This is a genomic window from Paenibacillus sp. S33, assembly GCF_053615415.1.
In genome coordinates this window covers 1,894,728-1,952,398 of sequence record NZ_JBSIEZ010000001.1, presented here as the reverse complement: position 1 = coordinate 1,952,398, position 57,671 = coordinate 1,894,728, and the positions used below count along the sequence as shown (strand labels likewise).

The window sequence follows — 57,671 nt, the reverse complement described above, 5'->3', positions numbered from 1 at the left end:
GGTGAAGCAAGTAAATTACGCATAGGTGTAAAAGCCTTCTTCATCCCGTCTGTCGTACCGTACATCGTGTTAGCGGGAAAGTCTCGAGTCAGTTCATCAAGACTCTGGGGAAGACGTTGATGCTGTGAGCGAAAAGCACGCATGGAGCTATTCAACACAGCTAATTCCTCCTGTCCAGCAGCCCATTTTAGACCTGCTTTGCGAAGATTTTCACTGTCTGACGGCTTGCAGGCACACGCAGCGGCGTCGTAAGACTGAACAGCTAATCCACCGTTTCCTTTGTTCTGTACACTAAGTAAGGGCTTCATACCCTCTCTCCAGAGCAGCCATGAGCCCCCTTGCTCCATACCCAACACTGTAGTCTTGGACGGCAGTCGGCTAGTCTTAGCCAACAAATCAGTAAGCCCCGTTCCAGCTCCACTCCCTTTTCGAGCTTGAGCCGTAAACACACCACCAACCACACCGATCTGGGCCATCTCCTTCGGATCAGCAGTGGCCACTTTCGTAACTTCAATATTATCAATTGCTGACTGCTCAGTTCCAGATGGAACAGATGCATTTTCATTTGAAGGTCTCGGTGAATGGGCTGAAGGAACCCATATGAGCAGTAGTACCATTAACGCAGTTAACAGGTGGCGTGTTCGAGCCGTCCTTCGCTCCTTCTCCTTGGACATTTGAACCAGTTTATCCTGATATTCCATCCATACGTCTGCCGGAATCTGTTTATGCTCGAAGGCTTCGAACACTTCTCCTGCGCGATTAAAACAATAATTTGCTTTGCCCTCTTGACCGCTGCTCTCATACTCTTTGCCGAGTAAATACCAGGCCATTTTATTATCAGGGTGTTTTTTTACATACGATTTAAGATGAGGCGAATGGTTCATCGGATCCTCCTGATCGTGTAATCTTGCATACTTCCTATTATGTATATCGGCAAAAATAGACTCGATGGACAGCACATAAAAAAACGTCTATCGACGCACTTTCACGGAAGCTAGACCGCGCTTGGCAGAAGTTTTTCTTGCGATTATAGAATAGTTCACCTCCGCTGAACCATTCTATAATCTAAAAAAACAGCACCGACAGCTTACTTTCACCGTTATACGGCGAAGGGAGCTGTCGGTGCTGTGCCTATCAAAGAAGCCTACGCTTAACCTTCTTTATTGAACGGCTCGTCTGCTACTTTGATGGAATCTGTAGGGCAACCATCGCAAGCATCCTGCATATCATCAAACAAATCTTCTGAGATTGCCTTGATGCCTTGGTTTGCATCCCCTTCAAAGATCACTTCTGCCAAACCTTCATCATCATAATCATAAATGTCTGGTGCTGTAGCGCCACAGGCTCCGCAAGCAATGCATGTATCTTTTTCTACCCAAGTGTATTTAGCCATAACTTTTCTCTTCCTCCTATACAGTCAAACAAACCAGCTTTTGCATTCTATTCACATATTAATACAAACCCAATATTATTACAAATTATTTTCCTTTATCCTTCATGCAAAAAACACTTATAACGTAAGCTTCTGATGTTTGCAATAAATCACCCAGAAGTTCACTCCGGAGTTGGTAGATTGTCTTTTTGCAGCGAAGTTCCGCGCAACTTGGAGTTGCGAAGAAGTACCGAAGGATCATCTCCCAGCATCCCAGCGGTCAAAATTGCATTTTCACCAAACTTATCGCGCAGTGCATCCATCGTCTTCAATAAGCTTTCCTTCTTAGGCTGATCCTGGTATTCAAATAGATCCATTTGAACGGCCGCTTCCTCCTTTGGAATGAGCTGCTGTAGCGTAATCCCCAGCAAGCGCACAGGCTTATCTTCTCCCCAATGGCGACGATACAACGCACAAGCTTCCTTATATATGTCCTCTGCACTTTCCGTAGGAGTGCTCCTGACTTGAGAACGCGTAAAGGTCTTCATATCCGGCGTCCGAATCGTCAATTGTATACCTCCTGCCAGCATACCGTGTCGTCGAAGCCGCCGGGCTACCTGATCACTAATGTTAAGAAGTACCCGTTGGGCTTCTTCCAGCTTTACCACATCCATAGGCAGGGTAGTCGTGTGACCAATGGACTTGTTTGGCTCCCGTTCAGTGCTGACTGGAGAATGGTTAATCCCATTAGCGGCCAATTTTAACCACGAACCCGTCACACCAAATACGCCAACCAGCATATGCTCATCAGCCTTAGCTAGTTGTCCAATGGTGCGAATGTTCATTTGTAGAAGCTTATCTGCCGTTTTGCGGCCCACACCAAACAATTGACCACAAGGAAGGTTCCACAAAATGTTGGGTACATCACGCAAACGTAGAATAGATATCCCGCGTGGTTTTTTCAGATCAGAGGCCATTTTGGCCAGCAACTTGTTGGGAGCAACTCCAATTGAACAGGGCAGACCCAGTTCGTCCTCTACTCTGCGCTGAATTTCCTCAGCAATTTCCATAGGTGTTCCAAACTGTTTGGATCCAGAAATATCCAGATAACACTCATCAATTGAAGTTGCTTCCAGCATAGGCGTATATGAATAGGCAATACTCATAAATGCCTTGGAATAACGACGATACAAGTGAAAATCAGGCTGTATTACGATGAGCTGCGGACAGATCCGGCGAGCCTGCTGAACGACCATCCCTGTTGAAATGCCCAATCGTCGAGCTTCATAAGAGCAGGTTACAATTACACCTTTGCGCAGCTCACTACTGCCTGCCACCGCGGTAGGCAGTCCCTTATATTTCTCCGGCTCCTCCGCTGCATGAACGGAACAATAAAATGCATTCATATCCACATGCAGAATAACTCGTCCACCAGCCGGATAATAAGCACTGACATCTTTCATGCTCAACCCTTCTTTTTAACTGTAAATTCACCCGTCATCGCGGGAATATGTGTTTTGATTTTATACTTTAGATACCCTTAAATGCTATTTCTATTTTACATAAAAAATAAAGGTTTTGCGGCTAAAAATGATAATTATATATTACATTTGAAGTCATAAGTTGATATAATCGACTAACATACAAACACGACAAACTAACGCTTTCCTGTTTTTAAGCTTTAAACAACTAAATTAATGTGCTTAAAAAAGCAGAGCATCATCAATCTGAGCAATCCCCAAAGGAGGAGTCCCTCATGTCCACCGCTATTTCTATCTTTGACACAACGCTGCGAGACGGCACTCAAGGAGAAGGAATTAGCTTGTCTGCTGATGACAAATTGAAAATCGCCAAAAAACTCGATGATCTCGGTGTTCATTATATTGAAGGCGGGATTCCCGGAAGCAACAGCAAGGATATCGAATTTTTCAAACGGGTACAAGAGCTAGGCCTTCAGGCAAAGATTGTCGCCTTCGGCAGCACGCGCCGCAAAGATAGCATCGCAGCACAGGATGTCAATCTACAACGAATTCTGGAATCCGGCGCTCAGGCTGCTACACTTGTGGGTAAATCATGGGATTTTCACGTACACACCGCCCTACAGACGACACTGGAGGAAAATCTGTCTATGATTTACGACTCCATCGCCTTTTTAAAGCAAGGGGGCATGGAGGTTATTTTTGATGCCGAACATTTTTTTGACGGATATAAAAACAACCCCGAGTATGCAATCGCCGTTATGAAAAAAGCAGAAGAAGCAGGCGCGGATTGGCTCGTGATGTGCGATACAAACGGCGGTACCCTACCGCATGAGATTCAGGAAATTGTCACTATGCTGCAAAGCCAGATAACGAGGTCGCAGTTGGGTATTCATACACACAATGACTGCGAATTGGCAGTAGCGAACTCTCTAAGTGCTGTACAAGCAGGCGCAAGGCAGGTTCAGGGTACCATCAACGGCTACGGTGAACGGTGTGGTAACGCTAACCTGTGCTCCGTCATTCCTAATTTGCAGCTCAAACTGGGCTACGACTGTCTAGATACTGAGAAGTTAAATCAACTCCACAATACAGCCCGCTTTGTGAGCGAAGTCGCCAACGTCAATATGCCTGTGAACCAGCCTTATGTAGGCAATGCAGCTTTTGCCCATAAGGGGGGCATCCACGTGTCAGCCATTCTGCGCGACTCGCGAACTTATGAGCACATCGCTCCTGAACTCGTGGGGAACAAGCAACGGGTCTTGGTCTCCGAGCTGGCCGGGCAAAGCAACGTGGTATCCAAAGCGCAAGAGCTGGGCATCACCCTTGACCCATCTAGTGATGAGGCACGTGGCGTAATTAGCCGCATCAAGGAACTGGAGCATCAGGGGTACCAGTTTGAAGGCGCGGATGCTTCGTTGGAACTGCTCATTCGTGAAGCAGGTGGTGAAGTGAAGGAAATGTTCTCTTTTGAATCCTTCAAAGTGCTGGTAGAGAAAACTGCCGGCCGCCCGGTCGTATCCGAGGCATTTTTGAAACTGAATGTCGCAGGGACGAGTGTCTATACCGCAGCTGAAGGCAACGGTCCTGTCAACGCGCTCGATAACGCACTCCGCAAGGCTCTTTCTCAATATTTCCCTGCCTTGCGGGACATGCATTTGGCTGACTACAAGGTACGTGTGCTTGACGAAAAGGATGCCACTGCCGCCAAGGTACGTGTGCTCATTGAGTCTAAAAATTACGAGGACGTCTGGAGTAACGTAGGTGTATCTGAAAATGTAATCGAAGCCAGCTGGGAAGCTCTCTTGGACAGTTTCCGTTACGCACTGTTGGAAGCACCGACTCCAAAAAACGATCAGGCAGAGCTTACTCATCATGGATTAGTTAATCACTAATCAGGTGCTCGCATGAGCTTATAAGGTGCCTTTGGGGGTCTACTCAGCTCCCAAAGGCACCTTCTTTTTTTCAAGAGTTTCTATTTTGCGTTCCAACTCCTGCTCACTGAGCATGCCGATTATGATTTCGCGGACCTGTCCATGATGATCAACCATTACATGGGTTGGAAAAGCCACTCCTCCAAATCGTTCAAACAATGCTCCTTGCTCATCAAGTAAAATGGGAAATTTGAGATCCAAAGAGCGGGAAAACTTCTGTACATCCTCCAATCGATCATAGCGAGTTACATTGATACCATAGACATCCACCTCATCTTTGTACTTACTATACAACTCATTCAGCATAGGCGCTTCTAATCGGCACGGATCGCACCACGAAGCCCAAAAGCTAATAACCAAAGCTTTATTGCGCGTGGCCCCTACATCGTAGGTCCTGCCATTTAACCCCTTTAAAATCATAGAAGGAAGCCGCTGCCCAGGCTTTATCTTTTTCATTACCTCTACCGCATCTGTTTCATCCTCTACCTCTTTCTCAGCTTTAAGTCTTTCTCTACCGTATTCCTCTTTTAATGGTGCATTTTCCATGGACAGGTTTGCTGCATAAGTTGTGTTTTCAATAACTCCCCACGAAGCCCCAACCACAACCAGCATAACCATCGCTCTGATGAAAAGAAATCTTTTCACAGTCGTATCACCTGTCTTTCGTCTAAATAACCCTTACCTTCTCCATAGGATGCCCATACTGTTCCCACCTCTAACCTTCTAAATCTGAACAGGACGAAAAAAAACAGCAAACCCACGAAATCGCGAACTTGCTGTTTTTATGCTATGCCTTGTACTGAATCAGGCATGACTTAAATGCGCGTAGACATCTGCCAAATTGGTCACATTACGCTTCAACATTTCCTGAACATAAGCAACCCACAGCTTAGCCGTCATTTTCGCATCCTCTAACGCATGGTGCCGTCCTTCAATCGGAATGGATTGATAGGTCAACAATTCATCCAAACTGTAGGTTTGATGTTGCTGTGGCTCAAGCCATTTGGCAAGCATCATCGTATCCAGAACACGGTGAGTCAATTGAACTTTAGATGTTTTCCATAACGCAGCATTCAAAAAGGCCTTGTCATGAGCGCTAGCATGTGCCACAAGTACTCGCCCACCTACAAAGGACATAAAGTCGTGCAGTCCGTTCATAAGCGGTGGAGCTTCATCCGTCATTTCCCGGGTAATCCCAGTTAGCTCGGTAATATGCTCAGGAATCACAGTCCGTGGATTAACAAGCGTATAAAACTGCTCTTTTTCCATAATCATGTCCCCGACAACCCTAATCGCCCCGAACGATAAAATCTCATCTCCATGCTGTGCTGAAAATCCCGTTGTCTCCAGATCAAAAACTACCGTCTCCAAACGATCCAGCGGGGTCCGCAATACTTCAGAGCGCCGTTGCTCCCGGGTTAAGGAGCGAATAAACGCCATCTGCTGAGCCGTAGGAGCCCCCATTACAGATGCGATCGCAGACGGCACTCCTCCTCTGCGGAGAGCGCTCCAGAAGCCACTTCCCTGCGCTGGTTCCTTCATGACCTTCTCCCTTCCATAAATCGCAACTGCCTTTGCAACGCACGATGCAGTCGTCGTACTGTCGAAAGCGCCTCGCGCAACTCATGCCAGCCTTTACTTTGTTTGAGCGGCTTTACAGCCAGGTAGCCATTGCTGACCAGCAATCCATCATTCTTCTTCACTGGAGTAGCCATTCGAAGCTGAAGCGCGATCCGAAAGGCTCGCTCGCAAGCATCGAGTAAAGGCAACGGCGCCGCTTCTAATGATGCGAGACGACTGAGCCTTTTGAGGGTGGAGGTTTCCTCTACACCATGTTGCAACGCCAAAAAACGGACTGCGTTCACCAGCGGAATGTACAACCCGTATTTCACATCAAAATCGCCCGCATGCTCACCGAAGCGCTCGGTAACAATCTGACCTAAAATATTAAGTGTCGCTTTATGCCTCACCGTGTTCCGAAGTACCGCTGAGGGTAAATCAGGATGTTTTCGGAACAACTCATAAAAACTTCGTTTCCAGTTTGCAGATAATTGCTCATCTCCAGCGATATGCCTCATATCAGACGAGATAATCAGATAACGGATCGGCTCCCAAGCAAAATCGTCCGACCATTTCGTTAGCTGTTCTTGCCATCCAGACAATGTTTGGCGCCACAACGGCTCCGAGCACATTACTTTCCCCTCACATTTGGGATATCCCAAATACTCTAACATCGCAGACACTCTGCGACCAAACTCTCTAAAATACAATTCTTTATTAGCAGATATTGTGTCACTGATAATCATACCGTTATCCTGGTCACTCCACAGCGTCGATTCCGAGCGCCCCATGCTTCCGAAGGCTATAAATGCATAAGGGACGGGAGGAGGGCCGAAGCCATCCTCAACCATCCCTTTTTCACACATTTGTACAGCTCTGGCCGCGATGCGGTCATGCATTTCATTCGCCGTTCGTAACCAGTCTGATAACGGAGCGGAGGCTTGGGAAGCCAGCAGCCATTTTTGAGAGTCGACCCTGGCCTGCCTTAGCGATTCAGGCGTATCTGCTTGATCAATCGCTTCAGCGGAACTCACCCAAGAGGCCATATTTTGCAGTTCCATACTTCCATCTCCTCCGCTCATCCATACTGGTTCTTTATATTTTACATATTAGTTCACAATTCCAGAACGCTTTTCAGCCTCGGCAACCAACTTCATTTGCTCAGGATAGCCGTACGTACCGTGTTCACTGATATCCAGTCCCATCGTTTCTTCCTCTTCCGTAACGCGGATACCCATAATCGCTTTCATCGCACCCAGAATAATGAAGGAAATGACGAACACGAAAGCCAAGGTGCCAATCAGTCCAAGCAGCTGTACTCCTAATTGGGTAAATCCACCACCATAGAACAGACCCGCTTGACCTACACCTGTTATTTTTACAAGCTCAGGAGTAGCGAAGAACCCTGTGGACACTGCGCCCCACATCCCTGCAACACCATGCACGGAGAAAGCATATACCGGGTCATCTACTCTTGCACGCTCGAACCATTGCGCTGTGAAGAAAGTGACGATCCCTGCAACTGCACCAATGACCAGTGCCGCCCAAGGGGCTACAAAGGCACAAGAACCAGTAATAGCAACCAAAGCCGCCAGCACACCGTTTAGCATAGCAGGAATATCTGCCTTTCCATATACCATCCAGGATACGAGCAAAGCGAAAACTCCACCTGCCGCAGCAGCAATATTGGTAGTCAAGGCCACATATCCAAAGAATCCGTCGTTCATAGCCGATACAGCACTACCTGGGTTAAACCCAAACCAACCAAACCAGAGAATAATAACACCCAAGATAGAGTACACCTGATTATGACCAGGGATAATGTTCGGCTTGCCATCTTTATTGAACTTGCCTAGACGCGGTTTGAGCAGCAGTGTAGCGACGAGTGCCGCCGTAGCGCCTGTCAAATGGACTACCGTCGAACCGGCATAATCCTGCATGCCTAACTTACCAAGCCATCCGCCGCCCCACACCCAGTGAGCTACAACCGGATAGATCACGATAGAGAACAAAATACCGAAGATAATGTATACACTTAATTTTGCACGCTCTGCCATTCCCCCACATGCGATAGAAAGTGATACCGCAGCGAAAGCAAAGTGGAACAAAAACATAATTGTAATCGGAACATCCAGACCTGAAAGAGCATCAAACGATGCAGCAGCATTCGTACCACTCATGAAGAAACCCGTCAGTCCCATAAATCCGTTGCCGCCATCATTACCAAATCCGAATCCAAATCCAAGTGCCCAGAAGGACAAAGCCGCAACACCTGTGGTGAGAATCGTTTTACCAGCGACATGGCCTGCATTCTTCATTCGTGTCGAGCCTGCCTCCAGCAATGCAAATCCCGCTTGCATAAAAAATACAAGTATAAATGCCAAGAACGTAAAGGCCGTGTTTAGCCCGGCTTGAAGTTGAATATTTGTCGGACCGTCAGCAGCAAACGCACCTACCGGAAAAGCTAATACTGTCAGCATGGCCAATAATACAACTAACCACTTTTTTCTCATGAAGCCCACTCCCTCGAATGTTAAGTTTCTTTACATTTCGTGAAATTCTTATTGTCATTATAATCAGAATACATGAAAGTTGACAAGATTTTTTTTATTATGTTAAAAAAACATGGTCCCAAACACTCCATGTCACATTTACTAACTATAAAAGTAGCTTGTTTCCGTCCAAAAAAAGCATGACGTTTGACTGTATGGTTGGGAATCATGTAAAATATTCTTTATATACACTCCGTTTGCAAATGCTAATATTGAAGGTTGAACGAAGAGCGCGAGGTGAAGACAGATGGGGATATGAAGCTGTATCGAATTGGTGAGCTAGCCAAGGCGGCTGGTGTCAGCGAACGAACTATTGATTATTACACAAAGCTTGGTTTGATCACACCTGAAGAACGATCATTGAAAAATTATCGTCTTTATAATGATGAAACCTTAAACAGGCTTGAACGTATTAACCAAATGAAACAAGAGAAGTATAGCCTTGAGGAAATCAGACAGACACTGATTAAATGGAACTCGGTCGCGGGGGAAGAGCACGTCACTGACAAACTAACGAGTCTAGAGATGCACATGCAGCGTCTAGAACGTGAAGTCAATGAACTACAGCCTCTTTTGGGGCAGCTCAAGCCCGTTCAAGCGCGCAAGTTGCTTACTGGTCTACTACCACAAAGCGCCGCTTGTATCGAAGCTCTGAAGTATCTGCTGGAGCATAGTTCTATGATGTAGATGCCCGGGCTATGATGAACAATAATGGAGGGTTGCTTTATGATGGGTATGTATATATTGATTATTCTTGCGTTCGGATTATCCTTATGGGCGCAATTCCGTGTAAAAGGTACTTTTAATAAATGGTCTGATGTCCCAAATGAAAATGGGTTAACCGGTTATGATGCAGCTCGGCATATGCTGGATCGCAATGGTTTGCATGATGTGCCTATTGAACCAGTACCTGGTGCGTTATCTGACCATTATGATCCAATGCAAAGAGTCGTGCGGCTATCCGAGCCCGTTTATTATGAAAAATCGATTTCTGCAGTTGCCGTAGCTTGTCACGAGGTCGGTCATGCCATTCAGCATAAAGAGCATTATCCCATGCTAGCACTCCGTCATCGGATCTTTCCGATCGTAAACTTCGCTTCCGGGATTGCACCATTTCTGCTGATTGCCGGTTTCTTATTCAGCTATACGAACCTGATTGGCTTGGGTATTATCTTTTTCTCGGCTACTGTTGCCTTTCAATTAATTACATTACCGGTTGAATTTAATGCTTCCAACCGCGCCCGGGAAATTATGGTTTCCGAAGGGTTTATCCGTAGTGATGAAGAACGGGGTATCGCCAAAGTATTAAATGCTGCTGCATTAACTTATGTGGCTGCAGCTCTCGTTTCCTTGCTGGAACTAATTCGCTTAATCGGTATCTTTAACAGCCGGGATTAATTGCTTGTGTTGCAAAAAAGGTTGTTCCTCCACCAAGTTAACGGTAGAGGAACAACCTTTTTTTCTTTATCTAAAACCAACCAGCTATACTCACTGCCCTAAATCCGCTTTTGCACTTCCATTCGGAGTAGCAACACTACCTTTAAGACCAAAATATTGCAACAAAAAAGTCCGGAATGACTTTGCAACTAATGGTAGCTTGTCATCTTTGCGATGAATCAAGCCTATAGTTCGCGTGACCTCTGGATCAACAATTGACACTCTTGCAGGTTGAAGCGGGTTGGTCTGAAACAACGCCATTTCAGGCAAAAGACTGACTCCCATACCAGCCGCAACTAATCCGCGAATCGTATCTGTCTCTTCACCTTCAAAAGCAATATCTGGCGTAAATCCTGCCTCCAGACAAGCCTGCCAGACAATCGGGCGTAACGAATATCCATCTCTGAACAGGATGAATTTTTCTCCTTTAAGCTGACTCAGCGTGATGTGTTTGGCCGTGGCTAAAGGATGATTGGGCGGGAGAACAGCAAACAACTCCTCGGTCAGCACCACGTCCCCCTCTACATGATCATGACGATCTGGAAAAGGAGATACAAAAGCCAAATCCACCTCACCCGCTAACACATCACGAATTAAACTCGGGTACATCCCCTGTTTAAATCTGAATTTAACATTGGGATACCGCTTTCGGAATTCAGCCACCACCGTAGGAATAAGATGAATCCCCAAACTGTGCGGAAAACCGATGCGGATTTCGCCCCCCTCAGGGTCCAAAAACTCATGAACCTCCAAAACAGCTCGCTCTAGATCTTTTATAATCGTCTCAACCCGTTTACAAAATAGCTGTCCCACTGGCGTTAGCTGCAAATTGCGACCCTTTTGCATAAAAAGATTAACTCCCAGCTCCTCTTCAAGCTGATGAATTTGCCGGCTTACCGCAGATTGCGCCACATGTAGCTCCTCGGCTGCCTGAGTGACATGTTCTTTTTGCGCTACCTTCATGAAGTATTGCAACTGTCGTAATTCCACTCCGATATTCGCTCCAATCTGTTTTTCAACATCCGGAAGAAGACGTCAATCGAACATCATCCTCTTTCTTACCCTGCTAACTTACGGTAAAACTGTCTTTAGTGACGTTTGCGTTGGCCAGTCAATCTGATCATTAATCCATAAAGGAAAAACCCACTGAGTAATCCCCCGAAGTGAGCCGTCCAGTTAATGTTCGCTACAGCGAAAGAAAACAGGATACCAAACCCAAGCAGCGTGTACAGCGTTTTGCGCGAGGCGTCATCCATCAGTGACCGCTGGAACAGGGCAACGTATAGGAATGCTCCATAGATGCCATAAATCGCTCCTGAGGCCCCTACAGAGACTGTCGTTTCCGCCATCATGTTGTAATGCGCGATGGACAGTATGTTCCCTACAATGCCCGTGACCAGATACAATAACACATAGCGGAAGGACCCCAGCAAACGCTCCAGCGGAGGAGCGAATACGAGTATGGCGAAGGAATTGAACAGAAGATGATCAAACCCTGCATGTAAAAACATGGCTGATACATATCGCCACAGCTGATCAGTGAATGGCGCTTCATTAATCAAAGCTCCATATCGGATCAGCGTCAAACTATTTTCCGATCCACCCTGTACGGTGAGTACAATAAACATCACAATATTAATGAGCAAAATCAGACAGGTCACTGGGTAAAACCGCAAATAACTTTTCCAGTTCTCATAACGTAAAAAAATCAAGGCAATCCTTCCTTCATGGGTGTCTCCACCTTATTCAAATTGGACAATGTCTTTTATAAAAGATTATAATAGATTTCGGCAACGATAACCAATGCTAAAAACCAAGGAGGCTATTACATATGGCACAAGAACGTACAGGAGCTGCTACTTTTAAAGGCAATCCTTTGACACTCTTAGGTCCTGAACTGAAGGTTGGAGATCAGGCACCTGATTTCAAATTACAGAAAAACCTGCTAGAAGCAGCTACTCTCCAAGACTTTGCGGGCAAAGTCAAATTGATCAGTGTTGTTCCTTCTTTGGATACAGGCGTGTGTGACGCACAGACTAGACGTTTTAACCAAGAAGCTGATTCCCTTGGGGATCAAGTCGTGGTGCTAACTGTCAGCGTCGATCTGCCTTTCGCTCAAGCTCGTTGGTGCGGTGCTGCTGGTATCGACCGCGTATTGACACTGTCCGACTATAAGGATCATTCCTTCGGCGAAGCTTATGGTGTGTTCATCAAGGAATTCCATTTGGATCATAGAGCTATTTTTGTAATTGATCAAAATGACAAAATCGCTTACGTAGAATACTTGAGCGAAATGTCCGAACATCCTGACTATGACCAAGCGATTGCAGCAGTGAAAAAACTCGTCTAAATCAGACTGAATATTAAAAAAGCGAGTGAAGGGTTGCCTTCCTCGCTTTTTTGACGTTTGTCTGCCACATCACTGCTCACGCATCTACATTACTGCACGACCTTATGAGCGGACAGCTTCTTATCAATCACAGCGAACAGTTGCAAAATGATGCGGTAATTCGCGCCCAAGTCCCCTAGCGATCCGCGTGAAGCAGAATAAATATCCACCGCACTCCGAACTGGCGAGACGGACAATATGGAAACGGTAATGTCGACGGTTCTACCGAACGCCGTTCGCTTCTCTAACGTAATCTCACCTACAGATGCTACCTCATGGAGTACCTTGTAGCCAGGAATTTTTTTCAAAATAGATGATACTTCTTCCCAAGCCTTGTCTCTCGATAAGTTATAATAGCGTGTCTTCATTTGGGGGTCCTTGACCCGGTCGCTTGTACCTTCTTGGCTGCGCACAATCCCTACCAGAGTCCTCTTCAACGACAAGACATTTCCTCCTTCACGATAATCGTTGCCATAATGCAGCACATCGGTTTTTTTGCTGCAAGCGCTTTATAAAAACGTTAAACAACAAAAAGTTAACCGACCATACCTGTGGTATGCGACCTTAGTACCTCATGTCTTAGTTTAACATTGTTGCATACAAAAAACACCCTGTTTCTGCACGAAGCATGAACAGAGTGTATTCATTATCTTTGGAGTACCCGCCGATGCCGTCCGACCATAGCGTCTTCTGAACCTGCTTTAGCAGGTGGGTGACCGCAGAATAAACTTTTGAAGTCCCCTTGTCAGGAATTGACAGGGCTTTTCAGCTATTCATCCGTATAGATCTCCCTAGACATTGTCATTGGTTCAAAACAACAAATGACCGTAACGTGCATCGCAGGATGTGACCTTATTATAGCGCTTCTCACTCAGAAAGTAAATGCTAGGAGAAATATGTTTTATTTTTAGGGGTTATCACTTTTTTTGTCTTCAATGCTTGCCGTATCTTCATCTTTCTGCTTCATCTTTTCCATTTGATCCTGCATTTTGAGGAACGTTCCGTAAAAATTAAAGAAAGCGAACCAGGCAACCACGCTGCCAATGAAGAATAGGAAAAGCACAGGATATTTGACTCCGATAAATATAACAACAGCGCTGCCGAGCAGTGTAGAAAATACACGAAATGGTCGAATCAGCGTCAGTAACACCGCATTTTTAATAATTTGTCCGGTAGACATATGATAATGAGCCACCATCGAAAAGAAGTTAAACATAGACACAAGCAAAATAATGATAAGAATAAGCATAATTACGCCGACGATTTGCAAGTTGCTGAGTTGTGTCATATACACGGTATAATCCACATACATGATGACAAACAGCAACGTGTAAAAGATACCCCCGATCAAACTTTGCTTATAATTCTCTTTATACCCTTTAAAAAAGGTACGAAACACGCCCGTATCGGTATCGGCCATTACCCATTTGCGAACCACTGTAAACATAGCCGATGTGGCTGGAAATAAAGTAAGCGGTGCCAAAATAGCCATCGCCCAATTCATTTGTAAAGACTCATTAGCCAAATTCTGATTCATTACAAGTAGTTTCAGTATGAGGCAGAACACAAAAGGCGACGAACATAACACCCATAACAAATTTGTAGCCGCCAGTCGGGTAATCCACTCGGTCAGGCGGTAAATACCACCCATAGCTCCTTTAAACTCCAATGTCAGTCTCTCCCTCCGCAAGCCTTGGCAGTTCCAAGACTCATGTTGCTATGCCTGTAAATTCCGGCTCTTGACTATATCATACCGTATTTCAGCCCTAATACGCCAGTGAAATCAATACGTGACCCATTAAAGCAGATCTCTAAAAGGTTCATACATACTGATTAATCATAACAAAAAAGCCGAAGCTTCATCTGCTTCGACTTTTCATTATTTCATTTCTTATTCGGAAGAGGAATCTTCACGTCTTGCAGGACGACGAGTTTCTCCATTGCTGCTCGGGCGTGGTTTGCGATCTCCACTGTAGCGGCTTCCGGAATCACGGTTGTAGCCACCGCCTTCTTTGCCACGGTTGTAACCGCCATATCCACCTTTGCTTCCACTACCGCCACTACCGCCAGAACGGTTGGAATTGTAACCACCGTTGCTGCGACCGCTATAGTTAGAAGGCTTGCGACCGCCAGAACGCACGTCTGGTTTACGACGTTTTGCACGGATTGGATCTTCTGGAGTCAGTTCAATCGATGCTTCTCTCTTCTCACCAGTCATCAGCTTCAGAGCTGCAGAGAGAAGTTGTACAGAATCATATTGCTCCAGCATTTGAATAGCCAAACCTTTGTACTCGTTCAGCTCACCGCTTTCTACAGCCTCTAAGAGACGTTCAGCAATGATACGTTGTTTACCTTCCAGAGCTTCAGCCAACGTTGGAAGCGGCTTGCGTGGAATGCGGTGACGAGTTACACGTTCGATAAAGTGCAAATGGTCAATTTCACGAGGCGTTACGAAAGACCAAGCTTCCCCTTCTTTACCTGCACGTCCAGTACGTCCAATACGGTGAACATAGCTTTCTGGATCTTGCGGAAGGTCAAAGTTCACAACGTGAGTTACGCCGGAAACGTCCAAACCACGGGCAGCTACGTCAGTCGCTACGAGCACGTCGATGCTTCCGTCACGGAATTTACGCATTACAGCATCACGTTGGTTTTGAGACAAGTCACCGTGTAAACCGTCTGCAGAATATCCGCGTTTTTGCAGAGCTTCAGCCAGCTCGTCTACCCGACGCTTGGTACGACCAAATACGATAGCAAGTTCTGGGGATTCCATGTCGATCAAACGGCTCAATGCTTCGAATTTTTGACGCTCAGGAACTTCTATATAGGCCTGATCAATCAGTGGAGCACTAACTTGTTTAGGAATAACTGAAACATGCTCAGGATTTTTGAGGAATTGCTCAGCCAATCTTTTAATATTAGGAGGCATTGTAGCCGAGAAAAGCATCGTTTGACGCTCGTCTGGAACTTGCTTCAGAATGGATTGAATATCTTCCATGAAGCCCATATCCAACATTTCATCTGCTTCATCCAAAACAACTGTGTTTACATCTTCCAGCTTGATGGTTTTGCGATTAATATGGTCAAGCAAGCGTCCTGGCGTACCAATAATAATTTGAGGTTTCTTTTTCAAAGCACGAATCTGGCGTACGATATCTTGTCCACCATAGATTGGCAAAGTACGAAGACCTTTGAAACGAGAGAGTTTTTCGATTTCTTCAGCTACCTGGATAGCAAGCTCACGTGTTGGTGCCATGATCAGGGCTCTGATTTTTTCGTCGCTTCTAGAAATTTTGTTAATCAGCGGAATACCAAACGCAGCGGTTTTACCAGTACCTGTTTGGGCTTGGCCAATCATGTCTCTGCCTTGCAGTGCAATCGGGATGGATTGGGATTGAATTGGTGTTGCTTCTTCAAAGCCCAGTTCTGTAATCGCCTGAATTACTTTCGGTTCAAGATCAAATTCTGCAAATGTCGTCAAATTTATTCAAACTCCTTCATAATGGTGGATGTGGTGGACAATCCACAATGTTGTCTGTATTCTTAAGTAGCGATATTATTGTATAAGTTTTCCCCAATACAGTGACAGTTTATTTAGACCTATAACTGTATCTTTCTGTAATAAATTTGGGGAACCTATCCGATACATCTTAAACGAATTTATCCTTTTTAAAACAGTTTAAATTTTAAGTGTTTCTCTGGACATAGGTCCCTACTCAAGAATATCCACATCGCATTATAGCACAGAACAATTCATGAATACCAGCAAGTTGCTTCCCGTATAATTTAAATGAGGTGAAAATAAGTTGTTAAAAATAGTGTTAAACTGCTTAACTGTCATTCTTGGAGCCGCTGCCATTGCATGCGGTTTTAATCTGTTTCTCGTGCCACACCACTTGCTGAGCGGGGGAGTAGCCGGTCTTTCCATGTTAATTGGCTACTTCACAAAATTTGATATCAGCGCGATGTATTTTATTATCAATATTCCGATGCTTATTGCAGGCTGGTTTATTTTAGGCAAGCGTTTTATTAGCCTGAGCATTTTATCCGTTGTCGTTACAACGTGGATTTTGGCCTGGGTGCCGGTGCAATCTGTCGTGTCGGACCCCCTGCTAGCCTCCGTTTTTGGTGGGGTGATGATCGGCGTTGGAGCAGGAATTTCCTTTCGGGTAGGGGGTTCTACGGGCGGTTTTGACATTATCGGTTCCATCGTCACTCGTTATCGTGACTTCCCCGTAGGAACTGTACTTGTTGGCATGAATGGACTGGTCATTCTTGCAGCAGGATATTTGAACGATGATTGGAATATTGCACTTGCGTCGATGCTATCTATTTTTGTGACTGGCAAGGTATTGGATCAAATCTATGTCAGTCACACGAAGATTACCGTCTACATTATTACAGAACACACCGACAAGCTACTGGAGCGGATGTTAACCACACCACGCGGTGTTAGCAAAATAAAAATTGAAGGCGCATTTTCACATACCGAAAAGGACATGCTGATGACTGTCACGACACGCTACGAGCTAGTTGAATTAAAACGGATCATTAAAGAAGTGGACCCTTCAGCTTTTGTCAATATTGTGGAAACGGTTGGGGTGATGGGTTCATTTCGCCGAAGATAAGCACAAACCCAAGTGTCAAAATACAGTTTCTGTGGTACACTATATGTGCGCTGTTCCCATAGTATATAAAGACCAGCTTTACCTGCTATTTCACAGGCACTTTGCTTTTCCGAATCGTATTGAATGATTCTTTTGGAATGATTCCGAGCAGGAAAGGGTGATTTTTGTGGAAATGGAAACGGTAAAACTGTCCGACATTGTCTTAAGATGGTACCCGGAAATGCTCCCTTCTCTCAAAAAGGATGAGCTGAACTCGATGATTGTGCTTCGGGACGGGATGGCCATACTCAAGCCAACGGATGCGCTAGAAATTATTCAGTACAGTATTTGCGAGCATCAAGACAATAATTATCTTCAATAAATTTCTTTACCAAGTGCCGCTTCTTCCGGTTACATCTACAACCGCGAAGAGAGCGGCATTATTTATGCATTTTTATGGATTCAATGAACACAGGTTGGGTTAATCATGTAAGACTGTGCCTGATGATTCCAGTATTGGTTACAAGCGTGTTGTTTTTCGATACATAACTTTACGTATAATCAGGTAAGCGACATACATAAGGGAGAGAGTTAGGAAATGAATATGATTTGGGCAATTATGCTATTGGCGATGGGGATAGGCGGAAACGGCGATCAGTCAGCCAACGCTCCAAATGTAAAAGATACGGTGGCAACAACAATTAGTAGCGCCATGATCCAGGCTCAGCACAATAATATGAAGGTGGATGCCTCTAATCCTCCAGTTAAAATTGACCCACAACCGACGACTCCTGCTATCAAGGGCATCTATGTCACGGCTTATAGCGCAGGCGGTTCGCGTATGACTCAGCTGCTTGAACTGCTTGACAAGACAGAGCTCAATTCCATGGTTATTGATATTAAAGACGATGCAGGTTACATCACTTATCCAACGACCAATCCCGAGTGGCTCAAATTGGGCAAGCCGCAAAAATTCATTCGGGATATTTCCGGTTTGATGGACCGATTGAAAAAGCATAATGTTTACCCGATTGCTCGTATTGTCGTATTTAAAGATACGGTACTGGCTAACAAAAATCCCGAGATGTCTTTCCGTAACCCTGACGGCTCTGTCTGGAAAAACGGCAAAGGAGACGGGTTCGTCAATCCCTATAATAAAGAAGTATGGGATTATAATATCGCCATCGCTAAGGAAGCAGCCAAACGTGGTTTTAAGGAAATTCAATTTGACTATGTACGTTTCCCCGAAGGCTTTGAGAAAAGAGCAGACAAGCTGAAATATACCAAATCAGATCAATCCCGCTCGGATGCAGTCGCTGAATTCGTACAATATGCCCGTAAAGAGCTTGCTCCATTAGGTGTACGAGTATCGGTAGATATTTTCGGATATGCCGCATCCGTTCCTGCTGCGGAGGGGATCGGACAGGATTTCACTAAAATCTCCGAAAATGTGGATGTCATTTCGCCCATGGTTTATCCAAGTCACTACACCACAGGCTGGTTCGGTGTAAAAGACCCCGATAAGAATCCATACCAGACGATTAAAGGCTCCATGGCCGATACACACAAAAAGCTTGATCCGACGGGCAAGCTAAAGCCAATTATTCGTCCTTGGATCCAGGATTTTACCGCAAGTTGGTTGGGGAGCGGACATTATGCTAAGTATGGAAAAACTCAAGTAGAGGACCAAATTCGAGCGCTTAAGGATATGAAAGTGGACGAATATTTACTTTGGAATGCCACAAACCGCTATACTAGCGGAGTAACATACAAATAATTTATCTCTCCGGACTTTTTATTATTTTATATAAAATTTAGAAATTATATAATCATTTCGAAGGCTGTCCCGTTGTTTGGCGAACGGGTGCAGTCTTTTTTATTACTGTTCAAATGTATCGGTATCCCTTACAATAAATACTTACATGTTATGATACATACGAATAATCAATCCCTAGTAAATGAGGAAAACAAAAATGCAATTGACTCTAACAACGGGACAGAAATGGAAGCAACTTTTCTACATTTTGTTCCCTATCCTGATTACCCAGCTTGCACTATCTGCCATGACTTTTTTTGATACGAATATGTCGGGACACTTTTCCCCTGCCGATCTGGCTGGAGTAGCCATTGGAGTAAGTCTATGGGTTCCTGTACAAACAGGCCTTAACGGAATACTTATGGCTATCACGCCCATTGTATCTCAATTGGTAGGAGCACAGCGCAAAGATAAAGTCTCCTACTATGTCATTCAAGCACTTTGGCTCTCTCTCGCCCTGTCTATGGTCGTTTTGATTGCTGGCATCATTTTGGTCAAGCCTATTTTGAACGGTATGAATTTGGAATTAAGAGTTCATAATGTGGCACTATACTACCTTTGTGCGATGGCTTTCGGGATTGTTCCTCTATTTGCCTACACTGTACTCCGAAGCTTTATGGATGCATTGGGACAAACCCGCTTTACGATGTTCATCACGCTCATGTCATTACCCATCAATGTATTGTTAAACTATCTTCTTATTTACGGAAACTGGGGTTTTCCGCGTCTGGGAGGTGTAGGCTCCGGAGTGGCAACGGCAACCACCTACTGGATCATCATGCTGGTCGCCTGTATCACTACGCATCGTGGAAAAATATTTGCCGAATACCGAATCTTCAGCAAAATATACGGGATTGCCGCTGGTGCTTTGAAAGAGCTCATCAAGATTGGCGTACCGATTGGATTTGCTATATTTTTTGAGACTGCCGTCTTTTCAGCCGTCACTCTCTTCATGAGTAGCTATAATACAGCTACCATAGCCGCACATCAGGCCGCCATGAACTTTGCATCTACGCTGTATATGATTCCACTCAGCATTTGCATGGCACTTACGATTCTAGTTGGCTATGAAACAGGGGCTGCTCGTCCGCGGGATGCCAAAGCTTATAGTGTAATGGGAATTAGCAGCGCAGTAGGTCTATCACTGATTACAGCTATTGTACTGCTTATCTGGGGTGAACAGGTCGCTCGACTTTACTCCACCGATCCGCAGGTCATTCAATTGGCACAGCATTTTCTAATCTATGCGATTTTCTTTCAGATATCTGATGCTGTCGCTACACCTACACAAGGAGCGCTACGCGGGTATAAAGACGTCAATCCAGCCTTTTTGCTCACATTCCTCTCCTATTGGGTCATTGGGCTTCCTGTAGGATATATACTGGCACGCTGGACTTCATTGGGGCCCTACGGCTACTGGATCGGTTTGATAACAGGGTTGGCAGTAGGCGCTATTTTACTTCTCTGGCGTCTGGTGAGAGTACAACGTCGTTTCGCCGAAAAAAAACAACACGCAGAGGCTATTTAGCCTTTGCGTGTCTCGATTACATATGCTGCGCCTAAAGTTATTCGTTTTTTCTCCACAATAGCCACTTCGTTCAGCTTGGGAGGATATAGAAAGTGTCTCTCCACATGTTGTTCAATCTCTTCAAATGCCTGTTCTTCATTTTCAGCAGCGAGAATGACGGTCAGCGCTCCTTCCGAACTGTCCACTTCGATTTTGAATAGGTACATATATGACTACCTCCTGATAGGACTCAAAGCTAAAAAAATAGCGGATGACTCGGGTCATCCGCATAATTTTGATCATTTCCAATATCAGAGCCGATCTATTTTACATAAAGGCTCTTATTATTGGGACAAACGCAAGGCCAGCTCATAAAGCTCCATATTGAAATCTTTTTTGGTATTTACAACCTTGTCAATATCTGTAGCTACCAACTTACCGTCGATCATTCCGCAAGCCTTGTCAGATATGCCCTCGATCAATTGGCGAACAGCAAAGTCACCCAAACGGCTCGCCAGGTTGCGGTCAAACGCTGTTGGTGTGCCTCCACGTTGGATGTGTCCAAGCACTGTAACACGAGGCTCATAATCCGGACAGTTTTCTTGGATAACTTGTGCTACTGTTTCGCCTTTGCCTACACCCTCAGCAACGATAATGATACTGTGGCGTTTACCATGCTTAAAGTTTTGTTTCATCCGGTCGGATACTTCGTTCAGGTCAAATTCTACCTCAGGCACCAAAATCGTTTCTGCGCCAGAAGCCAGACCCGCATGCAGAGCAATATCACCACAATGACGTCCCATAACTTCCACGATAGAAGAACGTTCATGGGATGACATCGTATCACGCAGCTTGTTGATTGCGTCCACTACGATACTAACCGCCGTATCAAAACCAATAGTGTAGTCCGTGAAGGAAATGTCGTTGTCAATCGTACCCGGAAGACACATCGTTTTAATGCCTTGCTTGGTCAGTTTGTTAGCTCCTTGGTAGGAACCGTCGCCACCAATCACGACTACGCCGTCAATTCCACGGTTACGCAAAATTTGAGCGCCTTTTTTCTGCCCTTCTTCAGTCGTAAATTCCAGGCATCTTGCAGATTGAAGTACAGTTCCCCCACGTTGGATGATATCTCCGACGCTTCTCAGATCCATTGGAAAAATATCGTCGTTCAAAAGGCCTTGATACCCACGTTGAATCCCGAATACCTCCAGTCCAAAATACAATCCGCTACGTACGACGGCGCGAACTGCCGCGTTCATCCCTTGTGAATCTCCACCACTTGTTAATACTGCAATTTTCTTAACTGCTGTCATGATTTATGACCTCCTCAAAATAATCATATAAGCCTTCTTATCCATCGACTGTTTAATAAGAAAAACAAACGCATGAGCGGACTATTTTTCATTAAACGTCTCGAAACAGCGCGAACGTCCTGCTGCTCGCTAACTTTAGGGTCGGATAAATATAAAGCCAGCAATCCCTCGATAATCATCCGGTGAAAGGAGCTGGCAGGGACATCTGCAATATCAGCCCGCGCCCGATTCACAACGTAGGCGATCCGGTCTAGCACCATGTCGGTATCTTCATAATAATTGCAAAAGTTAAGATCTCCGCCCTTCCGGTCTTCGTCTTGATCGATTAGATAATCCAGCAAAATATGAAGACTGCACACATGTGGAAAATACGATGCATGTATTGAGGCAGCCCCTGCATCTGTCAGATGCTGGTCGCTGGCAGCAAGAAACAGCATAAAGACCCCCAGAGTTGAACCGGTAGCCGCAGCAAACTCATTCCAGCGCAACTCTGGTGTACGGTCTTTATGAAGCGACCACCAATCCAAAAGCGCTTGTTCCCGCAGCTCGGGTTTAATATGCTTGTATACTTGCAAATCCGTGTATAATCGAGCCAAATCCTGAACGTAAGGCATAGCCGCCTCATAGCCCGGAAGCCTGCTTACACAAGACTGACAGGTTGTCACCAGCCTGGTCAAATAACCGCCATCCTCCTGCTCACGACGCAACTCATAATAATTCACTGGCCTAGCCGTCGGATTAACTGCATCCAGCATAGCCTGATGCAGTAGCCTGAAATCATCCGGGTCCATGGACGTACTGCGATCACACAGGTTGTCCAGATAATCACTAATGGTCTGATACGCTACGATCAGCGGAATTAGCGTCTGCCGGGCAGACATATTGGCAGCGGCATAAACCGCTCCACCCACGCAGTGAAATGTCTTATCCGCTATGCTCGCAAGCGCCTGGCTTCGCAGCTCAGGGTCCGGAATTTGTTCGGCCTTGCTCTTCCAGTTACTCAATTCTAGTTTCGTTTCAGGGAGAATGTGCTTGTACATTCGGCTCATTAGACCTATGGGGCCTCTCGGTACTTGATAACGTCCTTGCTCAACATAACTCAAATGACGGTGCCTCCACATTGTTGTCTACGTAATTATACCTATCCAAACCATATCCATTATAATATGATCGTCCTTTTAGCACAAATGAACAACCTCACTTTTTTCTTTAAAATTCAAGGAAATGAGCTGTTCTTACAAAAAGAATTTTATACCTGTAATGTTTTATTAGTCAAAAATAGGAGTTACACAAAATCTATCCTTATAAGACTTTAATCGCAAATAGTATAAATGGCCTACCTATCCCTTGTCCTCTGCGGGCTTCATGGCTTGGATTCCCTCTCCCATGCTTGCCTGCTTCCATTTCCCGAAAGCATAATAGTAAATGACTGCTACGGCAGAAATAGCAAAACCAACAGGAAAGCTCCACCATACAGCATCTAGACCATACTCATCGACAAATACATAGGCCAAAGGTATACGAATGCCCCATAATGAAATAATGGTAATTAAAAGCGGTATCATGACGGAACCCGTTGATCGAACAACACCTGTAATGACATTGGTAACACCGAATATAACAAAAGACCACAAGGTGATCATATTAATCCGCATACCCAATTCCAATGCGCCCCCCGTAGATGGAAGGAACATGAGCAAGGCCTGACGATTAAACACGTAAATTAATACCACAGCTCCACCAGTCAACAAAAAATTATATACAATCCCAATCCAGGTTGTCATGCGCACTCGATCCCAACGTCCGGCTCCGATATTTTGAGCGGCAAAGGAAGATACAGCTGCACCTAACGCCATTGCTGGCATCTGCACATAGCTCGACAAATTATTGGCTGCTGTATAAGCTGCTGCTGCCACTGTCCCGTAGCCGTTTATAATATTTCCGTTGGAAGCGGCAGTCAATGCGGCTTCTCCCAGAAACTTCCCCACCCAGATCGAATTGATCGTTCCATTCAGGGATTGCAGAATGTTTCCGAACAGCATCGGCAAAGAGAACATAAACAGCGTTTTGGCAATAGGACCTTCAATCAGGGAAGGCTTACGACTAGCCTCTGCTGCACTCATTTTCTCAACTCCTTCAATTTGAAATGTCTTCTGCCTAGTTTTATTAAGTATAATACCCTATTCCTGCTCAATCTTCTCATATCATAAACGTATTTACGCAAAAAAGCGCAGTCCCTTAAATTAAAGGAACTGCGCTCTCAATTCATTGTTTAACCGTAATATATAAGACATCCGTAGAAACGGAACCATTCTTACAATTCAGTTACACTTACAGTTTGATTACGTTAGCTGCTTGGGGTCCACGGTTACCTTCAGTAATTTCGAATTCAACCGCTTGACCTTCTTCCAAAGTTTTAAAGCCGTCGCCTTGGATTGCGGAGAAATGTACGAATACGTCCTCGCCACCATCCATTTGAATGAAGCCATAACCTTTTTCTGCGTTAAACCATTTAACTGTACCTTTCAAGTGAACAACCTCCTAAAAATACCGCCATCTATGGCGAATATCCATATTATACTTCATGCTTTTTCACAATGCAATTGATGTTTTTCCGGGTTTTTCGGGCTGGAATGATTTGCTTTTGCGGCGGAAACTGCGGTATCATGAACCAAAACATCTATAAAATCGGAGACATGCATATGATGAAAAAACACGAAATATACAAAAAAGACAATTGGAACATGATGACTGTCGAGGTGCAGGGCCGTTACATCGTTCTACGGGAAATATCCGATGATTGGGGCGAGGAAGCCCACACGTTTTTAAGCCGTCCGGCACTAATGCATTGGGCTCAAAATCGGTTTCCCAAGCAGTCCTTTCAAGATAATGAGGAAGAGTGGCAGCGGATCATGAACGCTTTCAAACAGGTCTAGCCTATTCATGGTGTCCAACAGCTATCTCATCTTCATTATTCTGGCCTTTACGCTGGGCGGAGTGCTGATCATGAAGCGTGATACGATACCGACTCCTCTCAAAAAGTGGATGGCCCTCACTGCTGTAATCATGGTTTGCCTTGCCTTTTATCTCATTGTATACAGCTTATTAAATATAGGTTCCAACCCACAGTAAGGAAAATTATACTTTCGGGCGTAAGAGGTCATACTATGGCATAATAAGCCATGGTATAAGGAGGATCTGCCGTTACATGCATCCTGTAAAACCTCTTGCCCTGCTGCTTACGGTAAGCGTGGCGGTTTCTTCGTTTTGGCATCCGTCCCTTACTGCCGCAGCTCTACCCCACATTACGTTCGATCAGAGGAGGCTCTCCATGAGTGAAATTGTAAAACGCGCTGATGCGCCAGTGGAAAATACATGGAAACTGGAAGATTTGTTTCCCAACCGCAAAGCATGGGATCAAGAATACGAAGAAGTCAAACAACTAGCCAAAAAGGCTGAACAATTCCAAGGCAAGCTCAATTCAGCAGAGTCGATTGGCAGCTGCTTTAAATTGGAAGATGAATTGTCGCTTAAAACCGAGCGTGTATATGTGTACGCACATCTGCATCATGATGAGGATACAGCTGAACCTACATACCAGGGTCTTTCGCAAAAAGCCAAAAAATTAGGCGTTGAGGTTAGCGAGTCTCTTTCTTTCGTGACGCCTGAAATTTTGGCATTGCCGGATCATCAGCTCGATGCCTTCATTGAAGATCCGAAGCTTGCAGATTATCGGTTTACACTTCAAGAAATGAAGCGGGAAAAAGCACATATTCTGGGCAAGACAGAAGAAGCGTTGCTCGCTCAGGTTGGCAATCTGGCTCAAGCCCCGCAAACGATTTTTGGCATGCTCAACAATGCCGATCTGAAGTTTCCAAAAATTAAGGATGAAAACGGCAAAGAGGTTGAGCTGACTCATGGCAGCTACATTCAATTCCTCGAAAGTCCGCACCGCGAAGTTCGCGAACGTGCTTTTAAAGCGGTATATGACACATATGCCAAAAATAAAAATACAATTGCTTCTACACTAAGTGCCAATGTAAACAAAAATATTTTTTATTCTCGTGTTCGCAAATACCCTTCTGTACTGGAAATGTCACTGTACGGTGACAATATTCCGAAGGAAGTGTATACGAATCTCATTGATACCATTCATGAAAGCTTGCCCCTGCTCCATCGCTACATCAAGCTGCGTAAAAAGTTGTTAGGTGTGGATGAGCTCCATATGTATGATTTGTTCGCTCCACTTGTGGACGAATACAAGATGGACATTACGTATGAAGACGCCAAAAAGCAAACAAAGGAAGGCCTTAAGCCACTGGGCGCGGACTATCTGGCTTCGTTGCAAAAAGGCTATGATGAGCGCTGGATTGATGTATACGAAAACGAAAACAAACGTACTGGTGCATACAGTTGGGGAGCTTATGGTACCCACCCATATGTGCTGCTGAACCATAAAGATAACCTGAACAGCATGTTCACACTTGCTCATGAAATGGGGCATGCGTTACATTCGTACTATTCAGACAACGCATTGAAGTATAGAGATGCACAGTACACCATTTTCCTGGCTGAAGTGGCATCCACAACCAATGAAGCGTTGCTAATGGACTACCTGCTGAACAAATCAACCGATCCAAAAGAGAAAATGTACCTTCTCACCTACTATGCAGATCAATTCCGCACAACGGTATTCCGTCAAACCATGTTTGCGGAATTTGAGAAAATTGTACATGAACGCGCTGAACAGGGAGAATCACTTACACCGCAGCTTTTATCAGAGATTTACTATGATCTGAATGTGAAATATCACGGGCCTGGTATGAAGGTAGACAAAGACATTGAAATGGAATGGGCACGGATCCCTCATTTTTATAACAGTTTTTACGTCTACAAGTATGCTACTGGCTTCTCGGCAGCAACCAGTTTCTCGAAACAGATTCTGGAAGAAGGCCAGCCAGCCGTTGACCGTTACTTGGGCTTCTTGAAGAGCGGTGGCAGTGATTATTCAATCAATATTTTGAAAAAAGCTGGCGTTGACATGTCCTCTCCGCAGCCGATCCGCGAAGCGATGAGCGTATTCGAAGAAGTCATTACAGAAATGGAAAAGCTAACTGAAGGAAAGTAAAACCGTGCGCACTTAAAATCCAGCATTGAAATGATGCACGGATAAATCCCTTGTCCATGGCGGGCAAGGGATTTTATAATGTAACGGGAGGAGGTGGCATTTTGAAAACACAATGGTCTTTGATCGCAGCTCTTGTTATTGCTTTGTTAACAGCTGTATTTGCTGTTATTAATGTGAATTCGGTTCAAGTGAACCTTCTATTCAGTAGGGTTAGCATTCCTTTGATTTTGCTTATTCTTGGTTGCACTCTTCTAGGTGGACTTATTGTCGGTTCTTTCGGTATTTTCCGCCAATATAGGCTTCAGAGAGAGATTAAACGTCTGACTACTCAGCTTCATACACTACAAGAAGAGCACACATCCACGGTGGAAGCAAACGCGGATGTGACCTATAACGCGACGGGTTCTTCCAGCACAGGGTCTACATTCGACCAAGATATAGAGCAACCGTCCTCTAACCCTGATCGGTTGTCCAAATGAGGAGGAGCAACAAATGACGATTCAATTAAATGAAGATTATATGATGAACTTTTTAAATCAGCTACTGAACACACCCAGTCCCAGTGGGTATACACACCATGTGATGGAGCTGATTCGTAAAGAAGCGGAAAGCCTCGGGGTACAAATCGAATGGAATGCAAAAGGCGGTGCCATCTTGACTCTGAAAGGTCAGGAAACGGACCATACGGTGGCGCTGAGCGCACATGTGGATACATTGGGCGCAATGGTGCGTTCCATTACAGCGCAAGGCACCCTACGTCTGACATCCGTCGGCGGCTTCATGATGAACAGCATTGAGAACGAATACTGCCTTATTCATACCCGAAGCGGACAAACGTATACAGGCACTATTCTGTCCAGCCATCCATCCGTGCACGTCTATGATGATGCACGAAGCTTTGAGCGCAAGGAGAGCCACATGGAGGTTCGGATTGACGAGCTTGTTGAGTCAAAAGAAGACGTGCTTCAGCTCGGTATTGCGGTGGGCGATTTTATCTCGTTCGATGCGCGTCCAGTCGTAACACCGAGTGGATTTATCAAGTCACGGCATCTGGATGATAAAGCTAGTGTAGCTGCACTGTTTGGTCTACTGGAATCTGCTGTACATGGAAACTGGAAGCCTCGACATACCGTTAAATTGCTCATTTCCAACTACGAGGAAGTGGGGCACGGAGCGGCTTACATACCCGAAGGAATCAGTGAGATGATAGCTGTCGACATGGGCTGTATGGGTGAAGATCTGAGCTGCAAGGAAACGGATGTTTCTATCTGTGCCAAGGATTCCTCCGGACCTTATGACTATACTATGACGACCCGTCTGATTGAGCTTGCCAAAGAGCTGAATATTCCGTATGCGGTAGATATTTATCCGCACTACGGTTCGGACGCTTCGGCTGCACTAAGAGCCGGTAATAACATCCGTGCTGCGTTGATCGGCCCTGGCGTACACGCCTCCCATGCCATGGAGCGCACGCACAAGCAGGCCGTGGTGAACACTGCACGTCTGCTTGCAGCTTATGTGATGGTTTAATTCGAACGATAAAAACCGACCTGTTCCACTGGAGAATAGGTCGGTGAAGGCTTAGTGAAAGGAAATCACAGCTATGGATCTGAAAAAACTACGTTACTTTATCGCAGTAGCGGAAGAACTACATTTTAACCGTGCTGCGAAAAAACTGAATATCACCCAACCTCCCTTGAGCCAACAAATTCAAAGCCTTGAAGAAGAGCTTGGCGTGAAGCTTTTAGAACGAACCAAGAGACAAGTTCGACTTACGTCAGCAGGAGCGATATTTTTAGAAGAATCCAGAAACATGGTTGCACAATTGGAAAGATCCATCAAGATCACACAGCTTGCAAGTCAGGGGAAATTCGGACAATTATCCATCGCTTTTGTAGATTCAGCCTCTGGCAGTCTGATGGTTAATGCCTTGAAGAAATTCCGAGAGCGTTTTCCAGATGTGAAGCTTACGTTATTTGAAATGACATCTGTCCAACAACTGAAAGCTATACACGATGGCAAAGTTCATGTGGGCTTCCTGCGCTGTGCAGATCCATCTATACATATCACTTCTCGTCTTTACACCAATGAATCACTCATGGCCGTTCTTCCTCAAACACATCCGTTAGCCCACCATTCAACCTTGTCTTTACGTTCATTAGCGGACGAATCTTTTATCCTGTCTCCGCCTCATATGGGAGCTTCTTTTCATAACCTCATACTGGACTTTTGCGGACAACACGGATTTCAGCCTCAAATCGTACAGGAAGCCGTTCAAATGTATACGATCGTTAACTTGGTAGCGGCCGGGATAGGTATCTCCATTGTCCCCTCTTCCGTTTCTGTCTTTCAACGCAGTGATGTCGTATTTCGTTCCTTTCAAGAAGAGTCTCCGTCCATCCCACTTTATGCTGCATGGAAAACAGGTACACACGAAACTGTTCTGACTCATTTTCTGGAAGTGGTTGAAGAAACAGCTTGTAACGAAGAGTTAGACATGTAAATCTCCTTGATCGTATATCTTAACCTGTTTTTCTCGGATCACGTTCAACAACACCATTTAAAATGCTATCCAATTGCCTCATGACCTGCTCATCTAGACGGACACCCGCGGCTTTTACGTTCTCTTTAACCTGCTCGGGCTTGGAAGCACCGATAATAGCTGAGGACACTTGCGGGTTTTGTAAAACCCATGCGACTGCAAGCTGGGGTAGCGTCAGTCCGCATTCTTCTGCAATCGGCTGAATTTTCTTTACTGCCAAAAGGACTTCTTTACGTAACCATTGTCCAGCCAAACGTTCGAAAAATGGTGACCCTGCTGTCGTAGAAGCTCTTGATCCCTCGGGTAACGGCTTGTCTGCTGCATATTTACCAGAAAGAATACCTTGTGCCAGAGGTGACCAAACCACCTGCCCAATCCCTTCCTGCTCACAAGCGGGAATCACTTCAGCTTCAATGACACGCCACAGCATGGAATATTGGGGCTGACTTGCCACGAAAGGGACCTTTAATTCCTTAGCCAGAGCGGCTCCTTGCTTTATCTGCTCTGCTGTCCACTCGCTTACTCCTACATACAAAACCTTCCCTTGCCGCACCAAGTCGGATAAGGCCAAAAAAGTTTCTTCAAGCGATACGGTTGGATCAAAACGGTGTGCATAATATACATCAATATAATCCGTTTGCAGGCGTCGAAGAGAAGCATGGCAGGCCTCCATGATATGTTTGCGAGACAGCCCTCTATCATTCTGTCCGGTACCTGTGGGATGAAAAACCTTAGTACATAATTCAATACTTTCACGGCGTATTCCCTTTAAAGAATGACCTAAAACCGTTTCCGCCATGGTATCCGAATACACATCAGCAGTATCAAACGTGGTAATCCCTGAGTCTAGTGCAGCGTTTACACAGGCTTGCGCTATAGTATCATCCACTTGAGCACCGTGGGTGATCCAGTTTCCCAATGCGATCTCACTTACCATTAATCCACTTTTTCCAAGTTTACGATATTCCATTTTCAATTCCTCCCTCCCATATGCAATCCATTATACCCACCGTAATTTAATATTAGAAATATATAATTAACGCACTTTTAATATGAAAAACATATTAATAATTCGATAAAAAAAGCAAGCCTCCACTCTGAATGGTGACTTGCTTCTGTATTATTAAGATTTACTTTGTTCAATCTGCTCGGCCAGCTCATTCAGGTAGGTCCAGCGTTCCATTTGGTGCTCCAGATGCTGTTCGGCCTTCACTTGCTCAGCCATGAGCTCCTGTAGTCGTGCTGAATCACTGAAAGACTCTTCCATCTGTCGCTGAATGTCGGCCAACTTCTGTTCGGCTTGTTCAATCAGCTCATCAATTTGCTCATATTCCCGCTGTTCCTTGAAGGTGAATTTGAGCTTGGTTTTACTTGTCTCCTTGACTGAATCAGAAGGACCCGCAGACTTAGGCGCGGAAGAGCGATTCGAGGAAGCCGTACTCGTCGAGACAGACGTATTCACAGTAGATTGAGCATTTTTACTGATCCATTCTGCATACTCGCTATAGTCCCCTACATGTACTCGTACCTGTCCATCCCCTTCAAACGCCAGTATTTTGTCCACTGTCCGATCCAGGAAATAGCGATCATGAGAAACAATAAAAACCACACCTGGGAATTCATCCAGATAATCTTCCAAAACGGAAAGAGTCTGAATATCCAGATCATTTGTTGGTTCATCCAGTAATAGCACATTCGGTGCCGACATCAGAACACGAAGCAGATACAAGCGCCGTTTTTCGCCTCCGGACAGCCTGGAAATAACCGTCCATTGCGCGCTTGGTGCGAACAGGAAACGTTCCAGCATTTGTGCAGCTGTAATCGTCGAACCGTCTGCTGTACGAATCACTTCGGCTTCTTCCTTAATATATTCAATGACACGTAATGATTCGCTCATTTCCTGATGTTCCTGAGTAAAATAGCCAAGCTTCACCGTCGGTCCCAGCACAACGTTACCGGAATCCGGTTCTATATGCTGGGCAATCATTTGGAGCAGAGTGGATTTCCCACTACCGTTAGGACCTAGGATACCAACACGATCACCAGGAACCGCAATGTAGCTCAAATCCTGTATCAGCTTACGAGAATCTACCGATTTGGACAGATGCTCGATCTCCAAGATCTTTTTACCCAGACGTGTGGAGGCGACGGACATATCTACAGATCCAGAACGAGCTTCCGGTTGCTGATCCCTAAGCTGCTCATATCGGTCAATACGCGCTTTCTGCTTGGTGGAACGAGCCTTTGCTCCACGGCGAATCCAGGCCAGTTCATTACGCAGCAGGTTCTTCCTTTTTTGTTCCGTTGACGCTTCCCGCTCCTCACGTTCTGCCTTCAACTCCAGAAAACGGGTATAGTTAGCCTCATAACGGAAAAGGCGGCCATGATCCAGCTCCAACATGACATTTGCAACTCTATCCAGAAAATAGCGATCATGCGTGATCATTAACAACGCACCACGTCTTTTTTGCAAATATTGCTCCAACCATTCAACGGACTCATTATCAATGTGGTTTGTAGGCTCGTCCAGAATGAGCAGCTCGCAGGGTTGGATCAAAGCCGCCGCCAAAGCCACCCGCTTGCGCTGCCCGCCGGATAGAACGCCCATACGAGACTCAAACTGAGTGATCCCCAGCCGGGTAAGTATATTTTTGGCCTCACTCTCTAGCTGCCATGCCTGGAACGTATCCATTTGCTGACTTGCTCGCAATAGACGGTTTTGAAGCTCCTCGCTACCCGGATTTAACTCCAACAACTCCATGGTTTCCGTATATTCTCGGACCGCTTTCATCTCAGGCTGGTTGCCATGAAAAATATGCTGGAGTACCTTCATTTCGGGATCAAACTCCGGATTTTGTGCTAGATACTGAATTCGCACATCGTTGTTCACTGCAATATTGCCATCATCTGGCGGCTCTAATCCGGAAATTACCCGTAAAAACGTTGATTTACCGGTGCCATTTACACCGACGACTCCTATTTTGTCACGTTCACCCATACCAAAGGAAGCATCCTCAAACAACATTTTCTCACCATAGCTTTTCGTTATATGTTCAACGGTCATAATATTCATACGGATTCCCTACTCTTCCCCAATTTTGTGATGCATCCTGTTTATTTTAACACAGACACAGCCAATGATTAAAAAACCGTTACCTGAACGAAGTCAGTACGGTTTTTTAGCAACAAGATGTGTCAGGATTTTTGTATTCCGGCTTTACAGCCATGCATAAATAAGTTCGCCGCTAATTCAGCCGTCTGATCCACGTAACATTCGCGGAAATCTTGATTCAATAAAATATCCATTTTTAGGCGTTCCAACATACCAATGAATGCCTTCGCATGAAACTCGGACTGCTGTACACCCTCTGACGACAGTTTATTTTTGACCAAATCAGTATAGTCCTGAATAAATCCCCGCATAAACTCCATTAGATCGGGGTCACTGTTAGGGGTCATAAAAAATAATTTAGTATGCTGCTTACGCTTGAAATAGTAGTGCAGATGCAAATTTGCCATCCGCAGCAGTCCTTCTCCCAAAGCACGATTGATTAATGCACCTTGCATTTCGGCTAGGTATTGCTCGCAATCTCTACGTGTGACTGCTGTAAATAGCTGCTCTTTGCTTTTAAAGTACAAGTATACTGTGCCTTTGGCAACTCCCGCTTGTTCTGCAATCTCGGAAATTTTGCTTTCATAGAAGCCTTTGGTGCCAAAGACGGCGTAAGCTGCGTCCAAAATAGCTTCATATTTATCTCTGTGTATATCGCCCATCTTAGCACCTCCTTATACAAGGATTGAAACATGGTCAATTCTTATAACAGTTAATTCCTTGTAACGATCTCCAGCCCTGTGTTCAGAGTATTAAAAAAATACCTGCAAGAGCGACCAATCCTCCGAAAATAGAACTAATGCTATTCACTCGATCATTGCTCATCCAACGCCAGCCTCGTACATAGACCGTCGTTTGTCCACAATGTGAGTCTACTTCTATTTCTCGTCCGCAAACCGTGCAGGAACGCATCATTTGCACTGTAGCACCTAGATAGGAATCAGCAAAGGCCCCCGCGCTACCGGATATACCTCCAACCAGTGCCCACAGCCATAACGGCAAGCTCGGCGTTCCTATGACGTGTCCAAAGCCCCATGCACCTATGCCGATCAGTACACCCCCAGCCAAGGCCGCAGCCGTTCCCAATACAGAGACTCCTCCTGAGGTTCCGGGTGCCAGCACCTTCCCGTTAAGCACCGAACGAGGTGGCTTACGACTCAGGCTGCCAAATTCCGTTGCCCACGTATCGGATGTGACCGTAGCCATGACACCGACAAAAGCCAGCTGCCACGTAACATGGGGCCATATCGCATAACCCAGGCATAACAGCATACCTAATCCACCATTGGCCCATACTTGGCCTGCATCCCGGTTTCCGGTTTTGGCATACGATTTTTCCAGTTCAGCCTTGCGCTCCTTTTTGAACCTCGACAGGAGGGTCGACGTGATAAAGAACAAGAGCAATGTGCCGAACCAGAACAGGTTACCCGCCCCATAATATACAGTTCCCATCAGTACAGCCGCGGCAAAGCCAGATAAGGTTAAGGATTTTTTATAAAATGCAGCTCCGGCCACCACAGCAGCACAAAGCAATCCGATGATCCAGTCCATGATATCCCCCCGCTTTTGAAATGAATCTCCGTTTTTCTTTTTTCGTTCTGTATATTATTGTACAACGCTCTACGCTTATATAAAAGCCGTGTCCCATGCTTTGGCACAGGACACGGCCTTCACAATGCTTATCTACGGGAATCTCTCTTTACTCCCCAACCACCAAGAACTTCCCTTTTTAATCCTCTTCATGGATGCCATTCACAAATTTATGCGATGGTGAAGCTTCCCTGACGATCACTTCCCCAGAAAAGCTCAAAGCGGTCCCCACTTGCTGTAGGCCCTACTCCTGCTGGAGTACCTGTGAAAATAATATCTCCCTCGCCCAGTCCATAATGAGTCGCTATATATTCAACGATATGCTGGATAGAAAAAATCATATCCTTAACATGTCCACGCTGCACTTCCTGTCCATTTTTGAGCAAGGAAAAATCCTGCTGCTCCAGCATGTCCAATTTTTCTAAAGGCAGGAATGGTGTCACGGGTGCAGACGATTTAAAGCCTTTGGCGGCGGTCCATGGATGGCCTTTTTTCTTGAGCACACTTTGTACATCACGTAGTGTAAAATCAATGCCAAATGCAAATGCGTTCAGACATGTATCTGCCGACATGCCTGGTTCGTATTTACGTCCTACAGCCACAACCAGCTCAGTCTCAAAATGAATATCTCCTTGCCCCTGAGGAAGCTCGAGCATGGCGCCATCCAGCGGCACGACTGCATGAGACGGCTTCAAAAAAATCATCGGTTCTGCGGGGACCTCATTACCCAGCTCCTCCGCATGCAGCTTATAATTGCGTCCGACACAGTAAACATTACGAATATCCACGTTCATCACGATCCGTCACCCTTCCCGCGTATGTAGTTCAATTGATTAACGAATAAGTTTACGTATATAGTGCCATATTCGGTGCTTGGAAAGCAAAAAAACCTGCTCCCAGCGATCCGGCCAATTGGTGCAAATCATCAATTCAGGATGCAATGAGGACAATCTCCGCATTATACGGCGGTCATCCACCGTCCACGCCATAACAGTAATACCGCGTCCGGTGAGATCTTTCATCAGGTTTCGATCCAAACGCGGATAGCCCATGGATAAAAAAGTGCATTGTAGCTGCTCCAGTTGCATTGCCAAATCATCTGGGCGCGCATCGATAATCAATCCGGTACGGATTTCAGCAGACAGCTCCTTAGCCCGGCGTAATGCGGCACGCTCAAAAGAGGTTAATACCACCTCTCCCTGCATCCCTCTCACCACAATTTCACGGAGTACGGCTTTCTCCAGTCCTGGATACATATCTCCCGCTGTTTTAAGCTCAATATTGAGCGATACGCGGCCACGACATAAATCCAGTACCTGTGCGAGGGAGGGGATCATTTCTCCACGGTATTCTGCACTTTTCCAGCTACCAGCATCAAGTTGTTGCAATGCTTTCCAGTCTGAATCCTTTACTCGCCCTGTACCATTCGTCGTTCGCTCCAGCGTAAAATCATGAATTACTACCGGAACACCGTCCTTTGACAGCTGTACATCCAGCTCAATCCAGTGTACAAATGGTTGCTCCAACGCAAGCCGAAAGGCTGCCATCGTGTTCTCGGGAGCAATCCCCGAAAAACCGCGGTGAGCCACGCACAAATGATTCATCTTGTTATGACCTCCATCCACAAAGGAGTCCCTCATACGATCGTTCCGTCAATTCCCATATAAAAAATTTCTTTTCGAACTTCTATTGAGCGCTTGCTGTACCATCCGTCCCTATCGAGACATTTCCCGGTGACAGTGCCGCCACTCTTTGCAAAATTTTGCTGGCCTCCGTATCCTTCAATGGGATTGGTTGACCTAGCTCCGCCCGGTAAGGGGTCAGCTTCATTTCGCAAGCCCCTTTTCGGGTACAGGTTGCCTGAAATATCGCTGTATCCCAAGTGGCTGGCACCGTTGATTTAGAAAAAATAAAATTGCCTGTGCTGTATGCGATCCATTTACCTTTATATTGCTCCATCCCTTGAAGCACATGTGGATGACCGCCAATGACAAGATCAGCTCCAGCATCAATAAAAGCATGCGATAACTCGGTTTGATGGGGCTCAAGTACAGTAGCGCGCTCCTTCCCCCAATGGGCAATGACAATCACCAGATCGGCCTGCATTCGTGCCTCACGGATGGACTTTACGATAGCGGTCGAATCATAGGCTCCTGCTACACCGGGCAGTTTGGCGCCCGCATTCCAGTTGGCTTCAGGCATGACACGTGTAGTCCCCAACAACGCAATTTTGATCCCTTTACGTTCAAAATAATGCGGCGCATACGCTTCTTTGGCATTACGTCCGGCTCCAGCATGGGCAATACCTTTTTCATCCAGATATTTCAGTGTATCCAGTAATCCGCCTGTGCCCTGATCCAAAATGTGATTGTTGGCCAAATTGACAGCGTCTATCCCTGCCGCAGCCAACGCAGTTAACGCCTTGGGCGAAGATTTATACACATACGTTTTATTTAACGCACCCACACCATTCGTTGTCACGGGCGTTTCCAGATTGGCCATCGTCAGATCGTCTTTATGAAACAAGTTTCCGAGATATTGATACGGAAAATCAAACCCATTCTGCTCCAATCGCTGTTCAACTTTACCGGAAAATTGCACATCCCCTACAAAGTGAAGCGTGACTGTCGGAGAACCTGCATCGTCTGTTTTTGATTTTTTTACATCCTCCGTTCCTCCCTTATCGGCGGATGGATTACCGTCGTATACATCCTTGGACATATCGTTCCCTTCCTGCCTGTCTTTCCCCGAGGATAATTTTGCTCCTGAAGAGCTGCCTTCGGGAGCATTTGTGTCAGACGTTGTCGCGGGACGATGGCTTGTGTCTGAAGCAGCAGATTGCTTCGTTTCATCGTCAGCAAATTGCTTATCTGCATGGGGGCCTTCGTCCAGCTGTTTATTTGACAAGGCTGTATCACTTTCACTGACCGAGGGAGTAGACCTCTCTTCACTAGCAAATCCCGTTTGGATTTTCTTCTCCGTTTGCGAATGCTCGGCATTTTCCCCAAGAGAGCCACTGTTGTAGTGTTCAAATATGTAATAATAACCGAAAAGACCTACGATCATAAGCAGTAGGACCAGATTCGTAAAGATCCAAGCCTTGCCTATTTTTGGTTTTCTTGCTTTCTTGCGACCTTCATTTCGCTGTGATCTGGGAGGGTACATTCTTCACTCCTTCTATGCTATTGCATTTGCATAACTTCTTTATTAGCTGGCGAATTTTACACCTTCTCCATTATATATCAAATTTCAATATAAATAGAACCCCTCGCATGGATCGCGAAGGGTTCATCATCGAACATTTACACCTGTACCTTAACCGCTTCCTGCTGTGTCGTTTGAACGGCATTAGAGGCCCATTCCTTAGCCTGACGGATGCAATCCGGTAAACCAATCGCATCATAACCAGCGCCCAACACATACACTCCTGGCATGGCAGTGCGTAACTCTTCCCGCAAATCAGCTATAGCCTGCGGGTGCCCTACCGGATATTGAGGCATGGAATTGCGAAGACGTGTAATTTCCGTGAACAGCGGAGTTGCTGTAACTCCCATCATCTCTTTCAAATCCTTACGTACCAGTGCAATCAGCTCATCATCCGGTAACTCTACAGTGTCTTCAGCTCCTGCTCGCCCTACATAACAGCGCAACAGCACCTTATCGTCCGGGCTAGTATGTAGCCACTTGGCAGACGTCCATGTACAAGCGGTCACGCTGCGTCCTTCTTTGCGAGGAACCAGAAAACCAGAACCGTCAAAGACGTTCTCAATATCTGTTTTATCAAAGGCCATGACCACGTTTGCTACGGAGACGTAATTAACGGCTTCCAGTGCAGCCACATTGACATGATCTCGCAATAGCGGCGCAGCAGCAAAGTTGGGAGTCGTTACAAAAATATCATCCGCCTCCAGCGTCTCTCCATTGTCCAGCATAATGCGATATGGGCTGCCTTCACTTTCCGTTGTCTTTGTGAATTCAGTAACAGCAATTCCGGTGCGTAAATCACAGTCATACAAATCATTCAGCAACGCATGCACCAAACTTTGCAAGCCTTGACGGAAGGTCAAAAAGGCGCTTTTTTTCGTCCCCGTATGTGTTTCAGCTGGTTTTCGACCTGTCATCATCCCGTGAATGAGGCTTCCGTATTGCTGCTCTACCTCAGCAAATTGTGGGAAGGTCGCTTGCAAACTTAGCGTCTTCATGTTGGCAGCATAAATCCCTGCCAGCAGTGGCTCGGTTACATTCTCTAGCACTTCTTTGCCCAGTCGGCGTTCAATAAAATCACCCAACGCCTCATCTCCCGGTATACGGCGAGGCGGAAGGACAAAATCCATCATAGCCCGCATTTTCCCGCCTAAAGAGATCAATCCGCTGCGCAAAAAGGGTTTCAGCTCCGTTGGAATCCCCAGCACCAGGCCAGGAGGCATCGGATGAAGCTGTCCTTCATGCAAAATGTATGTCTTTTTAGCCTCAGGATTTGTGCTCACCAGCTCATGATCCAGCTCCAGCTCTTTTGCTAGGTCTATCATAGCTGTTTTACGGGCCAGAAAGGAATCTGGCCCCTTTTCAATTACAAAACCATCTTTATGCAGCGTTTCAATTTTCCCGCCCAGCACGGAAGCTTTCTCGACCAGCGTGATTCGAGGTGTGTAGCCAGCTTCTTTGTACATTTTTCGTGTATAAAAAGCAGTGCTAAGCCCGGTCAAGCCTCCGCCTACAATCACAATATTACGTAACTTTTGCTCCATTATGTCCTCATCCCTTTTTCCATTGGTCTATGATGACATCACTAAGCGTCTCCATATACAGTGGATCACTGTTGAGTGAATCAATACGCTGAAAACGCATATCCAATTCCTTCGCCAACGCCTGTGCTTCAATATCCAGATCGTATAATACCTCTAAGTGATCAGAAACAAAGCCAACTGGCGCAGCCAGCACATACTCCACTTGCTCCTCTTTAAGGCTGTGCATGGTATCCAAAATGTCTGGCCCCAACCATGGCTCTGCTGTACGACCAGCGCTTTGCCACGTAAACTGCCAGTTGGTAATTCCCGCTTTGTCCGCAACAGCCTGCGAAGTCGCCATTAATTGCTCCACATAAGGATCACCCATAGCTAAAATCCGTTCAGGCAAGCTGTGCGCACTAAACAGAACACGAACCTCATCCCGCTTGGCTCCAGCTTCTTCAAAAAGCGTCAGTTTGGCGTTCACACGCTCAGTCAGCGTCTTAATCAGCTTAGGATGAAGATAATAGCTCTCCACAAATGATATGGTCAGATCCAGTTCCTGTGCCTTAGCCTGCGCGCGCTTAATATAAGTGCCTACACTCATAACGGAATAATGCGGAGCCAGCACGACACCTACCGCTGCACGGATGCCATCTTGCACCATGGCTTCCACACCGTCCTCAATAAACGGTTTCGCATGTTTGAGTCCCTGATAACAGACAAATTCAATGTCCGGGTTGCGATTTTCCCGGTTTAAGGTTTCCTGCAGGTTTTGAACCTGCCGATCAGTATTCTGACGTAGCGGAAACACACCGCCCACAATAGCTTCATAACGATCCTTTAATTCCTTTAATTGCTCCGGCGAAGGAGCATTACCACGACGAATATGTGTATAATAGGCTTCCACCTGATCCAGACTCTCCGGCGTCCCGTAGGACATGACCAGTACACCCACTTTGGTTTTCATTAGTAGACCACCTCTTAACATTTCTAATGTATTAATTTTTTGACGAAACCGAACGGGAATACTCATGCACATAATTAGTAAGCTCTCTTAGCTTATCTAGCGAGGCTTCAGGAAATAAACCGTGACCGAGATTGAAAATGTAACCCGGCTCCAATATGCCTTCATCTACAATGGTTTTCGCATACTGCTTGATAACATCGATTGGCGCAGTAAGCACATAAGGATCCAGATTTCCCTGTACACCAAAACCGTTGCCCAAGCGACGACGTCCTTCAGGTATACTTACCCGCCAGTCCAGTCCAATCACATCGGCTTTTAACCCATTCAAGTGTGGAAGCAATTCACCAGAGCTTACGCCCGGGAAATAAATTTTAGGTACATCCAGATCAGATAATTCATGGAAAATACGTGTGATAGTCGGCAGCACAAAAGTTTGAAAATCATAAGGCGAGAGCGCACCTACCCAGCTATCAAACAATTGGAAAGCCTTACCGCCATTAGCGATATGAGCTCGCACGTATGTAATAACCATGTCCCCTAGCTTATCCATCAGGCGATGCCACAACTCAGGCTCTCCATACATCATGGCTTTAGTGCGAATATATCCTTTGGAGGGCCTTCCTTCTATTAAATAGCTTGCAATGGTAAAAGGCGCTCCAGCGAACGTAATCAATGGCACGTTCAGTTCACGGTCCAAAATACGAATCGTTTCCAAAATATGACCCAAATCGCGTTCCACATCAATCGGACGCAACTTGTCTACGTCTGCAGCTGACCGGATTGGATTATCAATAACCGGACCAATATTTTTGACAATATCAAAATCAACCCCTAGCGAGGCTACCGGATTCATAATATCAGAATATAAAATTGCAGCGTCTACCCCAAGCTTGCGCACGGGCATCAAAGTCACTTCTGCGGCCAGCTCGGGCTGGCGGCATATTTCAAGCAACGTGTATTTTTCTTTAATTTTGCGATACTCAGGGTCATACCTTCCGGCCTGCCGCATGTACCATACGGGAATATGATCCACAGCTTGCTTGCGGCAAGCGCGGATAAAAGTATCATTGTAGGTCATGACTTCAGCCTCCAGTTCGAATCATAAATACTATATTTTAATTATGCCCTTTTTCAAGAGTCGTAACAACCGCAGCTCTCGAACAAACCATGACAAACCCATGACATTTGGATAAAGTTTCAATGAAGTGTGCTATACTAGAGAAATGGCTTTTTTAAAGCTCGGGAGAAGTTATGCTTTGATAAGTAGGATTTACAACAGGATGAGAATGGGCAGAAAGGAAGTGAAAGCACATTGAAAACGTGGGAGACATGGAAAATCAATCTCATTGTGCTTTGGTTCGGTCAGTTTCTGGTCAATGCGGGTATTACGATGATTACTCCGTTCCTCGCCCTGTATCTGGCTCAGGACCTTCATGTGAAGGGAGAGCACGATATTGGTCTATGGGCCGGAGTTATTTTTGCCGCTAACTTTTTGACCTCATTTATGTTCCAGCCTTTGTGGGGGAAGCTGGCTGACCGATATGGACGTAAAGTCATGCTGCTTCGCTCAGGCTTTGGTATGGCTTTGGTCATCGGATGCATGGGTTTGGTCACCCACCCGTGGCAACTGCTGGCGCTTCGCCTGCTGAACGGTACGATTTCGGGTTTCAATCCGGCATCGATTTCCTTAGTGTCGGGTACCACTCCCAAAGAGCGAACCGGATTCGCTATGGGAATTATGCAATCCGGTCAGATGGCTGGCACGATTCTCGGCCCTCTGCTAGGCGGATTTTTGGCTGACTGGGTCGGATTCAGACCGATTTTTTATATTACAGGCACTCTAATTTTTATAGCCTCGCTTATCGCAATGTTTCTGGTTAAAGAAAATTTCAGCAAAACGGAAGCTGCACGCATACCACAAATTTCGGTTCTTGCCGGATTAAAGGAGTTAAGCCATACGCCCCAGCTTCCGGCTTTGTTCACCGTAACGTTTCTGCTCCAGTTTGCCATGATCAGTACGGTGTCTCTTCTGCCGTTGTATGTGCAAAAGCTGTATGGATCGGCAGAAGGAATTGCGTTGATTGCCGGGTTTGTTACGGCTATTACAGGTGTATCCAATATGGTTGCTGCACCGCTCCTTGGAAGACTGAGTGATAAGATAGGCGCACACAAGATCTTGACCATTGCACTGCTTGGAACGGCGGTTATGCTTATTCCGCAGGCTTTTGTCAATGAAGTATGGCAACTTGTCATTATCCGTTTTTTCATGGGTGTATTTATGGGCGGTCTGCTGCCAAGCGTAAATGCGCTGATTCGCACGTATACACCGGAAGGAATGGAAAGCCGTTCTTTCGGCTTTAATACCAGTTCGCTGGCGCTCGGCAATATGCTGGGTGCTGTCATTGGCGGGGTGCTATCCGGGTTTATTGGCATCGAAGGATTGTTTATCATGTCAGGTGTCCTGTTAATCGTCAACATATTCTGGGTACGCATGAAGCTCTTTGATCGTAAGGCTACGCCTGATTTCAGGTAAGATAATCTTAGGGTAAGACAAGCCTGCCTTAACAGACAAGAACCTCCTTATTCACGCTGCCGTGGACAAGGAGGTTCTTTTTTACATAGCTATACATATGGAATGCATGCTATTTAACTCGAGCTAGCGCCAATCCATCGTAAGCTGGCAAAAGCGTGCTGACCAGCCGCGGATCTGTTGCTATCGTTTCGTTAAACCGTCTCACGGCTTGGACGGCAGGGCCGTTCTTATCCGTATTCAGCGTCCGTCCGCGAAGGAAACAGTTGTCTCCCGCAATAATGGCACCCGGATTCGCCAGAGCAATCGCATATTCCAGATACACCGGGTAATTTTCCTTATCTGCATCTATGAAGAAAAAATCGAAAGTTCTTCCCTCTTCCTGAAGTTCCTTCAAGCTGTCCGCTGCGGGTCCGATACGGTATTCGACACGGTCACCGTAGCCGTTGTTTTCCATATGTCGATGTGCCAGCGCTGCGTACGCTTCTTTCAGCTCCAGTGACACAATGCGACCCTTTTCTCCCAGCCCACGGGCCAAACATAATCCGCTGTAGCCGCCTAATGCGCCGATTTCCAATACATGCTGTGCGCCAGATACTTCAATTAGAAAGGTCAACAGTTTTCCGTAAGGATGGGCAACGGATACTTCCGGCATACCTTCTTTAACGATAGCCTCCCTGATACTGCGCAGTGCTTCATCCTCTTGTACCAGCTGGTCTACATATTGTTCAGGCGTCATATTTGGTGTAATTTCCACGGTTCATCTCTCCTTCTTGCTTAATCATAACGTAGGTTGGACGTGGTGTCCTTCGTAAATTTTTCACCTTAATGATTTGTCTCTTCGAGTACAATGACCTATACTATAGGGATTGAACCAAGCTTACATGATTATGGGGACGGAGTGAATACGTTTAATGACTCAACTGCAACTAATTGCAACTGCGCCAATGGGACTTGAAGCCGTCGTGGCCCGGGAACTCAGAGAACTCGGGTACGAAGATCTGACCGTTGAAAATGGCCGCGTCGTTTTTACCGGAGATTATATGGATATATGCCGGTGTAACCTGTGGCTTCGCACATCAGACCGCGTGCTTATAAAAATGGGTGAATTTGCTGCAACTACCTTCGACGAGCTGTTCGAGGGTACCAAAGCATTGCCTTGGCAGGATTGGATTCCTGTAGATGGTGAATTTCCCGTAGAGGGACGTTCGCACAAATCACAGCTTAGTAGCGTACCAGCCAGTCAGGGAATCGTCAAGAAGGCGATTGTAGAGAAGCTCAAGGAAACCTACCACACAGATTGGTTTGCTGAAGATGGCCCTCGTTACGTCATTGAGGTCATTCTATTGAATGATCGTGCGTTGCTGACACTTGATACGACCGGTCCAGGACTGCACAAACGCGGCTACCGTAAGCTCGTTACAGAGGCGCCTCTCAAAGAAACGATGGCTTCTGCTCTTATTCAGCTTAGTCGCTGGAGCCCTGACCGACCATTCTATGACCCATGTTGCGGTTCCGGTACTTTGTTGGTCGAAGCTGCCATGCAAGCCTGGAACATTGCGCCAGGCCTGAGACGCACCTTTAACTCGGAAGACTGGCCTGTCATTGGCAGAGAATTATGGGATCAGGCTCGCGACGAGGCGATGGATTTGACCCGCGATGACATTCCTTTTGAAATTGCAGGTAGCGATATCGACCCAAATGCCATACAAGTTGCTGAGGCAGCTGTAAAAGCAGCAGGCTTTGCTAAAGACATCCCTCTTAAGGTGATGCCTGTAACTAAAGTCAGACTCGAAGGACAATATGGTGTGATGATTACAAACCCACCTTATGGCGAGAGACTGAGTGAGCAATCCGAGGTGGAAAAGCTGATCCGTTCACTCGCACGCACGGCAGCCGAAATGAAGACTTGGTCCTTCTTTGCCATCAGCTCCACCAAGCAATTTGAGCATTATTGGGGCCGTAAAGCAGACAAACGCCGGAAGTTGTTTAACGGCCGGATCGAATGCCAATACTATCAGTATCTAGGCCCTCTGCCTCCGCGCCGCAAAGATACTTCGCCGTTGCAGCCTTAAATATGATGAAGCCTAGGCCAGGAAACGAACCCTCTGTTCGTTGTTCTGGCCTGATTTGTGCTGTATTTTCTTTACTTAATCATTGAAATGCGCGAGATGAGCGCTATAATAATTAAAGGCATTTCGGTTTTAACATTACGTTAATATGTAGTTTATACTAGCCGAACATTTCTGCCAGAGGGGGTAAAGTGTTGGTTATTCGCACGTCCAGTGCAAGTCGCACTGGTAACACGTTCAGCAGAATGCTGCTGTCTCGATATTTTGGATTAGGTCTGTTTTTTGTACTTATGATCGGCAAGCTCGTACTGATTCACTATAACTTGCATGCCCAAAATATTGACATGAATCCGCTGGATTATGTCATCGCTATTGGTTCGCTTTTACTTGTGAGCTTCTGGACCTTATGGCTGCCACGTCGCGGACGTTTGATTGCTCTTGTGGTGCTCGATATGTTGCTCACCGCGCTCATATACTCCGACATGGTTTACTATCGGTATTTCCAGGATTTCATTACGATTCCCGTCTTACTTCAAGCCGGACAAGTTGATTCTCTAGGCGGTAGTATCGCATCCCTTATGTACTGGTGGGACATTTTCTTTTTTGCAGACTGGATTCTATTCATTCCGTATGTCATATTTGTGGCTTCCTTACGACGTCGACTTACAACGAATGATACTTATTTAGAAGCATCCCGAAGCTCGTTCACAAAGAGGTTCCTGCTTCGCTTCTCCAAAGGAGCATTGGCCTTCCTGATTGGCTATGTATTGACATTTGGGCCGATCAAATATTATACCTCCACGTGGGCAACTGGCATATTTGTCGGCAACTGGTGGTCGATGGCCTTGTACAACGTAACCGGATTGGTCGGATTTCATGGATATGACATCTACCGCTATGGTCAGGATCACCTTGGTCCCCAGCCTACATTGGCTCAAGCAGAATCCGATAAGGATAAGGAATGGTTTAATCAGCATCAAAAGTTGCTTCAGGTTAAAAATGATCTATCTGGCAAATATAAGGGCAAAAACGTGATGGTCATTCAAGCTGAAGCGTTCATGAACTTTTTTATCGGCAAACAGATCAACGGTCAAGCGATTACGCCTAATTTTGACAAACTGACGAAGGAAAGCATGTATTTCAACAATTATTTTCACCAGACTGCGCAGGGCCGTACTTCGGACGCGGACTTCTCTACACATGCTTCGCTGCATCCGCTCCCTACAGGCTCCGTATTTATCCGTTATGCGGACCATAAATTCGATACGTTACCTTCCATTTTGAAGGATACTGGGTATAGTCCCAATGCGTTTCACGTGTACGACAGCAGCTTCTGGAACCGTTATACCATGTATAAGGCGATGAACTATGACAAGTTCTACAGTAAAAAAGATTTTAAAATAGATGAGCCGCTGGGTTGGTCCCTGGGAGATAAATCCTTTTTCCGTCAAACGCTCAATGATCTCACCACCGAAGTTAAGCAGCCGTTCTACGCCTATATGGTCGGTATCTCGAGCCATCATCCGTACAACCTGTCACCTGACGCGGTAGATTTAGATGTTGGCGAGTTTGAAGGTACCATGTTCGGAGACTATCTGAAATCTGTCCATTATGTAGATGAAGCACTGGGTGAATTGGTAGATCAGATGAAGAAAGACGGATTGTGGGATGATACGATCCTGATGTTTTATGGGGATCATGACAATTCTATTAAAGACAAAGCACTGTATGAGAAGTTTTTAGACAAGCCACTTACGGATCTCGACATGCAGAAGATCATGAATCAGGTACCATTGCTTGTGCATCTTCCTGATGGAAGCCAGGCAGGCACGTATACGGAACCGGCAGGTCAGTTGGATCTGACCCCTTCCGTCATGCACCTACTTGGGATTTCTACAAAACCATATCATTTTATGGGAAACGATCTGTTTAGCGGGAAGCCTCGTATGGTTGTTCTGCGTACTGGTGCTTTCACCGATGGACGAGTGTACTACATTCCATCTGAGGATGGTACATTCTCCAAAGGAACCTGTTACAACCTGAATACAGGCCAGCCTACAGATGTTAACGCCTGCGGACCGGGCTATACCGAAGCTCTCAATCGGTTGAACATATCTGATCAGGTTATCACATACGATCTTATTCGCGAATGGGAACCACAAACAAAAAAGTAACTCCTTCTGTATCTGTTTCTAATAGACTTTCTGTGGGAGGTTGCTGACATAGCATCCTCCCCGGACTCCTTTAAGGATGTCGATCGCTTAACTACCATGCATATAACAAAAAAGCACGATCCATCAGCTTGTACGCTGTGGATCGTGCTTTTTTATATGGATTGTCACTCGACTGCGCTCGTTACCATTCACAAATACTTAGGAACGCAACGTTTTTTTAGCCTCTTCAAGCCGTTCTACCTCTTCACCAAGCATGTCCTCCGCAACTTCTACTGCATCGTCACCAAGGCTATCCTTCGCCTGCTGTATGGCATGTTCCGCATGAGTGCGAGATTGCTCCGCCTGTTCAATCAGTTGCTCAGCCGGATGTGACAATGCTTGAGAGACGGCATTGTGCAGCCTGTCCACCGAGTTTTGTGTTTGAGCCTCAACGCTGTGATTGTCGAGATTGGAATCATATTGGGCCATGAGTCACACCTCCTTCTGGGCAGTGTTCTACATCCATTAGCATGGATCAGAAGAAGGGGAACTATTCAAAAAAAAAATGCAAATGCTGCGTACTGGAACTATTTGATAAAGCGCGCAGCCTTCTCCAATACTTCATCCTCTGTGGCTGCACTCACATAACGTCCGTTCACATACACAAACGCCCGTTTTCCACAAGGACCGCAATACGATTTGCAGCCGATTTTGATCTCGGCATCTGGTGCCATCTTTTGCAACTTGGGCAAGATCGTTTTCAAGCGGATATGATTGCATTCATCACATACGCGAATATCATTGGCCATCTGTCATCCCTCCGAGCTCCGGCTTAGTGGTCGCCGTGATTACCTTGGGAAGGGTTAGTAATGACAAATCCTTCTTCGGGGAAGTACAAGTAATCAATTTTCACACCATCCAGCAGCGGCTGGCCGTTTTCCAAAATGACGTCAATGCCTTTATCTGTAGATACGACAGTATCTGTTTCTTTAGGCGTGTCCAAATCCAGCCCGTAATGAGCATGATCTCCATGAGCATGAGTAATAACAACGCGCAGGCTCTTTCCTTGGTTCTCTTCCTTATCCAGTTCAAGTTTCAATACTTTAGCTGCGTTACGAGTAATTTTGCAGTTCATCAAACTTCATCTCCTTCATATTCATTAAATGAAATGTGGTTCATTGGATACATATCCACACCACACAACCTTGCGGGTAAAATCAACAACTCAAATAATTAGCCTCTATCCCAGAGGGAAAGAGGTACTACGGCGGCACAGCTGCGCCTGAAACATCGTCATGAGCCAATAGATCACAATTATGTTCAGCATAGCAAAAGGCAATATTCCTATTGTAAAGAAAATCGTGAAAAATCGCAATCACGAAATTCATAAGCTTATCTACCGAACACGTACATGCTGTTTTTCAAGCACATCTGGATATTTTCGTTCGGCACGGGTGACAAACCAATTCATAAGCAATAGCGTCACACCAATATCGTCGATGGGCATAAACGGCATGACATCAGGTAATACCCAATAGAGCAACACAGGCACCGCAAAGAGTAATTTTTCTCCCAGCGGAATCCTTGATGAAGTAATAAATCGGGGCATACGACGAAATACATGTGACCATTGACGGAGAGATAGTAGTCTTTTCCACTTCATAGGTTGTTCACTCCATTTCCAATGCTCCTAAGTATATATACCCATTGAAGGGACATGTAAAGAGGAACACTTATAAAAAACGTGTTCCTCCTAATACGCGCAAATAATTCGATACGTTTCAGTAGGCCGAATTTTTTACCATGACAGCACTGTTGCCATTAACATGCCCACTTCTGCTGCAATATCATCGTAATCACGCATGGGCAGCGGATTTACACCTAGACCGACTTCAACGGTAAACCCTGGTTTACCAAATCGCTGTATAAACCAATCCTTGTACCCTGCATCGCTACCACCCAGCTTTACCGCCCGGTACCCTGTTGCGGCAGCTAGCCGTAAGGCCCAATCTCGGCTCTCCTTAGGCTCTAGATCCCGATAATTCCAATAGATCTCCTGTCCCTGACTGTGTATGGATAACACCATGTCGAACTGTTCGCGCTCCGTCAGATCAGCAAGCGCTTTGGACTCTGGTTCAGACAAAGGTGCAGGTCCTGCATAGTCTCGTCGAGACGGACCTGTTTTACCGCGTCTGCGTACCTCTTCTTCCCAATATGCCGGAAATTGATCGTTGAGGTCAACACCACGAATATTGGCCTTCCAACCGCGATAATCAGCACGTCCTTCATTCCACTTTTTGAGGTCATGATACAACGGATGAGTTGGGAGTACACCTTGTTGCACCAGCTCTACCCCATCCGGGTTGACCATCGGGACCACCCATAAGGATGTATGCTCCAGCAGATCCCGCGGAGAACCTCCATACACCCATTGAGAGATCCCTACATGTTCTTCAGTTCCATCGATCCCTTGTGCATATTGCTCTATAAAACGCAGCAAACAAGGCGTCGTCAGCCATTCATTAGCGTGAACAGAAGCATTGGCATGAATTTTACGCGTTCCCTGCCCAATACGTACATAAGGAATATCCTTCCCCATGACACTGGTGCCAATGCTGCCAACTTCAATAAATGGATATCTGTGGGCCAAGGCCGCTAGGTCTTCCTTTAAATCTTCATATCCATACTCTCCACGTAATCGTACAATCTGATCCTGATGGTCTTCAGGAATAACAATTGTTTTCCCTTCCGTAAAATCATGCTCCGCAAGTCCTGGATTGGCTAGCCGTAACTCATCAAGCTCCACACCAAACTGCTTGGCAATCTGGCTTGCATACTCACCAGGCTGAATAACGTATTTACGATCCGTAGACGGACGAATATATAACACTTGACCACTAATCAGATAGGGTTGCGTGGCGGCCCACGGATTATCTACGATCAAAGTATCCGCCGATAGTTTAAAAGCCGAGGCGACCCGGTGCAATGTATCTCCTTTTTGAACGATATATTTCCTCATCTTACTACGCCCCTTCCATCTGCCTTACTGCATGTTATGCAGACGCGGCGTGTCTTGATGTAGCGAAAAGCAAAACAACCGACTTCATTTGTCCAATGACAAAAAAAGTCGGTTGTCTCGTTAATCCAAATTGGTGACTTGCCAGACGACAGGCGTTTGGCGAATTTGCTCCCCGAGCCACTGTGCGGCAATGCGCTGGAACAATTCAGGATCGCCGGAACAAAAAAGCTGATGTACCGGCGTTTCGTCCCCAGCTTCCAACTTGCCTTTGTTATACAAAATGGTGCTCGTCTCACGCGCCGTTTCATCTGCCGAGCTAATGAGCTTTACTGCAGGTCCCATGACTTCTTGAATCGTTTCCTTCAAAAAAGGATAATGCGTACAACCAAGAATCAGACAATCAATCGGATACGTTTGAATAGGTCTCAATGTCTCCTCCACAACCTGCGATGTCGTCTTGGAGCGGAATAACCCTTGTTCCACTAATGGAACAAGCGCAGGACAAGCATGGCTCACCACGTCTACATAAGGAGACAATTGCTTGAGCGCAGCTGTATACGCTCCGCTTCGAATCGTACCGACAGTCCCAATCACCCCGACATGCCCGGTAGCAGTCGCGCTGATCGCAGCACGAGCCCCGGGGTGAATGACTCCGATCACCGGAATAGATACCTTTTGGCTTATATAGTCCAATGCCGCGGCAGTAGCCGTGTTACAAGCAATAATAATGACTTTCGGATCAAATTGAATCAGAAAATCAACCATTTGCTCTGTAAATTTTTTAACCTCTTCCGATGGTCGGGGGCCATACGGAGTGCGCGCAGTGTCTCCAAAATAAATGATTTTTTCCCGCGGAAGCTGACGCATGACTTCTTTTACAACCGTCAAACCTCCTACACCGGAATCCAATATTGCAATCGCTTGCTGCACGTACACACCGCTTCCTTTTTTGTTCAAATATGAGTTGTTTCATCTCGGAAAGCTATCCGTTGCTACATACCTTATGTCGTATTCGTGTAAAAGGTACCCCAAAAGATTACCCTAAAACGAGGAAGTGATCAATAAAAAGGCTCCGTCCCAACGGGAGAAGCCACGAATTCAAACTGTATTCTGTGTTTCACCTACGTTTTACAGACCGTTACAGAGCATCTTTTTCCGTATCTTCTTGAACAGTCGCTGATGAAATACTAACCTCAGGAATAATTTCACCCTTTTTACGCCATTGCCCGATTTCATGAATGACGGCTGAGGCTGTCTCCTTAATTTTGTCAGTATACTCAATTGAGGTGTCTGAAATTTTCTCCGCTAGCTCCTGTCCCTTATCACTTACGTTGCGCGCCTGATCTGTAATATTCTGACGCAGCTCACGACCTGACTTAGGGGCAAATAACAAAGCAGCAACCGAACCAACAATGCTGCCTGCCAACGCGCCTCGGATAAAACTTTTGCAGTTCTCCTTCATCATCATCTCTCCCTTGTGCCCGGGCTAATGCCCATCTGTTAGTGCATTATAAGCATGGAGAGCTTGTCATGATACAGAAAACAAGCCTGAAAAGTTTTACTTTTTTTTAGAGCGGATACGATACAGGCAACAGCGGCCCCCATCCGCTAAACAATCCTCACGAACAACCTCGGCATCAAGCAGCTCCTCAAACATTTGCTGCTCGCATTCACAAGCCTTGCGGTAACGGCCTGCAATTTGAGAGATAGGACAATTGTATTCCACAATAGAGTAGCTACCATCCTCTTCCTCGCGCCACTCTGCCATATATCCGGAAGCATTCTGGATGCCCGAAAGCTTTTCCACACGTGAAGCCAGTGTAGTCTCCCCCTCCATGTGAGGGGCGTAGCGCTTCATCATTTTACGTTTTCTACCATCAAACAGCGAGTAAACAGCTTCCATTCCCTGTTCTTCATCCAGCTCCTCTAACAGTTCCAGTAACAGATGATCATAATTACGAGGAAACTGCTCGCTTCCCTGCTCGCTCAGACTGTATAAAAACGTCGGGCGTCCCATCGCCTGTCTCACAATCGTAGCCACGATCAGACCATCCTGCTCCATCAATTTGAGATGCCTGCGCACTCCCATTTCGGTAATGCCCAATTGAGCTGCCAAGCTTCCGACGCCCACAGGTCCCTGGGTTTTCAATAATGTCATGATCATGCGCCTAGTGGGCATTTCGGGTACGATATACTTATCCGTCACTTTTGCCTTTACACTCCCTCGGGCTGGGGACCCAATTCCTTATTTAAATAATCATGCACGTTAGATGCAAAAAGCTCCAGCAACCCAGGCAGCTTTGGTGTAAGCGGGTGAAGGCTTGTCCGGTCCCAATGAAAGTACTCCTGTACTAGGGGTTTACGTAAGCCTACCAGCTCTACTAGCGAATGAAATACGGTATCATCCAGTACACCTTCCTCATGAATGATACCAATAATATCCTCATAGCTACTGGCGTCACGCATAATAAATCCGTCGATGATATAGCTTCCTACGTCCGTTACCGTCTCAATCGCCAGATGAAGGCAGCGCTCCTGCACTAGTCCCTGCAACAGATCGCCGTTCCAGGCAGCAGAAGTCTGGCGAAGTCCGGCGACAATGTCGGGAACAGCCCCTAGTCGAAGCTCAATTTGTTCCCGGTTGACATAATACAAGGTCCTGCACCTCCAGTAATCGCTTTAGATTTCATAATCAACTGCGATAGATACATCTTTCACTTCATTCATGTGTACAATAATTTCCTGATGCACAGGGTGTACCTGATACGTTTGCAAATCCTCTAGTGTTTCGACAACAGCGGTAAGGGAAATATCATAAGAACGTTCCGAACGAATCACATCCGTACCTACTTCGAGTGACAGCAGCTCTTTGATTTTGCCGTTCATACTGCGCAAAATGGATGCTGTGTGCTCAATGCTTTCAGGGGAGCGGTCTTTCAATTTGAACAAAACAATATGTTTAATCATGCGTATAAGCTCCTTATCTTAAAAATGTTCTCTTGAAAATTTTATCATAACGCCCCACATACGGAAAGAAACTTTGTAATTCTAGCGATCTTTTCCGCCATTTTTACCATCAGACTCCTTGTCCTTTAATAGGGCAAAAAAATTCTTGAGCTTCGGTGGGAGCGGCAGACCCATTCGTGAACAGTTTTCCGTAATAGAGATTAATTCATTGGATAAATAAAAATACGTCGTCGCCCCTTTCATGATTTCGGTACCCATCAGGAGATCCACGTGATGCGCCAAAGAAATCACCATTAGCATTAAAGCCTTTCTCGCCAGCCCCCAAAAGCCGGCTTTACTGCTCAAACCTTGCCCAGTCTTAATTGCTGCGGCGACTCCAGTCACATAATCAACAGCCATTGCAACCGTGAATAGCACCATTAGCTGATTCCAACCGCCAAAGGCAAACGTAATAAGGGCTCCTGCGGTAGCGCAAATCATACTAAACATACTCGGATTAATATTCATACCTCTCCTCCTCTCGGGGCGGTTACTGTAATATATGCAGCGACATGGTAACCCGTAAAGTCATATGACCTGTGCATAGACATGAATTCATAGATTCATATAAAGCGTGCTGCAAACTTCACAACTCCGAGCAAATACAACAAAAAGACACCTTCAAAACCACTATATAAATGGTTGAAAAGGTGTCTTTTCTTTCATGCTATTCAATTAACGATGATCATTCCAAAAATTAAGCGGAGTCATGTTATCATTTAACGGCTCGAACGAATAGCCTTCTTTCTGCAAAGCAGCCATGATTTGTGGAAGCACCTTGATCGTAGATGGCTTATCATGCATAAGAACGACTGGTGTTCTGCCTTGCTTTTTCAATCTCTTAATATCACTTAGGACAGTCTGTACAAAATGCTCTGGATTTTTAGTATAACGCCAATCATTGGAATCAATGTTCCAGTCCCAAATATGATAGCCTGCGCCCGTCAGTTGATCGCGGTATGCTTTCTTCAAATATGGTTTGCTGCCATAAGGTGTACGAATCAAAGAAGTGCGTTTTCCTGTAGCCTTAAATAAAATTTCGTTATCCTGATTCATCTCTGCTAATGCTGCTGCAGGAGATGCATAGATTTTCTTCACCTGATGCGTCATCCCATGCAAGCCCAAACCGTGACCCGCCTCTACCATTCTTTTCATCACTGCGCTATGTTGACGAATTTCAGGTCCCAGCATGAAGAACGTAGCCTTCGCATTATATTTGTCCAAGATATCCAGCAACTGCGACGTATGCGCCGTAGGACCATCATCGAAGCTCAAATAAATCGTACGGCTGGATGATGAGGCAGTTCCCTTGTTGCCAGTATTGCTGGCTTTGTCCGGTTTGACAGCTGCATACTGTTTAATTTCTGTTGCGAATGTATTCAAAAACTGAGCATCAGACAAACTAGCATTTGCGTTCTGAATTCGATACAGATTACTTGTTGGAAGCGTAATAGTGAAGCCAAACGCATCGGTCAAAGTGCGAATGGGCACCATTGTACGATCTCCACGCTCGAACACATCCCCCTTGTTCAAATCCAGCGTAAAGCTGCGATTATGTCCAGTCAGTACCAATGTATTGCCGCTGGCCGAAGTAGAAATCCCCATCTTTTGCCCTAATGTAACGATAGGAACATACAACTTATCATTTTTCATTACGGGCTGAATGGTATTCGAATCTAGCAACACATCATTGACCCCCAGCAAAGGAGCCTTCGCTTGTGCACTCGCCGTATTCGTATGTATACCTAGCAAACCCAAACAACAGATTGCCATCAAGCATACAGCTATCCATTTTGCATTTAAAAGCTTCATTCATTACACCATCCTGTGCTGTATTTTATAATGTGCGGGAGCTATCTCTAGCTTGTCTATGAAGTTATACAGACATGACGATATAGACATGACAATATAGACATTCACTCAACATATAGAACATAAACGCATATGAACCGACTGAACCGGACGTCTTTTCGTTCCCCCTATATATACTAATAGATTACCAGACTATAGTAGGTAAATATAGTAAAACAATTTGAAAACAATCTCGCAACCCCCCTGCCAGAGAAGGTTACAAAGTTGTGAATAAATTTTGATAGAACTAGAGACTACCTGAAGAAAATGAAGGTAAGGATCGCCTCATTAATAAACCTGCACTTTGCGGAACCATAACCATCTGGCTCGCAAGTATTGAAGTTCTGTGGTACTGTTCCATAGCTCCCGAGTAACGGAAATGGATTTTATGCCTTCTCCTGTAAAGAAGCTATATCCCCCAAATGTCATAGTTATGTTACTAGATTTATAGAATTATACGTGGACGTAAAAAAGCACCTGAAATCACCAAAGGGTTTCAAGTGCTTTATAAATTTATTTTAAGTTACTCAGACAGTTGTCCATTGTGGCTTTGATTGTGACACAAAGCACACTCGTTGACAACTAGTTATTGCTAGAACAAGCGAGAATTAATCTCGTTTCTGGTTTAATAAAGCCCCTTCTCGAAAAAAGGAATTTTTCATCTTCTTTATTATTTGGTTTCAGGAAAATTATCCTTGATTGGTGGAGTAGAGTCCCAGCTTATCAGTTTAATACGGTACTTATCAAGTAATTCATTTGAATTGGAAAATTGAGTGTTAATAGTCCTTCCATCATTTTCAAAAACCCTTCCATCTTTTTTAAGGATAATGCCTTCTTGTTCAATAAATATAGAGTCAGCAACGGTTTGCTGATACTCGTCGGTGCTATCCAAATCACCCATATAGTACTCTGCAATCCCTGGATAATAGGATATTTCTATTCTGCTATTGACTTCTAGCACCGGTAGTAATCTATCTCCACCGGCTAATCTTTCCTTCCACTTACGATATTTGCCGCGAGCTTCATTTGAACCAATGCCATCATATTCGCATATTAAAGTATCTTGAATAACCTTTCGTTGCCCGTTAATTTCATATTCCAAACGAAATGGAAATTTCCCATATGTGATTTCAGGGTGTGAAGGATTAGGTTCTAATTGATTCCCTATGAATATTAGAAGCCAAGGTAAAGCAATGAACAATATGATTGCAAATATCAACAACAACGGAATGCTTAGATATAACAATGTTTTTTCACTTTCATTTATACCTCTTCTCCTTCAAAGCATTTATTACGGAGTCCATTTTATGGTTTCTGACCATTTGCCAAGCCTTATATGCTTTAGAGTGCCACCACTTAATTTTATACTGCGTAGGTAAGTAAACCGTTTTTCCAGTGCCTACTTCACCCAAAGTCTTGTTCAAAATTTCGTCCGTAACTACATAATTCGTTGCACTTGCAGTATAGTTCCTATCACTTAAACCATATTTACCTAGTGAAGGTACTGCAGGATTAATTGTAATGACATTTTTATTAGTCACTATAATCCTTACAATCATAAGAGAAGAACATATTACCTCCATTTCCATAAAAAATGTTACAATTTAATATATCGGCACCTTAAACTTCCATTTTTATAGGCCAAATGGACCTTATTTTCCATAAACCGGTTAAGCCCATGGGATTAAAAGAAAATCAGGAGAGGAGTCACTTGCAAAGCCCCCTTCGGGTATAGTAGTATGTGGTTAAAAAAATCGGAGGGTATATGCCTAAACAACAAGATAAACATTCCATTCAGGCGTGGTCTCTGATCAATCGCAAATATTTGGGAAAAGGCGTGCGTGTCAAACGTTTTCGTAAACCAACACGCTGTCAAGTGCGCAATCGCGTTTTGCTTGCCGTTTTGATGGCTAATGACATTAAACTGTCCCAACTTGCCGAGGAGCTTTCCATTTCCTCCCGTAGTGTCAGTGCGTGGGTATATGAAGGTCGCATTCCCGGCAACACTAATCTGGAAAAGACGTGTAATACACTTGGTTATCCGCACCATATTCTATTTAATGAAGAGGTTGTCCGGCGTTCACCACTCATCTGTCAACCATCGCCGTCCCGTTTTATGAAACGGACTGTGACTCGTTCTCCGGTTAAAAATCGGATCTTGGCGGGTCTGTGCATGGTACATGATATTTCGGTGACCGATGTGAGTCATTGGATTGGCGTTCACCCCGGTACATTTCGGAAATGGTTGCATCAGGGTACCGTTCCTTCGCAAACCTTCCAGGATCAGGCGGAACAGTTTTTCCGTATTCCAAAATCCATTTTGTTTGCTGATGCCATGCTGAAAAAGTAAAAATGTCCGTAAAAACGAAACGATTGTAATTTTCATGAAAGTCTTTGAAAGGAACGCATTACCATCTTTCATCCACTGAGACTTTCACATCATGTAATTCACAGAATATAAAATGAAAAAAAAAGCACAGTCTGCCGATTCCTCGGTGTACTGTGCTTTTTAGATAACAGAGTTTTAAATACTTCTTGCTTATATTTTGTCAGTTTCTTAAAAATAAATGCTTGCCGTTTCAGTTGAACGTCTGGCTTCTTCCTTGATGGTCTTTAGCTTTTTCATCACCGGGTTGCCTCCACGTCCAAAGTAGTCGTGAAGACGGCTGTATTCCTCGTACAGCTTATCATACACGGCCGCGTTCTCAGGGATCGGCTTGAAGCTCTCGTCCCGTACACGAGCCATATGAAGCGCTGCTTCGACGATATCGTCGTACCCTCCAGCTTCAGCTCCCGCAGCCACTGCTGCGAACATGGCCGCACCCAATGCAGGAGTTTGGGTGGAAGCTGCCACCTTAATCTCACGTCCGGTTACATCTGCATAAATTTGCATCAAAAGACGATTTTTCTACGGCAATCCACCGCACGCATACAATACGTCTACTGGCACGCCGTTATGATGGAACGCATCGACAATTTTACGTGTTCCGAACGCAGTTGCTT

At 45.5% G+C, this 57,671-nt stretch carries 59 protein-coding genes, 1 other RNA gene and 1 pseudogene (2 of these 61 cut by a window edge); 18 read left to right on the top strand and 43 right to left on the bottom strand.

Annotation, left to right across the window (positions count from 1 at the left end):
- The 3 genes from ACWGXJ_RS09260 to ACWGXJ_RS09250 form a co-directional block, all read right to left on the bottom strand.
- Positions 1 to 884, bottom strand: the 5' portion of a protein-coding gene (locus ACWGXJ_RS09260) for a L,D-transpeptidase (RefSeq protein WP_452566606.1). 541 nt of this gene lie to the left of the window's left edge; the window shows 884 of its 1,425 coding nt (coding positions 1-884); its start codon is at positions 882 to 884; its stop codon lies beyond the left edge, outside the window.
- Between the two features lie 266 nt (positions 885 to 1,150).
- A complete protein-coding gene (locus ACWGXJ_RS09255) occupies positions 1,151 to 1,393 on the bottom strand; it encodes a ferredoxin (RefSeq protein WP_013309730.1) in 243 nt (80 codons plus the stop codon).
- 161 nt (positions 1,394 to 1,554) lie between these two features.
- A complete protein-coding gene (locus tag ACWGXJ_RS09250) occupies positions 1,555 to 2,835 on the bottom strand; it encodes a DNA polymerase IV (protein WP_023988030.1) in 1,281 nt (426 codons plus the stop codon).
- Between the two features lie 293 nt (positions 2,836 to 3,128).
- Between ACWGXJ_RS09250 and cimA the strand changes: the two genes are divergently transcribed.
- Positions 3,129 to 4,745, top strand: coding sequence for a citramalate synthase (cimA, locus tag ACWGXJ_RS09245; RefSeq protein ID WP_250261794.1), 1,617 nt, complete (start codon positions 3,129 to 3,131; stop codon positions 4,743 to 4,745).
- Positions 4,746 to 4,784: 39 nt separating this feature from the next.
- On the opposite strand, the gene ACWGXJ_RS09240 is transcribed toward cimA, so the two are convergent.
- From ACWGXJ_RS09240 to ACWGXJ_RS09225, 4 genes are all read right to left on the bottom strand, one after another.
- Positions 4,785 to 5,429: a TlpA family protein disulfide reductase gene (locus tag ACWGXJ_RS09240; RefSeq protein WP_452566605.1), complete on the bottom strand. Its 645-nt coding sequence runs from the start codon at positions 5,427 to 5,429 to the stop codon at positions 4,785 to 4,787.
- A gap of 159 nt (positions 5,430 to 5,588) precedes the next feature.
- Complete coding sequence (locus ACWGXJ_RS09235) at positions 5,589 to 6,326, bottom strand: exonuclease domain-containing protein (RefSeq protein WP_061828597.1); 738 nt, start codon at positions 6,324 to 6,326, stop codon at positions 5,589 to 5,591.
- Positions 6,323 to 7,405, bottom strand: a complete 1,083-nt coding sequence (locus ACWGXJ_RS09230) for a DUF294 nucleotidyltransferase-like domain-containing protein (RefSeq protein ID WP_250261796.1) — start codon at positions 7,403 to 7,405, stop codon at positions 6,323 to 6,325. The genes ACWGXJ_RS09235 and ACWGXJ_RS09230 overlap by 4 nt, the downstream gene beginning before the upstream one ends.
- 48 nt (positions 7,406 to 7,453) lie before the next feature.
- Positions 7,454 to 8,857 (bottom strand): ammonium transporter, encoded by a 1,404-nt coding sequence (locus ACWGXJ_RS09225; RefSeq protein ID WP_039270006.1) that lies wholly within the window; start codon positions 8,855 to 8,857, stop codon positions 7,454 to 7,456.
- Between the two features lie 294 nt (positions 8,858 to 9,151).
- Here ACWGXJ_RS09225 and ACWGXJ_RS09220 point away from each other — a divergent pair, with 294 nt between their 5' ends.
- Together ACWGXJ_RS09220 and ACWGXJ_RS09215 are read left to right on the top strand one after the other, a co-directional pair.
- A complete protein-coding gene (locus tag ACWGXJ_RS09220) occupies positions 9,152 to 9,583 on the top strand; it encodes a MerR family transcriptional regulator (protein WP_023988024.1) in 432 nt (143 codons plus the stop codon).
- A 39-nt stretch (positions 9,584 to 9,622) separates the two neighbouring features.
- Positions 9,623 to 10,294 carry a zinc metallopeptidase gene (locus tag ACWGXJ_RS09215; RefSeq protein WP_023988023.1) on the top strand — a complete coding sequence of 224 codons (672 nt, stop codon included), beginning with the start codon at positions 9,623 to 9,625 and terminating at the stop codon, positions 10,292 to 10,294.
- A 90-nt stretch (positions 10,295 to 10,384) separates the two neighbouring features.
- On the opposite strand, the gene ACWGXJ_RS09210 is transcribed toward ACWGXJ_RS09215, so the two are convergent.
- Positions 10,385 to 11,323 carry a LysR family transcriptional regulator gene (locus ACWGXJ_RS09210; RefSeq protein WP_039270004.1) on the bottom strand — a complete coding sequence of 313 codons (939 nt, stop codon included), beginning with the start codon at positions 11,321 to 11,323 and terminating at the stop codon, positions 10,385 to 10,387.
- Between the two features lie 98 nt (positions 11,324 to 11,421).
- The gene (locus ACWGXJ_RS09205) at positions 11,422 to 12,045 is read right to left on the bottom strand and encodes a rhomboid family intramembrane serine protease (RefSeq protein WP_061828599.1); all 624 of its coding nucleotides are present in this window, start codon (positions 12,043 to 12,045) and stop codon (positions 11,422 to 11,424) included.
- A gap of 119 nt (positions 12,046 to 12,164) precedes the next feature.
- Here ACWGXJ_RS09205 and tpx point away from each other — a divergent pair, with 119 nt between their 5' ends.
- A complete protein-coding gene (gene tpx / locus ACWGXJ_RS09200; RefSeq protein ID WP_023988020.1) occupies positions 12,165 to 12,683 on the top strand; it encodes a thiol peroxidase in 519 nt (172 codons plus the stop codon).
- Positions 12,684 to 12,772: 89 nt separating this feature from the next.
- Here the strand turns inward: tpx and ACWGXJ_RS09195 are convergent, their stop codons facing one another.
- The 4 genes from ACWGXJ_RS09195 to ACWGXJ_RS09180 all read right to left on the bottom strand — a co-directional run bounded on the left by ACWGXJ_RS09195 (position 12,773) and on the right by ACWGXJ_RS09180 (position 16,203).
- Complete coding sequence (locus ACWGXJ_RS09195) at positions 12,773 to 13,165, bottom strand: DUF1499 domain-containing protein (RefSeq protein WP_013309718.1); 393 nt, start codon at positions 13,163 to 13,165, stop codon at positions 12,773 to 12,775.
- Between the two features lie 211 nt (positions 13,166 to 13,376).
- Positions 13,377 to 13,571: non-coding RNA, 6S RNA (gene ssrS / locus ACWGXJ_RS09190), on the bottom strand.
- A 58-nt stretch (positions 13,572 to 13,629) separates the two neighbouring features.
- On the bottom strand, positions 13,630 to 14,391 hold the full coding sequence (locus tag ACWGXJ_RS09185; protein ID WP_452566604.1) for a YesL family protein: 762 nt from the start codon (positions 14,389 to 14,391) through the stop codon (positions 13,630 to 13,632).
- A 222-nt stretch (positions 14,392 to 14,613) separates the two neighbouring features.
- Entirely contained in the window at positions 14,614 to 16,203 is a 1,590-nt protein-coding gene (locus ACWGXJ_RS09180; RefSeq protein ID WP_029516709.1) for a DEAD/DEAH box helicase, read from the bottom strand.
- Between the two features lie 325 nt (positions 16,204 to 16,528).
- Here ACWGXJ_RS09180 and ACWGXJ_RS09175 point away from each other — a divergent pair, with 325 nt between their 5' ends.
- From ACWGXJ_RS09175 to ACWGXJ_RS09160, 4 genes are all read left to right on the top strand, one after another.
- Entirely contained in the window at positions 16,529 to 17,350 is an 822-nt protein-coding gene (locus ACWGXJ_RS09175; RefSeq protein WP_025722295.1) for a YitT family protein, read from the top strand.
- A gap of 172 nt (positions 17,351 to 17,522) precedes the next feature.
- On the top strand, positions 17,523 to 17,711 hold the full coding sequence (locus ACWGXJ_RS09170) for a hypothetical protein (protein WP_080683009.1): 189 nt from the start codon (positions 17,523 to 17,525) through the stop codon (positions 17,709 to 17,711).
- A gap of 216 nt (positions 17,712 to 17,927) precedes the next feature.
- A complete protein-coding gene (locus ACWGXJ_RS09165) occupies positions 17,928 to 19,106 on the top strand; it encodes a putative glycoside hydrolase (RefSeq protein WP_452566603.1) in 1,179 nt (392 codons plus the stop codon).
- Positions 19,107 to 19,302: 196 nt separating this feature from the next.
- The gene (locus tag ACWGXJ_RS09160) at positions 19,303 to 20,673 is read left to right on the top strand and encodes an MATE family efflux transporter (RefSeq protein WP_452566602.1); all 1,371 of its coding nucleotides are present in this window, start codon (positions 19,303 to 19,305) and stop codon (positions 20,671 to 20,673) included.
- Here ACWGXJ_RS09160 and ACWGXJ_RS09155 read toward each other — a convergent pair.
- The 5 genes from ACWGXJ_RS09155 to ACWGXJ_RS09135 all read right to left on the bottom strand — a co-directional run bounded on the left by ACWGXJ_RS09155 (position 20,670) and on the right by ACWGXJ_RS09135 (position 24,497).
- Positions 20,670 to 20,879, bottom strand: coding sequence for a DUF3906 family protein (locus tag ACWGXJ_RS09155; protein WP_013309710.1), 210 nt, complete (start codon positions 20,877 to 20,879; stop codon positions 20,670 to 20,672). The genes ACWGXJ_RS09160 and ACWGXJ_RS09155 overlap by 4 nt on opposite strands.
- Before the next feature lie 117 nt (positions 20,880 to 20,996).
- Positions 20,997 to 21,968 carry a 6-phosphofructokinase gene (pfkA, locus tag ACWGXJ_RS09150; RefSeq protein ID WP_061828603.1) on the bottom strand — a complete coding sequence of 324 codons (972 nt, stop codon included), beginning with the start codon at positions 21,966 to 21,968 and terminating at the stop codon, positions 20,997 to 20,999.
- 23 nt (positions 21,969 to 21,991) lie between these two features.
- Positions 21,992 to 23,071, bottom strand: a complete 1,080-nt coding sequence (locus ACWGXJ_RS09145) for a tetraprenyl-beta-curcumene synthase family protein (protein WP_061828604.1) — start codon at positions 23,069 to 23,071, stop codon at positions 21,992 to 21,994.
- Between the two features lie 237 nt (positions 23,072 to 23,308).
- The gene (locus ACWGXJ_RS09140; protein WP_452566601.1) at positions 23,309 to 24,091 is read right to left on the bottom strand and encodes an MATE family efflux transporter; all 783 of its coding nucleotides are present in this window, start codon (positions 24,089 to 24,091) and stop codon (positions 23,309 to 23,311) included.
- Positions 24,092 to 24,299: 208 nt separating this feature from the next.
- Positions 24,300 to 24,497, bottom strand: a complete 198-nt coding sequence (locus ACWGXJ_RS09135) for a cold shock domain-containing protein (RefSeq protein WP_013309706.1) — start codon at positions 24,495 to 24,497, stop codon at positions 24,300 to 24,302.
- Positions 24,498 to 24,670: 173 nt separating this feature from the next.
- On the opposite strand from ACWGXJ_RS09135, the gene ACWGXJ_RS09130 reads away from it, so the two are divergent.
- The 6 genes from ACWGXJ_RS09130 to ACWGXJ_RS09105 all read left to right on the top strand — a co-directional run bounded on the left by ACWGXJ_RS09130 (position 24,671) and on the right by ACWGXJ_RS09105 (position 29,599).
- Positions 24,671 to 24,904 carry a hypothetical protein gene (locus tag ACWGXJ_RS09130; protein ID WP_013309704.1) on the top strand — a complete coding sequence of 78 codons (234 nt, stop codon included), beginning with the start codon at positions 24,671 to 24,673 and terminating at the stop codon, positions 24,902 to 24,904.
- Positions 24,905 to 24,911: 7 nt separating this feature from the next.
- Positions 24,912 to 25,100, top strand: a complete 189-nt coding sequence (locus tag ACWGXJ_RS09125) for a hypothetical protein (RefSeq protein ID WP_025715827.1) — start codon at positions 24,912 to 24,914, stop codon at positions 25,098 to 25,100.
- Positions 25,101 to 25,299: 199 nt separating this feature from the next.
- Complete coding sequence (pepF, locus tag ACWGXJ_RS09120; protein WP_068940260.1) at positions 25,300 to 27,096, top strand: oligoendopeptidase F; 1,797 nt, start codon at positions 25,300 to 25,302, stop codon at positions 27,094 to 27,096.
- 56 nt (positions 27,097 to 27,152) lie between these two features.
- Entirely contained in the window at positions 27,153 to 27,575 is a 423-nt protein-coding gene (locus tag ACWGXJ_RS09115; RefSeq protein ID WP_341161798.1) for a LapA family protein, read from the top strand.
- Positions 27,576 to 27,588: 13 nt separating this feature from the next.
- A complete protein-coding gene (locus ACWGXJ_RS09110; protein WP_452566600.1) occupies positions 27,589 to 28,626 on the top strand; it encodes a M42 family metallopeptidase in 1,038 nt (345 codons plus the stop codon).
- 73 nt (positions 28,627 to 28,699) lie between these two features.
- Positions 28,700 to 29,599, top strand: a complete 900-nt coding sequence (locus ACWGXJ_RS09105) for a LysR substrate-binding domain-containing protein (RefSeq protein ID WP_322159244.1) — start codon at positions 28,700 to 28,702, stop codon at positions 29,597 to 29,599.
- A gap of 19 nt (positions 29,600 to 29,618) precedes the next feature.
- Here ACWGXJ_RS09105 and ACWGXJ_RS09100 read toward each other — a convergent pair whose 3' ends face one another.
- The 10 genes from ACWGXJ_RS09100 to hemE all read right to left on the bottom strand — a co-directional run bounded on the left by ACWGXJ_RS09100 (position 29,619) and on the right by hemE (position 41,115).
- Positions 29,619 to 30,608 (bottom strand): aldo/keto reductase family protein, encoded by a 990-nt coding sequence (locus tag ACWGXJ_RS09100; protein WP_452566599.1) that lies wholly within the window; start codon positions 30,606 to 30,608, stop codon positions 29,619 to 29,621.
- Between the two features lie 153 nt (positions 30,609 to 30,761).
- Entirely contained in the window at positions 30,762 to 32,711 is a 1,950-nt protein-coding gene (locus ACWGXJ_RS09095) for an ABC-F family ATP-binding cassette domain-containing protein (RefSeq protein WP_452566598.1), read from the bottom strand.
- A gap of 122 nt (positions 32,712 to 32,833) precedes the next feature.
- Positions 32,834 to 33,412 carry a TetR/AcrR family transcriptional regulator gene (locus tag ACWGXJ_RS09090; RefSeq protein WP_452566597.1) on the bottom strand — a complete coding sequence of 193 codons (579 nt, stop codon included), beginning with the start codon at positions 33,410 to 33,412 and terminating at the stop codon, positions 32,834 to 32,836.
- A gap of 82 nt (positions 33,413 to 33,494) precedes the next feature.
- Positions 33,495 to 34,301 carry a DUF92 domain-containing protein gene (locus tag ACWGXJ_RS09085; protein WP_452566596.1) on the bottom strand — a complete coding sequence of 269 codons (807 nt, stop codon included), beginning with the start codon at positions 34,299 to 34,301 and terminating at the stop codon, positions 33,495 to 33,497.
- Between the two features lie 209 nt (positions 34,302 to 34,510).
- Complete coding sequence (locus tag ACWGXJ_RS09080; protein ID WP_452567887.1) at positions 34,511 to 35,134, bottom strand: fumarylacetoacetate hydrolase family protein; 624 nt, start codon at positions 35,132 to 35,134, stop codon at positions 34,511 to 34,513.
- Between the two features lie 39 nt (positions 35,135 to 35,173).
- Positions 35,174 to 35,944, bottom strand: coding sequence for a glycerophosphodiester phosphodiesterase (locus ACWGXJ_RS09075; RefSeq protein WP_452566595.1), 771 nt, complete (start codon positions 35,942 to 35,944; stop codon positions 35,174 to 35,176).
- 82 nt (positions 35,945 to 36,026) lie between these two features.
- Positions 36,027 to 37,505 (bottom strand): CapA family protein, encoded by a 1,479-nt coding sequence (locus ACWGXJ_RS09070; protein ID WP_452566594.1) that lies wholly within the window; start codon positions 37,503 to 37,505, stop codon positions 36,027 to 36,029.
- 137 nt (positions 37,506 to 37,642) lie between these two features.
- Positions 37,643 to 39,088: a protoporphyrinogen oxidase gene (gene hemG / locus ACWGXJ_RS09065; RefSeq protein WP_250268005.1), complete on the bottom strand. Its 1,446-nt coding sequence runs from the start codon at positions 39,086 to 39,088 to the stop codon at positions 37,643 to 37,645.
- A gap of 7 nt (positions 39,089 to 39,095) precedes the next feature.
- Positions 39,096 to 40,037, bottom strand: coding sequence for a ferrochelatase (hemH, locus tag ACWGXJ_RS09060; RefSeq protein ID WP_452566593.1), 942 nt, complete (start codon positions 40,035 to 40,037; stop codon positions 39,096 to 39,098).
- A 31-nt stretch (positions 40,038 to 40,068) separates the two neighbouring features.
- Positions 40,069 to 41,115, bottom strand: a complete 1,047-nt coding sequence (gene hemE, locus ACWGXJ_RS09055; RefSeq protein ID WP_452566592.1) for a uroporphyrinogen decarboxylase — start codon at positions 41,113 to 41,115, stop codon at positions 40,069 to 40,071.
- 234 nt (positions 41,116 to 41,349) lie between these two features.
- Between hemE and ACWGXJ_RS09050 the strand changes: the two genes are divergently transcribed.
- Complete coding sequence (locus tag ACWGXJ_RS09050) at positions 41,350 to 42,570, top strand: MFS transporter (RefSeq protein ID WP_025722314.1); 1,221 nt, start codon at positions 41,350 to 41,352, stop codon at positions 42,568 to 42,570.
- Positions 42,571 to 42,679: 109 nt separating this feature from the next.
- Here ACWGXJ_RS09050 and ACWGXJ_RS09045 read toward each other — a convergent pair whose 3' ends face one another.
- Positions 42,680 to 43,324, bottom strand: a complete 645-nt coding sequence (locus ACWGXJ_RS09045; RefSeq protein WP_023987995.1) for an O-methyltransferase — start codon at positions 43,322 to 43,324, stop codon at positions 42,680 to 42,682.
- 157 nt (positions 43,325 to 43,481) lie between these two features.
- On the opposite strand from ACWGXJ_RS09045, the gene ACWGXJ_RS09040 reads away from it, so the two are divergent.
- Together ACWGXJ_RS09040 and ACWGXJ_RS09035 are read left to right on the top strand one after the other, a co-directional pair.
- Positions 43,482 to 44,642 (top strand): THUMP domain-containing class I SAM-dependent RNA methyltransferase, encoded by a 1,161-nt coding sequence (locus ACWGXJ_RS09040; RefSeq protein WP_023987994.1) that lies wholly within the window; start codon positions 43,482 to 43,484, stop codon positions 44,640 to 44,642.
- A gap of 188 nt (positions 44,643 to 44,830) precedes the next feature.
- A complete protein-coding gene (locus ACWGXJ_RS09035; protein WP_452566591.1) occupies positions 44,831 to 46,813 on the top strand; it encodes an LTA synthase family protein in 1,983 nt (660 codons plus the stop codon).
- 198 nt (positions 46,814 to 47,011) lie between these two features.
- Here ACWGXJ_RS09035 and ACWGXJ_RS09030 read toward each other — a convergent pair whose 3' ends face one another.
- The 13 genes from ACWGXJ_RS09030 to ACWGXJ_RS08970 form a co-directional block, all read right to left on the bottom strand.
- A complete protein-coding gene (locus ACWGXJ_RS09030; RefSeq protein ID WP_446674448.1) occupies positions 47,012 to 47,281 on the bottom strand; it encodes a hypothetical protein in 270 nt (89 codons plus the stop codon).
- 98 nt (positions 47,282 to 47,379) lie between these two features.
- Positions 47,380 to 47,601 carry a DUF1450 domain-containing protein gene (locus ACWGXJ_RS09025; protein ID WP_007429791.1) on the bottom strand — a complete coding sequence of 74 codons (222 nt, stop codon included), beginning with the start codon at positions 47,599 to 47,601 and terminating at the stop codon, positions 47,380 to 47,382.
- Between the two features lie 23 nt (positions 47,602 to 47,624).
- Positions 47,625 to 47,927 (bottom strand): iron-sulfur cluster assembly accessory protein, encoded by a 303-nt coding sequence (locus ACWGXJ_RS09020; RefSeq protein WP_013309686.1) that lies wholly within the window; start codon positions 47,925 to 47,927, stop codon positions 47,625 to 47,627.
- Positions 47,928 to 48,188: 261 nt separating this feature from the next.
- Complete coding sequence (locus ACWGXJ_RS09015) at positions 48,189 to 48,455, bottom strand: hypothetical protein (protein ID WP_023987991.1); 267 nt, start codon at positions 48,453 to 48,455, stop codon at positions 48,189 to 48,191.
- A 135-nt stretch (positions 48,456 to 48,590) separates the two neighbouring features.
- On the bottom strand, positions 48,591 to 49,811 hold the full coding sequence (locus tag ACWGXJ_RS09010) for a M14 family zinc carboxypeptidase (protein ID WP_452566590.1): 1,221 nt from the start codon (positions 49,809 to 49,811) through the stop codon (positions 48,591 to 48,593).
- A 120-nt stretch (positions 49,812 to 49,931) separates the two neighbouring features.
- Positions 49,932 to 50,741, bottom strand: coding sequence for a glutamate racemase (racE, locus tag ACWGXJ_RS09005; protein ID WP_023987989.1), 810 nt, complete (start codon positions 50,739 to 50,741; stop codon positions 49,932 to 49,934).
- Positions 50,742 to 50,949: 208 nt separating this feature from the next.
- Positions 50,950 to 51,273, bottom strand: a complete 324-nt coding sequence (locus tag ACWGXJ_RS09000) for a YtxH domain-containing protein (RefSeq protein ID WP_165175872.1) — start codon at positions 51,271 to 51,273, stop codon at positions 50,950 to 50,952.
- Positions 51,274 to 51,369: 96 nt separating this feature from the next.
- The gene (locus tag ACWGXJ_RS08995; RefSeq protein WP_023987987.1) at positions 51,370 to 52,017 is read right to left on the bottom strand and encodes a helix-turn-helix transcriptional regulator; all 648 of its coding nucleotides are present in this window, start codon (positions 52,015 to 52,017) and stop codon (positions 51,370 to 51,372) included.
- Positions 52,018 to 52,025: 8 nt separating this feature from the next.
- Positions 52,026 to 52,466 (bottom strand): DUF86 domain-containing protein, encoded by a 441-nt coding sequence (locus ACWGXJ_RS08990; protein WP_023987986.1) that lies wholly within the window; start codon positions 52,464 to 52,466, stop codon positions 52,026 to 52,028.
- Between the two features lie 24 nt (positions 52,467 to 52,490).
- Positions 52,491 to 52,778 (bottom strand): Dabb family protein, encoded by a 288-nt coding sequence (locus ACWGXJ_RS08985; RefSeq protein WP_013309679.1) that lies wholly within the window; start codon positions 52,776 to 52,778, stop codon positions 52,491 to 52,493.
- 81 nt (positions 52,779 to 52,859) lie between these two features.
- The gene (locus ACWGXJ_RS08980; protein ID WP_023987985.1) at positions 52,860 to 53,285 is read right to left on the bottom strand and encodes a phage holin family protein; all 426 of its coding nucleotides are present in this window, start codon (positions 53,283 to 53,285) and stop codon (positions 52,860 to 52,862) included.
- Between the two features lie 207 nt (positions 53,286 to 53,492).
- Positions 53,493 to 54,629 carry a polysaccharide deacetylase family protein gene (locus ACWGXJ_RS08975; RefSeq protein WP_452566589.1) on the bottom strand — a complete coding sequence of 379 codons (1,137 nt, stop codon included), beginning with the start codon at positions 54,627 to 54,629 and terminating at the stop codon, positions 53,493 to 53,495.
- A 709-nt stretch (positions 54,630 to 55,338) separates the two neighbouring features.
- The gene (locus ACWGXJ_RS08970) at positions 55,339 to 55,935 is read right to left on the bottom strand and encodes a hypothetical protein (protein WP_452567886.1); all 597 of its coding nucleotides are present in this window, start codon (positions 55,933 to 55,935) and stop codon (positions 55,339 to 55,341) included.
- Positions 55,936 to 56,433: 498 nt separating this feature from the next.
- Here ACWGXJ_RS08970 and ACWGXJ_RS08965 point away from each other — a divergent pair, with 498 nt between their 5' ends.
- A complete protein-coding gene (locus tag ACWGXJ_RS08965; protein WP_013370447.1) occupies positions 56,434 to 57,018 on the top strand; it encodes a helix-turn-helix domain-containing protein in 585 nt (194 codons plus the stop codon).
- A gap of 207 nt (positions 57,019 to 57,225) precedes the next feature.
- Here the strand turns inward: ACWGXJ_RS08965 and ACWGXJ_RS08960 are convergent.
- Positions 57,226 to 57,671, bottom strand: a pseudogene (locus ACWGXJ_RS08960) (ribulokinase) (it continues 1,251 nt past the right edge of the window).

Excerpts from the sequence above, each read along its gene's own strand:
- ACWGXJ_RS09255 (WP_013309730.1), bottom strand. The coding sequence starts at position 1,393 with ATGGCTAAATACACTTGGGTAGAAAAAGATACATGCATTGCTTGCGGA.
- ACWGXJ_RS09250 (WP_023988030.1), bottom strand. The coding sequence starts at position 2,835 with ATGAAAGATGTCAGTGCTTATTATCCGGCTGGTGGACGAGTTATTCTG.
- cimA (WP_250261794.1), top strand. The coding sequence starts at position 3,129 with ATGTCCACCGCTATTTCTATCTTTGACACAACGCTGCGAGACGGCACT.
- ACWGXJ_RS09235 (WP_061828597.1), bottom strand. The coding sequence starts at position 6,326 with ATGAAGGAACCAGCGCAGGGAAGTGGCTTCTGGAGCGCTCTCCGCAGA.
- ACWGXJ_RS09230 (WP_250261796.1), bottom strand. The coding sequence starts at position 7,405 with ATGGAACTGCAAAATATGGCCTCTTGGGTGAGTTCCGCTGAAGCGATT.
- ACWGXJ_RS09225 (WP_039270006.1), bottom strand. The coding sequence starts at position 8,857 with ATGAGAAAAAAGTGGTTAGTTGTATTATTGGCCATGCTGACAGTATTA.
- ACWGXJ_RS09220 (WP_023988024.1), top strand. The coding sequence starts at position 9,152 with ATGAAGCTGTATCGAATTGGTGAGCTAGCCAAGGCGGCTGGTGTCAGC.
- ACWGXJ_RS09215 (WP_023988023.1), top strand. The coding sequence starts at position 9,623 with ATGATGGGTATGTATATATTGATTATTCTTGCGTTCGGATTATCCTTA.
- tpx (WP_023988020.1), top strand. The coding sequence starts at position 12,165 with ATGGCACAAGAACGTACAGGAGCTGCTACTTTTAAAGGCAATCCTTTG.
- ACWGXJ_RS09170 (WP_080683009.1), top strand. The coding sequence starts at position 17,523 with ATGGAAACGGTAAAACTGTCCGACATTGTCTTAAGATGGTACCCGGAA.
- ACWGXJ_RS09165 (WP_452566603.1), top strand. The coding sequence starts at position 17,928 with ATGAATATGATTTGGGCAATTATGCTATTGGCGATGGGGATAGGCGGA.
- ACWGXJ_RS09160 (WP_452566602.1), top strand. The coding sequence starts at position 19,303 with ATGCAATTGACTCTAACAACGGGACAGAAATGGAAGCAACTTTTCTAC.
- ACWGXJ_RS09155 (WP_013309710.1), bottom strand. The coding sequence starts at position 20,879 with ATGTACCTATTCAAAATCGAAGTGGACAGTTCGGAAGGAGCGCTGACC.
- pfkA (WP_061828603.1), bottom strand. The coding sequence starts at position 21,968 with ATGACAGCAGTTAAGAAAATTGCAGTATTAACAAGTGGTGGAGATTCA.
- ACWGXJ_RS09140 (WP_452566601.1), bottom strand. The coding sequence starts at position 24,091 with ATGAGTGCAGCAGAGGCTAGTCGTAAGCCTTCCCTGATTGAAGGTCCT.
- ACWGXJ_RS09130 (WP_013309704.1), top strand. The coding sequence starts at position 24,671 with ATGATGAAAAAACACGAAATATACAAAAAAGACAATTGGAACATGATG.
- ACWGXJ_RS09125 (WP_025715827.1), top strand. The coding sequence starts at position 24,912 with ATGGTGTCCAACAGCTATCTCATCTTCATTATTCTGGCCTTTACGCTG.
- pepF (WP_068940260.1), top strand. The coding sequence starts at position 25,300 with ATGAGTGAAATTGTAAAACGCGCTGATGCGCCAGTGGAAAATACATGG.
- ACWGXJ_RS09115 (WP_341161798.1), top strand. The coding sequence starts at position 27,153 with ATGGCGGGCAAGGGATTTTATAATGTAACGGGAGGAGGTGGCATTTTG.
- ACWGXJ_RS09110 (WP_452566600.1), top strand. The coding sequence starts at position 27,589 with ATGACGATTCAATTAAATGAAGATTATATGATGAACTTTTTAAATCAG.
- ACWGXJ_RS09105 (WP_322159244.1), top strand. The coding sequence starts at position 28,700 with ATGGATCTGAAAAAACTACGTTACTTTATCGCAGTAGCGGAAGAACTA.
- ACWGXJ_RS09100 (WP_452566599.1), bottom strand. The coding sequence starts at position 30,608 with ATGGAATATCGTAAACTTGGAAAAAGTGGATTAATGGTAAGTGAGATC.
- ACWGXJ_RS09095 (WP_452566598.1), bottom strand. The coding sequence starts at position 32,711 with ATGAATATTATGACCGTTGAACATATAACGAAAAGCTATGGTGAGAAA.
- ACWGXJ_RS09090 (WP_452566597.1), bottom strand. The coding sequence starts at position 33,412 with ATGGGCGATATACACAGAGATAAATATGAAGCTATTTTGGACGCAGCT.
- ACWGXJ_RS09085 (WP_452566596.1), bottom strand. The coding sequence starts at position 34,301 with ATGGACTGGATCATCGGATTGCTTTGTGCTGCTGTGGTGGCCGGAGCT.
- ACWGXJ_RS09080 (WP_452567887.1), bottom strand. The coding sequence starts at position 35,134 with ATGAACGTGGATATTCGTAATGTTTACTGTGTCGGACGCAATTATAAG.
- ACWGXJ_RS09075 (WP_452566595.1), bottom strand. The coding sequence starts at position 35,944 with ATGAATCATTTGTGCGTGGCTCACCGCGGTTTTTCGGGGATTGCTCCC.
- ACWGXJ_RS09070 (WP_452566594.1), bottom strand. The coding sequence starts at position 37,505 with ATGTACCCTCCCAGATCACAGCGAAATGAAGGTCGCAAGAAAGCAAGA.
- hemG (WP_250268005.1), bottom strand. The coding sequence starts at position 39,088 with ATGGAGCAAAAGTTACGTAATATTGTGATTGTAGGCGGAGGCTTGACC.
- hemH (WP_452566593.1), bottom strand. The coding sequence starts at position 40,037 with ATGAAAACCAAAGTGGGTGTACTGGTCATGTCCTACGGGACGCCGGAG.
- hemE (WP_452566592.1), bottom strand. The coding sequence starts at position 41,115 with ATGACCTACAATGATACTTTTATCCGCGCTTGCCGCAAGCAAGCTGTG.
- ACWGXJ_RS09040 (WP_023987994.1), top strand. The coding sequence starts at position 43,482 with ATGACTCAACTGCAACTAATTGCAACTGCGCCAATGGGACTTGAAGCC.
- ACWGXJ_RS09030 (WP_446674448.1), bottom strand. The coding sequence starts at position 47,281 with ATGGCCCAATATGATTCCAATCTCGACAATCACAGCGTTGAGGCTCAA.
- ACWGXJ_RS09025 (WP_007429791.1), bottom strand. The coding sequence starts at position 47,601 with ATGGCCAATGATATTCGCGTATGTGATGAATGCAATCATATCCGCTTG.
- ACWGXJ_RS09020 (WP_013309686.1), bottom strand. The coding sequence starts at position 47,927 with ATGAACTGCAAAATTACTCGTAACGCAGCTAAAGTATTGAAACTTGAA.
- ACWGXJ_RS09015 (WP_023987991.1), bottom strand. The coding sequence starts at position 48,455 with ATGAAGTGGAAAAGACTACTATCTCTCCGTCAATGGTCACATGTATTT.
- ACWGXJ_RS09010 (WP_452566590.1), bottom strand. The coding sequence starts at position 49,811 with ATGAGGAAATATATCGTTCAAAAAGGAGATACATTGCACCGGGTCGCC.
- ACWGXJ_RS09000 (WP_165175872.1), bottom strand. The coding sequence starts at position 51,273 with ATGAAGGAGAACTGCAAAAGTTTTATCCGAGGCGCGTTGGCAGGCAGC.
- ACWGXJ_RS08985 (WP_013309679.1), bottom strand. The coding sequence starts at position 52,778 with ATGATTAAACATATTGTTTTGTTCAAATTGAAAGACCGCTCCCCTGAA.
- ACWGXJ_RS08980 (WP_023987985.1), bottom strand. The coding sequence starts at position 53,285 with ATGAATATTAATCCGAGTATGTTTAGTATGATTTGCGCTACCGCAGGA.
- ACWGXJ_RS08975 (WP_452566589.1), bottom strand. The coding sequence starts at position 54,629 with ATGAAGCTTTTAAATGCAAAATGGATAGCTGTATGCTTGATGGCAATC.
- ACWGXJ_RS08965 (WP_013370447.1), top strand. The coding sequence starts at position 56,434 with ATGCCTAAACAACAAGATAAACATTCCATTCAGGCGTGGTCTCTGATC.